Genomic DNA, 57671 nt, shown 5'->3' on the forward strand with positions numbered 1-57671 from the left:
GCGCCGGTCACCATGGCGGCACCGCCCATATCGGACTTCATCGGCAGCATGTTGTCAGAGGACTTCATGGAGTAGCCACCGGAATCGAAAGTGATCCCCTTGCCCACCAGCGCCGCTACCACGGGCGCATTGCGATCACCGGTCGGGTTGTAGTCAAGCTCCAGCAGCACCGGCTCGCGCTCGCTGCCACGGCCAACCGACCAGATCCCGATATGGCCGGACTCGCGCAGCGCTTCACCGGCGGTGATGCGGGCAGTAACCTGATCCCCGGCGATACCACGAATGAGCAACAGGGCCGATTCCGCCAGACTCATGGGGTAGATCTCTTCCGGACAGCCATTGGTGATGTCACGTACCCAGCGAGCCGCCTTGAGCAGCGCATCCAGTTCACGGGCTTCCGCGTCGCTCTGCTGGCCGAAATCCAGTTCACGCGCACCCTTGGCGGCGTAGAAACCCTGGGCGAACGCGTAGCGACGCTCCAGATCCCAGCCTTCACCGACCAGCATCACCCGCTTGATCCCGCTCGATTCGAGGCGACGGGCGGCGCGCTGAACGGTGCGCAGAACATCCTTCTCCTGACCCGCGGCACCAAGATGGATCAGTGCCTCGTCGCCATTGAAACTGAGCTGGGCGCCCTCGCCCCAATAGGCGGCCGCAGCCTGGGTGGATAACGCTACCTTCATCATGTCAGCCATCGTGTTTGCTTCCTTTTTACTGGCACTATGTATAAGCACTCTTTATGGGAAAGAGCTTATTGGCAAAGAGAGAATAACGAATACAAAAAAGGCCGTGCCCCCGAGGGTCACGGCCTTCCACCATATCACTGAAGCACCACAGGATGCTGCACGTGCAATTCACTCATGTGTAATTAATGGCGTTCAGAGGCAAGGTTCAGGGTGTACTTGGGCAGTTCCACCACCAGATCCTCGTCCGCCAGTTTTGCCTGGCAGCTGAGGCGCGATTCCGGCTCCAACCCCCACGCCTTGTCCAGCATGTCGTCTTCCAGCTCGTCACTTGGCTCGAGCGAGTCAAAGCCCTCGCGCACCACGCAGTGGCAGGTAGTGCAGGCACAGGATTTCTCGCAGGCATGCTCGATTTCGATACCGTTGCGCAGCGCCACATCCAGAATGGTCTCGCCGCTTTGCCCCTCGAGGGCGGCGCCATCCGGACAGAGTACGGGATGAGGAAGAATGATCAGTTTTGGCATATTACACCTTGTTGACGTTTTGTCCGGTCAGCACCTTGCGGATGGAGGCGTCCATCCGGCGGGCTGCAAACTCGCCACTGACAGCATCGGCTGCCTCAATGGCTTCTTTGATTTGATGGGTTGCGCCGCTGTTGCGCATGGTCAGCAGATGGGCGATGGCGGCATCAATCTCGGCACGCTCGGCAGCATTGAGCAGGGCATCGCCATCGGCGGCCAGCGCCGCATTGAGACTCTCGACCACCCGGTCAGCTTCAACCTGCTGCTCGGCCAGCATGCGGGCATCCATATCCTGCTGGGCGTTCTCGATGGAGGCACTCAGCATGTTGAGGATATCCTGCTCAGCCAGCCCGTAAGAGGGCTTGACCTGGATCTCGGCCTGCACGCCGGAGGATTTCTCCATGGCGCTGACCGAGAGCAGACCATCCGCATCCACCTGGAAGGTGACGCGAATATGGGCGGCGCCGGCGGCCATCGGCGGAATACCGGTCAGGGTAAAGCGGGCCAGGGAGCGGCAATCGGCCACCAACTCGCGCTCGCCCTGCACCACGTGAATGGCCATGGCGGTCTGACCATCCTTGAAGGTGGTGAACTCCTGAGCACGAGCCACCGGAATGGTGGTATTGCGCGGGATCACCTTCTCGGCGAGGCCCCCCATGGTCTCCAGACCCAGCGACAAGGGGATAACGTCCAGCAGCAGCATCTCGGCATCGGGCTTGTTGCCCACCAGAATATCGGCCTGGATGGCGGCGCCGATGGCGACAACCTTGTCCGGATCGATGCTGGTCAGCGGCGTACGCTGGAAGAACTCGCCCACCAGTTCACGCACCAGCGGCACCCGGGTGGAGCCACCGACCATCACCACTTCCAGCACTTCCACCTGCTCGAGACCGGCATCGCGCAGGGCGCGGCGACAAGCCAGCAAGGTCCGTTTCACCAGCGGGGTGATGAGTTCATCAAACTGGCTACGGCTCACTGAACCCTGCCAGCCAGCAAAGGTGCACGCCACCTGCTCGGCATCGGTCAGACCATGCTTGACGGCCGCGGCCACATCCAGCAGCTCGCGCTGCAGATGGGCATCCAGCTCGCCGGAGAGGCCCGCTTGCGCCTTGATCCAGTCCGCCAGCAGGTGATCAAAATCATCACCGCCGAGGGCGGAATCGCCGCCGGTCGCCATTACTTCAAACACACCGCGGTGCAGACGCAGGATGGAGATATCGAAGGTGCCGCCCCCCAGATCGTAAACCGCGATCACCCCTTCCTGACCGGAGTCAAGGCCATAGGCAATCGCGGCCGCGGTCGGCTCGTTGAGCAGTCGTAGCACGTGCAGACCGGCCAGACGGGCCGCATCCTTGGTGCCCTGACGCTGGGCATCATCGAAATAGGCGGGCACGGTAATGACCACGCCATCGAGATCGCCCCCGAGTGTCTGGGCGCCACGCTCGGCCAGCTTTTTGAGAATTTCGGCCGAGACCTGTACCGGATTGACCAGCCCCTGACGGGTTTGCAGTTGCGGCATGCCATTGTCGGCAGCGATGAACTGGTAGGGCTGCTGGCGGGTATCGATATCGGCCAGCGCCTTGCCCATCATCCGTTTGACCGAGACGATGGTGTTGTGAGGATCGAGCGCCGCTTCGCGCTTGGCATCAATTCCGACTCGAATGGCGTCGCTTTGATAGTGCACCACTGACGGGAGCAGGTCGCGCCCTTGCTCATCGCAAAGGGTATCGGCGTGACCACTGCGAACCGCAGCGACGAGAGAGTTGGTGGTGCCGAGATCGATGCCGACGGCACGTTTGTGCTGATGAGGAACAGCGCTCTGGCCGGGTTCGGCGATTTGCAGTAATGCCATGGGTAATGAAACTTCCAGCGTTAAAGGATCAAGACTCGAGAAGCGAGTCTTCGAATCGTTCCAGCTCTTCGAGGAGCTTGTCGACAAACTTGAGTTTGCGAACGCAATCAGCGGCAACGAGATCTCTGCCGGCGGCAAGAGACTCGGTCAGCTGTTGCATCAACATCTGGTGATCATGCCTGATCTCGCTGCGAAAATCCTTGATGGCGCGCTCAGGGTCGGCGTCATCTTTCAGATCGGCCAGACGCTCGCGCCACTCCAGCTGCTGCATCAGAAACGCGGTATCTTGCAGAGTCTGCTGTTCACCACGGATATCGGTGCCACGCAGGGAGAGCAGATATTCGGCACGGCGCAGCGGCGCCTTGAGGGTGGTGAATGCTTCATTGATCTGAGCGGCACGTTGCACCGCAGCAAGCTGCTCCCGTTCGGGGGCGGTGGCAAAACGATCAGGATGGAATTGGGTTTGCAGCTGGCGGTAGGTATCAGCCAACTGACGGGTATCGAGCTCGAAGCCTTCAACCAGCCCAAACAGCTCGAAATGATTCATGCAAACCTCTTGGAAACGTTCGCCACAACCTCACTCGCCCCTGGCGAATGAGATGTGGTTGAACGGGTCATGGGCAACCCGCTCAACCACAGACGAAGGATCATTGACGTCAAACAGCTCAGACACTGAAGCTTTCGCCGCAACCACACTCGCCTTTGGCGTTGGGATTGTTGAACTGGAAGCCCTCGTTGAGGCCCTCCTTGACGAAATCCAGCTCGGTGCCATCCAGATGGATCAGGCTCTTGGCATCGACAATAATCTTGACGCCCTGCTGCTCGAACACCTGATCCTCATCGGTCAGTTCATCAACGAACTCAAGCACGTAGGCCAGACCGGAGCAGCCAGTGGTTTTGACGCCGAGGCGCAGGCCAATGCCCTTGCCCCGGTTAGCCAGAAAAGAGGAAACCCGTGCCGCGGCGGCATCTGTCATGGTAATAGCCATACTGCTCTCCGGCGCTTAGAGACCTTTCTTCTGCTTGTAATCGGCGATGGCGGCCTTGATGGCGTCCTCGGCCAGAATGGAGCAGTGGATCTTCACCGGTGGCAGGGCCAGCTCTTCGGCGATATCGGTGTTCTTGATGCCAGCCGCTTCGTCCAGGGTCTTGCCCTTGACCCATTCGGTCACCAGGGAGCTGGAGGCGATGGCAGAACCGCAGCCGTAGGTCTTGAACTTGGCATCTTCGATGATGCCTTCGTCGCTGATCTTCAATTGCAGCTTCATCACGTCGCCACAAGCGGGCGCACCGACCATGCCGGTTGCAACGCTGGGATCATTCTTGTCAAAACCACCGACGTTGCGAGGATTCTCGTAGTGGTCGATTACTTTTTCACTGTAAGCCATATCTCACTCCTGCTAATTCTGTTGCTCACTGACCCGGTGGATCAGTGATGAGCCCATTCGACCGTGTTCAGATCGACGCCGTCTTTGTACATCTCCCACAGAGGGGACATCTCGCGCAGACGACCGATGGAGTCACGAATAAGCTTGACCGCGTAGTCAATCTCTTCCTCGGTGGTGAAGCGACCCATGCTGAAACGGATGGAGCTGTGTGCCAGCTCGTCGTTCAGACCCAGTGCGCGCAGCACATAGGAAGGTTCCAGGCTGGCGGAGGTACAGGCCGAACCGGAAGAGACCGCCAAATCTTTCAGCGCCATGATGAGGGATTCCCCTTCCACATAGGCAAAGCTGACGTTGAGGTTGCCCGGAACACGTTGCTCCAGATCGCCATTGATGTAGACGGCTTCAATGTCCTTGATGCCATTCCACAGACGCTGGCGCAGTGCCAAGATACGCTCGCCTTCACTCACCATCTCTTCTTTGGCGATGCGGAAAGCTTCGCCCATCCCGACGATCTGGTGGGTCGGCAGAGTACCGGAACGCATGCCGCGCTCGTGGCCGCCACCGTGCATCTGGGCTTCCAGACGAACGCGGGGTTTGCGGCGAACAAACAGTGCACCGATCCCTTTCGGACCGTACACCTTGTGCGCTGAGACGGAGAGCAGGTCCACTTTCAGTGCTTCCACATCTACCGGGATCTTGCCCACACTCTGAACGGCATCCACGTGCAGCAGGATCTTGCGGGAGCGGCACAACTCGCCGATGGCGGCAATGTTCTGAACCACGCCGATTTCGTTGTTCACATGCATGATGCTGACCAGGATGGTGTCATCACGCATGGCATTCTCGATCATCTCGATAGTGAACAGGCCGTTGGGCATCGGCTCAAGATAGGTCACCTCGAACCCTTCACGCTCCAGCTGGCGACAGGTATCGAGCACCGCCTTGTGTTCGGTCTTGGAGGTGATGATGTGTTTGCCCTTGCTGGCATAGAAGTGGGCAACACCCTTGATGGCCAGGTTATTGGATTCGGTCGCACCGGAAGTGAAGACGATCTCGCGGGGATCGGCACCGATCAGATCTGCCACTTGATTACGGGCCAGATCCACCGCCTCTTCGGCTTGCCAGCCAAAGCGGTGAGAACGGGAAGCCGGATTGCCGAACAGGCCATCCATGGTGAGACACTGCATCATTTTTTCTGCGACACGCGGGTCCACCGGACAGGTTGCCGAATAATCAAGGTAAATAGGCAGTTTCATGTTTTTCTCCGTCACAGTCCGGGTCATACAGAGTCCCGCTGTGGAAAGCACGTTTATAGTTGGACTTTCAAGCTCACATCGCCGTGTTCTGCCCGATCAACCAGGGACAACACGGTCTTCATTTGTTCATCTTGCTTGCCGGCAATGCGGCGCACATCGGCCTGGCGTACCAGCTCGGCCAGCGTGATATCCCCGAGGAAGCTGGAGATCCTCTCACTCAGGTCGCGCCACAGGGAGTGAGTCAGGCACTGGGTACCGCCGTGGCAACCGCCCTTGCCGAGGCACTTGGTTGCATCGACCGACTCATCGACCGCGGTGATCACTTGACCCACCGAAATCTCGCCTGGGGCCAACCCGAGGCGATAACCACCGCCCGGGCCACGCACGCTGCTCACCAGACCATGTTTACGCAGGCGGGCAAAGAGCTGCTCGAGATAGGACAACGAGATGCCCTGGCGCTCGGAAATATCGGCAAGGGGGACGGGCCCCTGCTCTGCATGCAGCGCCACGTCGAGCATGGCGGTTACAGCGTAACGTCCTTTTGAAGTCAGTCTCATGTGCCTTACCGTCTTGCGAAGCAATTTAATGGGGCACATGGTCACATACCCGACCAAATCAGTCAAGTATATGGTTGAGTAAATCAGTCGGATTAATCCGGTACGCGCGCTTTCTGCACCGAGGTCAGAATACCGCGCAGAATGTTGAGCTCAGCTGCTTCCGGCCGAGCCCGATTGAACAGGCGACGCAGCTTGCTCATCACATGACCCGGATGGTCATCGGCAATAAAACCGGTCTTCATCAGGGTTTGTTCCAGGTGCTGATAAAACCCTTCCAGCTGGGCGGCACTCGGATAGGCCATCTCCTCTTCAGGCTCGGCGGCCTGCCCCTGCAGCCAGCGCATCCGCACTTCGTAGCAGAGAGTCTGCACCGCCATGGCCAGATTGAGGGAGCTGTAATCAGGATTGGCCGGAATGGCCACGTGGTAGTGGCACTTTTGCAATTCGTCGTTGGTGAGACCAGTGCGTTCACGGCCAAACACCAGCGCGACCGGGTGCTGCATCCCCTCGACTACCGACTTTTCGCCGGCCTCACGGGGATCGAGCATGGGCCAGCTCAGGGTTCGCGAGCGGGCGCTGGTGCCAATCACCAAACCACAATCGGCGATCGCGTCGTCCAGAGTCGGGACGATACGGGCATTGGCAAGCACATCGCTGGCACCAGCCGCCAGGGCGAAGGCATTGTCATCCGGCAAGGCTTGCGGATCAACCAATACCAGCTGGGTCAACCCCATGGTCTTCATGGCGCGTGCCGCAGACCCCATGTTGCCGGTATGAGAGGTGTTTACCAAAACGATACGAATCTGATCCAACATGCCCAGTCAATCTTCAGTCAAAAATGGCGCGCAATTGTAACATAAGAGAACACGATGTTGGCACCGTAAAAGCCGAGCCATTTCAGAACAAAACCACCCGTTTGTATAACAAACCAGCATGAGGGAAGTGAGAGGGGGGGGACTAAACTTGATGGATATCCGATAAACGGCACAGGAGACACCACGCCATGCTTCCTCCCTTTATCTATGAGAGATTGCCCAGCCTCTACCTGCTGGCAGCCATTGCCATTATTACGTTGAGTGAACAGCCCCTGCTCTGGTTTGCAGGCGCCTTGCTGTTTATCGCCGGAGCGGTGACCTGGATGATGCGCTCCAGCTACCGGCGTACCGATCTGATTATCTTTCCGAGCAAACGCTGGCTACAGCCGGAGTGGCTGTATGAAGCGCAACCCTTTATCTGGCTGGCTGCGGGGCTGGCCATGTCACAGCTGCCCGCCCCTGCAGCACTCATCGCCTTGGTGCCCTGTCTGTGGGCCTGTCGTTGCCTCTGGGCACGGCACCATTATCGTCGCCATGCCCATGGGGTGATTGCCCACTTAAGACGGGATCCCGCCCGGCGCCGTCTGCACCGGAGCCTGCGCTGACGCGGTACGGGCGCGTTCGATAAACGTCGCCAGATCCATCAGGGGATACTTCATCAGGCTTGGCAAGCCATCGAGATCCAGACTGTCCATCAGGTTTTTCACCTCAAGACCCAGTTCGGTATCCCCTTCTATCTTCAGCTTACGCTGGAAAAAGAGCGAGTCCGGATCCTCTTTGCGACCAGCGATGAGGATCAGGTCGTTGGCAGTACCGCTGAAGCAGACATCGGCCTTGTCACACTCGCGAGCCACCACCAGCTGGCCATTCTGCTCACTGATAAACCAGCACAACTCCAGATCAGAGACTTCGACTTTCAGCCACTTGTCTGCCAGAAACTCGAAATCACCATCTTCGATAGCCTCTTTGAAAACCCGGGCCAGCAAACTCTCCATCAGCTGCTTTTGCAGATTGAACGGAACCAGCTTGAGGGGATGGCGCAAGAAGCGCGGAGCCTGTTCGACCAGGCGGCGTTGCAGTTGTTGAAACACGATAGACTCCCTTTTTTGCGCATTCAAACACAGGGAGAGTGGCAAGATCCTGTTGGAAATCAAACTTGTGCAGGGTTACCTCAAGAAGGGTAAAGCCACACAAAGCTGCCTCAGGTCAAAAAGCGGGAGTGCATGGCTGCATACAATCAGGGCTCGTTTGCCCTTCATATGCACTCTCGGAGCGTACCAATGGAATTACTCTGTCCGGCAGGCAGTTTGCCGGCACTGAAAACCGCCGTGGATAACGGGGCCGATGCCGTTTATATCGGTTTCAAGGATGACACCAATGCCCGCCACTTTGCCGGTCTCAACTTTACCGACAGCAAACTGGAGAAGGCGGTAGATTATGTGCATCAACATGGTCGCAAGCTGCATATTGCCATCAATACCTTTGCCCATCCCGGGGCCGATGCGCGTTGGAAACAGGCGGTTGATCGCGGGGTGGCCCTCGGCGCCGATGCATTAATCATCGCCGATCTCGCCGTGCTGGAATATGCCAGCCGCCACTACCCCGAGATGGAACTCCATGTCTCGGTGCAGGCCAGCGCCACCAATGCCGCCGCCATTCGCTTCTATCAGCAGCAATTCAATGTCACACGGGTGGTGCTGCCCCGGGTGCTCTCCATGCATCAGGTCAAGCAGCTGGCCCGCGAGACCGATGTTGGCCTTGAGGTATTCGCTTTTGGCAGCCTCTGCATCATGGCCGAGGGGCGCTGCTATCTCTCCTCCTACATGACTGGCGAGAGTCCCAACACCGTCGGCGCCTGCTCACCGGCCAAGTTCGTCCGTTGGGAAGAGACCCCGAATGGTCTCGAGTCGCGGCTCAACGAGGTGCTGATCGACCGCTACGGCCCAGGCGAAAATGCTGGCTATCCGACCCTGTGCAAGGGGCGTTTCGACGTGGATGGCCAGACCTACCACGCGCTGGAAGAGCCCACCAGTCTCAATACCCTGGGTCTCCTGCCCGAGCTCTTCAAGACCGGGATCCAGTCGGTCAAGATTGAAGGGCGCCAGCGCAGCCCCGCTTATGTGGAGCAAGTGACCCGGGTCTGGCGTGCAGCCATCGATGTCTATCAGGCCAATCCCGAGGCCTATCAGGTCAAAGCTGAGTGGGATGCCCAGCTCGCCCGCGTCTCCGAAGGTAGCCAGACTACCCTCGGCGCCTACCATCGTCAGTGGCAATAAGGAGTCCACCCATGCAATTTTCTCTCGGGCCTCTGCTCTTCTACTGGCCCAAAGCCGATACCGAAGCCTTTTACCATGCCGCTGCCGACAGTCAGGCCGACATCATCTATCTGGGGGAGACCGTCTGCAGCAAGCGACGCGAACTCAAAGTCGATGACTGGATTGCGCTGGCCCGTCAGATGGCCTGCTCCGACAAGCAGGTGGTGCTCTCGACCCTCGCCCTTATCTCCGCTCCCTCCGAACTCAAGGAGGTGAAGCGGCTGGTCGACAATGGCGACCTGATGGTCGAAGCCAACGATCTCGGTACAGTGCAACTCGCCTGGGAGGCAGGGATCCCCTTCGTCTGTGGCCCCGCCATCAACGCCTATAACGCCGATGTGCTGCGCATGTTGCTCAAACAGGGGATGAAACGCTGGGTCATGCCGGTGGAGCTCTCCCGTGACTGGCTGATCCAGCTCAATCAGGATCTGGGCTCCCTGCGCGACCAATTTGAGGTGGAGGTGTTTGCCTACGGCCATCTGCCGCTCGCCTACTCGGCGCGCTGCTTCACCGCCCGCTCCCTCGACAAACCGAAAGACAACTGCGAGCTCGCCTGCATCAACTACCCCACCGGACGACTGGCCAACAGCCGCGAGGGGCAGCGGGTGTTCAATCTCAACGGGATCCAGACCCAGTCCGGCTACTGCTACAACCTGGGTAACGAGCTGGCTGGTATGGAAGGTCTGGTAGATGTGGTCAGGCTTTCGCCGCAAGGGATGGAAACGCTGGAGATGCTGGCCCGCTTCAAAGCCAACCGGCAGGGCCAGGCTCCCCTCTCCTTGCAGCAAGGAAGCGACTGCAACGGCTACTGGCACCAGATCCCTGGCATGAGCTTGGTGGAATAAGCCCAAGGGCAAAACATAAGATAATAGCGACCAAAAGGGGGCCATTAGGCCCCCCTTTCTAATCACTCATGTCGATAGTGACTTACTTGGCGCCATGCTGCTCCGCCAGATAGAGCCAGGTATCGACCACTGTATCGGGGTTGAGCGACACCGAGTCAATCCCCTGCTCCACCAGCCAGGCGGCAAAGTCAGGGTGATCGGATGGCCCCTGACCGCAGATCCCCACGTACTTGCCCGCCTTGCGCGCGGCCTGAATCGCCATCGACAGCAGTGCCTTGACCGCCTCGTTGCGCTCGTCGAACAGGTGGGCAATCAGCCCCGAGTCCCGATCCAGCCCAAGGGTGAGCTGGGTCATGTCATTGGAGCCGATGGAGAAGCCATCCACGTGCTCGAGGAACTTGTTTGCCAAGAGGGCATTGCTCGGGATCTCGCACATCATGATCACCTTGAGCCCCCGCTCGCCGCGGCGCAGACCGTTCTCGGCCAGGATGTCGATCACCTGCTCCGCCTCGCCCACGGTGCGCACAAAGGGGATCATCACCTCGACGTTGGTCAACCCCATCACATCGCGTACCCGCTTGATCGCCTCGCACTCGAGGGCAAAGCAGGGGCGGAAGCTGTCGGCGATGTAGCGGGATGCGCCACGAAAACCGATCATCGGGTTCTCCTCGTGGGGTTCGTAGCCACGACCGCCCACCAGATTGGCGTACTCGTTGGACTTGAAGTCCGACATCCGCACGATCACCCGCTCCGGCCAGAAGGCGGCCCCCAGAGTGGCGATCCCCTCGGTCAGCTTGGCCACATAGAACTCCCGCGGGCTGTCGTAACCGGCGATCATCTTGCCGATGGTGGTCTGCAGCTCTGGGGTTTGCTGGTCAAACTCCAGCAGCGCCTTGGGGTGCACGCCGATCATCCGGTTGATGATGAATTCAAGGCGCGCCAGCCCAACCCCTGCATTGGGCAACTGGGCAAAGTCGAAAGCGCGGTCCGGGTTGCCGACGTTCATCATGATCTTGATGGGCAGGCGCGGCATATTGCCCACCTCGGTCACCGCCACATCGAAGTCCAGCTCGCCGTCATAGATAAAACCGGTATCCCCTTCCGCACAGGAGACGGTGATCCGCTGGCCCGGCTGAATATGGTCGGTGGCGTTGCCACAGCCGACCACCGCCGGAATGCCCAGCTCGCGAGCGATAATGGCGGCGTGACAGGTGCGGCCTCCCCGGTTGGTGACGATGGCGGAGGCCCGCTTCATGATGGGCTCCCAGTCCGGGTCGGTCATGTCGGTAACCAGCACGTCGCCGGGTTGCACTTCGTCCATCTGGCTGATGGAGGAGATGACCCGCGCCGGGCCCGCGCCAATCTTGTGACCGATAGCCCGCCCCTCGATCAGCACCTTGCCCGCTTGCTTGAGGGCAAAACGCTCGAGGGTGTTGGCCTCCTGGCGGCTGCGCACGGTTTCCGGGCGGGCCTGCACGATATAGAGCTGGCCATCCTGACCATCCTTGGCCCACTCGATGTCCATCGGGCGGCCATAGTGCTGCTCAATGATGAGGGCCTGTTTCGCCAGCGCCATCACCTCCTCATCGCTGATGCAGAAGCGGCTGCGCTCGGCCTCATTGGTGTCGACAATCTTCACCTGACGGCCATGACCGGCATCGTCAGAGTAGGTCATCTTGATAAGCTTGGAGCCGAGGGTCTTGCGTACCACCGCCGGGCGGCCCCCCTTGAGGGTCGGCTTGTGCACATAGAACTCGTCCGGGTTGACCGCGCCCTGCACCACCATCTCGCCAAGACCATGGGCGCCGGTGATAAAGACCACGTCGTTGAAACCGGACTCGGTATCCAGGGTAAACATGACGCCGGAGGCGGCGAGATCCGAGCGCACCATCCGCTGCACCCCGGCCGAGAGGGCAACACCCTTGTGGTCGTAGCCCTGATGCACCCGATAGGAGATGGCGCGATCGTTGAACAGAGAAGCAAACACATGCTTGACCGCCGTCATGACGGCATCGATGCCACGTACGTTGAGGAAGGTCTCCTGCTGACCGGCAAAGGAGGCGTCCGGCATATCCTCGGCGGTGGCGGAGGAGCGCACCGCAAACGAGGCCTCGACACCGGCACTCAACTTTTCATAGGCAACCCGGATAGCCTGCTCCAGCTCGGGCTGGAACGGGGCTTCGATCACCCAATCGCGGATCTGCTGACCGGCCCGGTTGAGGGCGGCGATATCGTCCACGTCGAGATTGTCGAGCAGATGGTGGATCTTGCCGTTGAGGCCGCTTGACTCCAGAAACTCGTTAAACGCAAAGGCGGTGGTGGCAAAGCCCCCCGGCACGGATACGCCGGCGCCAGAGAGGTTGCTGATCATCTCGCCAAGGGATGCGTTCTTGCCGCCAACTCGTTCTACGTCCTGCATTCCGAGTTGTTCGTACCAGAGCACGTACTGTTGCACTTGGATGTCTCCAGGTTGGTGGGCACCGATGCCATAGCACCTCGTGCGCCCGATTTAATCGATGAGGTTATGGGTAAGTCAGGTGCGTTATTGTCTGTTTCTTTTGTTGCCAACGACAATGAAAACGTTTTCTACTGATTTTCAAAAAAATCCCCGAGCAAGAGTTGGGGATGGTCGAATGACCGGAACATTCTACAATGGCGACACAAAAAGATAACGATTCAGGTTTGCAAGCCACTTCACAACTTGGGCACAGCAGACCGGTTGACAAAACAGGTATGGTTTCGGGAGATACTTCTCACCCCTTACCCCATGCGACCCCACCCGCGGTATCACAGGAGCCCTACGTGCACACCGTATTTTATGTTTCAGACGGAACCGCCATCACCGCCGAAGTGTTCGGCCACGCGGTACTGAGCCAGTTTCCGCTGGCCTTCGAGCAGATCACTATCCCCTTTGTGGAGACACTGGAGAAAGCCCGTCAGGTACGGATGCGGATCGACGAGCAGTTTCGCCAGACCGGGGTACGCCCCATTCTGTTTCACACCATCGTCGACCCGCTGGTACGGGAAGAGGTACTGAAATCGGAGGCGTGCGGCCACGACTTTCTCAATACCTTCGTCAGCCCGCTGGAGCAGGAGCTGGGGGTCAAAGCCGAGCCCCGCCTCCACCGCACCCACGGCATGGAGAACCGCAAGCTCTATGACGATCGCATCGAGGCGGTCAACTTCGCACTTGCCAACGACGATGGCATCACCACCAGGGAGTACGATGAGGCGGACATCATCCTGATCGGGGTCTCCCGCTGCGGCAAGACCCCCACCAGCCTCTATCTGGCGCTGCAGTTTGGCATTCGCGCCGCCAACTACCCCTTTATCGAGCAGGACATGGGGATGCTGGAGCTGCCCGCCCCCCTCAAGGCCAACCGTCACAAGCTGTTTGGCCTCACCATAGCGCCGCAGCGGCTGCACGAGATCCGTAACCAGCGCCGTGCCAACAGCCGCTACTCCTCCATCGAACAGTGCGAGCAGGAGCTGGCCTGCGTGGAGCGACTGTTTCGCCAGGAGGCGATCCGCTTCCTGGATACCAGCTCCCACTCGGTGGAGGAGATCAGCGCCAAGGTTCTCGAGGCAACCGGTCTGCGCCGCCAGCTCTGTTAAGCCAGCTTGACAGCTATCGGCATCAACAAAAGATAAAAATTACAGTGTCGCGGCGAAAGTCAGCTGTGGCGAACTGCAATTCACATAGATGGCAGTGAAAAGCATGGATAAAAAGGGATAAGCACCACAAATACTTGTCCCTCTTCTTGTCGACCTTGGCGTTGTGCCCTTGTCACCCGCTGCCAGTTAGCCGCTATTCGATTCCGTTCTGCTGCGCTCGGCAAACAGCCAGCGTTCACTAACGATTGAGCTCAGGGTTGTTCATCAACCGGGCATAGAAAGCCAGCAAACCGTGGCGCAGGCGAACCCGCTCCGCCAGCCAGCCGCCAACGAGCGCCCCCGTTACCCCACCCACCAGCAACAGCGACTGCCAGTAGTGCAGCAACTCCTGGTCACCGAGTAACAGCCAACCCAGCAGCATGGTGGCGGCCACCAGCAACAACAGCGGACTGGCGGCAATCCCTAACCAGATCGCCACCAGCACACTCCGGGCAACCCCTTGTTGCAGCACGCTTTCGCGTTCCCTGTGATCCAACTCCCTGCACTCTTCCTTGCATTCTTCCCTGCACTCTCGCTTGTTTGGCATCATTTGCATCCATTTGTGGCTTGGCACCACAAAAGCACACCAACAAGACAAAATGTCAATAAAACAGAATTCGATTGAACAAACATCAACCAAAAACTACCAAGAAGCCACTTCAGATCATGAAAAAGCTGCATTTGGTACAAAACACGGCCATTAGAGATGGAAAACAGGTGCATTCATGGCGGATTATCACTATTCTGCTTCGGTTGCCAGCCAACACTAAAAATTGAAAATGGCATGGCGTAACGAAATAAATACAGCTTTCGTCAGGTTTTGGCTACGCACTGCGGCCTGCTCAGGATGAGCCCAACACCGACCAGAGACAACAGAGACGTAAGGACAGACCCATGGATTTGAAACAAGACGGTGAGGAGCTGAAGCGCGGCCTTAAAAACCGCCACATTCAGTTGATTGCTTTGGGCGGCGCCATCGGCACCGGCCTCTTTCTGGGCATTGCCCAAACCATCAAGATGGCAGGCCCCTCAGTCCTGCTGGGGTATGCCATCGGCGGCTTTATCGCCTTCCTGATCATGCGCCAGCTCGGTGAAATGGTGGTGGAAGAGCCGGTAGCCGGCTCCTTCAGCCACTTTGCCTACAAATACTGGGGTGAGTTTGCCGGTTTTGCGTCCGGCTGGAACTACTGGGTGCTCTACGTGCTGGTGAGCATGGCCGAGCTGACCGCGGTGGGCATCTATGTCCAGTACTGGTGGCCCGAGATCCCGACCTGGATGTCGGCAGCCTTCTTCTTCGTGCTGATCAACGCCATCAACCTCTCCAACGTCAAAGCGTTTGGCGAAATGGAGTTCTGGTTCGCCATCATCAAGGTGGTCGCCATCATCGGCATGATTGGCTTTGGCGGCTATCTGCTCCTCTCCGGTGCCGGCGGCCCCGAGGCAAGCGTCACCAACCTGTGGGCCCAAGGCGGCTTCTTCCCCAACGGCATCAGCGGTCTGGTGATGGCGATGGCGGTGATCATGTTCTCCTTCGGCGGTCTGGAGCTGGTGGGCATTACCGCCGCCGAAGCGGACAACCCAGAAAAGAGCATTCCCAAGGCCACCAATCAGGTGATCTACCGCATCCTCATCTTCTACATCGGCGCTCTGGCTATCCTGATGTCCCTCTACCCCTGGGGTAAAGTGGTGGAAGGCGGTAGCCCGTTCGTAATGATTTTCCACGCTCTGGACAGCAATCTGGTCGCCACCGTGCTCAACATCGTGGTACTGACGGCGGCACTCTCGGTCTACAACAGTTGCGTCTACTGCAACAGCCGGATGCTGTTCGGGCTGGCCAAACAGGGCAACGGCCCGAAAGCCCTGCTCAAGACCAACAAGAGCGGCGTGCCGCTGGTGGCCCTCTCGGTCTCGGCCATCGCCACCCTGCTCTGCGTGCTGATCAACTACCTGATGCCGGGCAAGGCGTTCGGTCTGCTGATGGCGCTGGTGGTCTCCGCACTGGTGATCAACTGGGCGATGATTAGCCTCGCGCACCTCAAGTTCCGCAAGGCCAAGGTCGCAGAAGGCGTCCAGCCCAAGTTCAAGGCGTTCTGGTATCCCTTCGGCAACTATCTCTGCCTCGCGTTCATGGCTGGCATTCTGGTGATCATGTATATGACCCCCGATTTCCGCATCTCGGTCGAACTGATCCCCGCCTGGCTGGTGGTACTGGGTATTGGCTTTGTCATCAAGCGCAAAGGACAAGCTCAAAGCAAGGTCGCAGCCAATCTGGGTTAATGCCCGAATCTAGCGACATCAATGCAAAACGCCGATCACATGATCGGCGTTTTTTTATTGCGCGCAGCGCAACTGACCGCACTACTAGCAGCCATAGCCCTCAGGAAGACAGCTCTTGCCTTTGATCTTGCCGATGCTCCGGGCTGTTGACGCAACACTCATCGCGGAAAAAGGCGATGATCTCCTCCAACACCGCGTATTGAGAGACGCAAAGCAGGGTGCGACTCTCCCGGTTTTGCTTCACCAGCCCCACCGAGACCAGCGCCGCAATATGGTGGCTGAGGGTGGAAGCGGGGATCGCCAGCTGCTTTTGCAGCTCCCCCACCGGCAGCCCCTGCTCTCCCGCCTTGACCAGATGCTTGAAGATAAACAGCCGGGTCGGATGACCCAGCTCTTTCAATGCCTTGGCGACCTCTTCCAGTTGCATCTCTGCGCCCTCCACGAATTTGATATTTCGATAATACCAGAAATATCTTGACCGGCCATTCATTTCGATTATTTTGGAAATATAGAAACCAAGTGAGGATACGACAATGAATGAGTGGTTAACCATGCTGACCGATGCAGCCCAGATGTTCCTGTTTCTGGCTGTCGAGCTGTCGGTGCTGTTTCTGGTCATTAGCGCCGGGGTCAGTCTGATCCGTCAGAAGATCCCCGACGAGAAGATCCAGCGGATGCTGGGGGCGCGCCATGGCAAGGGCTATCTGCTCTCAGCCCTGCTCGGCGCCGTCACCCCCTTTTGCAGCTGCTCCACCATCCCGATGCTGAGAGGACTACTCTCGGCCAAGGCTGGCTTTGGCCCCACCCTCACCTTCCTGTTTATTTCGCCCCTGCTGAACCCCATCATCGTCGGCTTGATGTGGGCCACCTTCGGCTGGAAAGTGACCCTGCTCTACGCCGTGATCGCCGCCAGCGTCTCCGTCATGGCGAGCATGCTGCTCGACAGATTGGGGTTCGAGCGCCATGTCATCGACCCCAAAGAGGCCACCCCCTCTTGCGGTAGCGGCTGTGGCCCGGCGACCCGCACCACCACTCAAGCACATTGCAGTGACAACCAACGCGGCGTCATTCGCGCAATCAAACCCCTCAACGGGGCAGCGTGCTGCCCGGCACCTCAACCAGAGATGGCAGAACAGGCCACCCTCTCCTGCTGCGGCGATGGCACGGCAGTCCTGACCAGAGCACCACAGCTCCCCACCGCCTGGGGCAAAGCTCGCATTGATGCCTGGCAGCAGTTCAAAGCGGTATTGCCCTTCCTGCTGCTGGGGGTGCTCATCGGCTCGTTTATTTACGGTTTTATTCCGGCCGAGTGGATCGCCGCCCATGCTGGCGCCGACAACCCGCTGGCCATCCCCTTCAGCGCCATCGTCGGGATCCCGCTCTACATCCGTGCCGAGGCCGTGATCCCGCTGGCGTCGGTACTGCTGGGCAAAGGGATGGGAATGGGCGCCGTCATGGCGCTGATCATCGGCAGTGCCGGTGCCAGCCTGACCGAGGTGATCCTGCTCAAATCGATGTTCAAAACCCCGATGATTGCGGCCTTCCTTACCGTGATCCTCGGCATGGCGATCCTGATGGGCTACCTGACGCAACTGCTGTTTTAAGTCGCCCATCATTAAACAGACAGGGTGTTAAGCCAGCTGAGTGTGAAACCATCAGGCTTCCCATAGACAAAACGCCGATCAACTGATCGGCGTTTGTCTATTCCGTACGGCAATCTGCAACCGGCGTTACAGATATTGCCCGACGATGGGGAGCAGATCCTCGACGTCACGGGCGATATGGTCGGGTTGGTGTTCCCAGCGCTCCGGGGTCGCGCGGCTATAGGCGACAGCCACCGAGATCACACGGCTCTGCTCGCCAAGCGCCCCTTGCAAATGACGAGCAAACTGCACATCCGCTTCATGATCACCGATATAGATGAGCGACGGACACCTGGCTGGGCCGAAGATAGACTCCAGACATTTGAGGCCGCCGAAAGGGTGTTTTTTGCTACTGTGCGGGCACGTCATCGTAGCCAGCCACGGCCTTGAACTGGCTGTTCACACCATGCAGTTCAAGCACACGGAGAAGGGTTTTTAGGCGTTTTTCGAACAAATGCCATGGGAAATGGCAGAGAAATGGTCAATCACCACCTCCAGCTCCTAAAAAATGCACCTAAGTCCCTGTCTCTCCTGATGTTTGGCTCACAGACTGCCAGCCTGCACCATCTCGTCCCGCGACAAACCGTAGTAATCCCTATAGAGATCCTGCCAGTTCTTGGCGGCGTGATTGGCATGGTGATACTCCGCTTCGCTGCGCAGATAACGAGGTAACTGATCGCCGGTCAGATGGGGGGCGACCTCAGCCAGGATCTGCTTGGCGATATCGATATTCTGCGGCACCGAATTGACCAGGGTGCCGTCATAATTCCATAAAATCGCCCCCAACTTAATTGCCTTACCTGTATCGCTGCGTGGCTATAAGTCATGCGATGTTACTTGGCTTGCGTCCCCCGCCAAACCGTTGCGATGGAAGATGTGTAGATGCCCCTGCTAGGCGCAGAACAGTTAATGAGCAACAACACAATAAAATGAGCAGCCTCTGCCATACTCAGACGATGCATTCCGTTATGGTAAAACCGGAGCCTGATCATGGTAACCAACACACCTCACACTACAGATACCGAAGTTGAATTTACCGACAACGTCCAGTTGGTATCGACCACCGATCTCAAAGGGGACATCACCTACGCCAATCCGGCGTTTTGTCAGGTGGCAGGCTATCGCCTGGAAGAGATGCTGGGACAACATCACAACCTGGTACGCCACCCAGACATGCCCAAGGCGGCATTCGCCGATCTCTGGGCCCATCTAAAAGCGGGCAAGCCGTGGCGGGGCATAGTCAAAAACCGCTGCAAGGATGGTAGCTATTACTGGGTTGATGCTTATGTCACCCCGATCTATGAAGATGGCAAGATGGTGGGTTACCAATCCGTTCGTTGCCGACCCTCCGCAGAGCACAAAGCGCGTGCCAACAAGATGTACAAAACCCTTAAGGCACGCGAAACCGGCTCCGCCATTCACATGGGGCAGCGCCTGCTCACTCCGGCCATCATGACCATCCCCCTGCTGCTCGTCAGCGTGATCAGCGCGCTCTGGCTGCTCACACCACTGCAGGCGCTCTGGATCATCATTCCCCTATTGGCCACCCTCTGGTTCAACCGTAATGCGCTCTTCCTCACACCGCGATTCTTGCAACAGCTTGAGCAGGACTACGACAGCATCAGCCGCCTGATCTTCTCGGGGGATGCCCCCCACAGCATTGCCGATTTCCATATCAAGCTCTGGCAAGCCAGAATCCGTACCGTGCTGGGAAGAGTCGATGACACCACACTCTCGCTCAATGCCATGGCCAACAATTTGAGTGGTTCGGCCGCACTGGCCAGCAGGGATATCTCCTCACAGGATATGCAAATTCAGCAAGTCGCCACCGCAGTTACCCAGATGGCATCAGCTGCCGAAGAGATCAGCCGCAATATTCAGGACAGCAACCAGCAGATCGAAGAGGCGCGCAACCATTGCATCACCACCAGCAATCAGCTTTCCGATGCGGGAGAAGAGATGTCGGCACTGGCTACCCAGGCAGAGCAGGCCTTCCAGTCAGCCGTCGAGCTGGCAAGCGAGTCCGAACGGATCGGCAGCATCATGAGTGAAATTCGCGGGATTGCGGATCAAACCAACCTGCTGGCACTCAATGCCTCCATTGAAGCAGCGCGGGCGGGCGATCAGGGACGCGGCTTTGCAGTGGTGGCTGACGAGGTACGCAGCCTGTCGACCAGAACCCATAGAGCAACAGAGCAGATCCAGAGCAGCATTGGTCATATCCAGCAAACCCTCGGGGGATGGAAAGAGATGATGCATCTCAATGTGACCAGAACCAATGATTGCCTCGCAACCACTCGGGCAAGCACCGGCAACCTGAATCAGGTCGTGATCGAAATAGACAAGGTCTCTGATTTTTCCAATCAAGTTTCCGCTGCAGCGACCCAGCAGCAAGCGGTGATCGAGGAGATCTGTCGTAATATCAATCAGATATCCTCACTTTCTCACGATAACAGCCTCAAAATCGATCAGGTCAGTAAAACCAGTGCCAACTTGCAGAGCAAAGCGAGCCAGCTCAAGGACCTAAGCCGGACATTCGGATAGCAGCATGCAGATAAAGTCCATGTAAACGAAGGGCCACCCGTCTGGGTGGCCCTGTTGTTTATACGGCTTAACTGTTGCTCCTGGACGCCACTTACTTGGCGTAATCCTCAGTCGGGATACAGGAGCAGAACAGGTTGCGATCCCCGTAGACATCGTCGATGCGGTTCACAGAGGGCCACAGCTTGCTGGCGCGCACGGCGTCGGACGGGAAGACCGCCTCGGCGCGGCTGTAGCCACGGGACCACTCTGAATCCATCACGTCGTCCTGGGTGTGCGGCGCATGGACCAGCGGGTTGTCGGTGAGGCTCCAGTGGCCGTCCTGCACCTTGGCGATCTCGGCACGGATGGCGGTCATCGCCTCCACGAAGCGGTCCAGCTCGCGCTTGGATTCCGATTCGGTCGGCTCGACCATCAGGGTACCCGCTACCGGGAAGCTCATGGTCGGCGCGTGGAAGCCGTAGTCCATCAGCCGCTTGGCCACGTCCATCTCGCTGATGCCGGAAGCTTCTTTGAGCGGGCGGATATCCAGGATGCACTCGTGGGCCACCCGACCGTTGCGGCCGGAGTAGAGCACGGGGAAGGATTCACCCAGCTTCTTGGCCAGGTAGTTGGCGTTGAGGATGGCCACCTGGGTGGATTTCTTCAGCCCCTCGTCGCCCAGCATGGCGATATACATCCAGCTGATGGGCAGGATGCTGGCCGAGCCAAACGGTGCCGCCGACACGGCGCCGTTGTTGCGGCTCTCCTTGTCGGTCTTGACCACGGCGTGACCGGCTACGAACGGTGCCAGGTGTTTCTTCACGCCGATGGGGCCCATGCCCGGGCCACCACCGCCGTGAGGAATGGCGAAGGTCTTGTGCAGGTTGAGGTGCGACACATCCGCCCCGATAAAGCCCGGCGCCGTCAGCCCGACTTGCGCATTCATGTTGGCGCCGTCCAGATAGACCTGACCACCGTGCTGGTGAACGATGTCGCACACCTCCTTGATGGTCTCCTCGTACACCCCGTGGGTGGAGGGATAGGTCACCATCAGACAGGAGAGCTGATCCCCCGCCTCGGCCGCCTTGGCGCGCAGATCGTCCAGATCCACGTTGCCGGACTTGTCACAGGCGGTGACGATCACCTTGAGCCCCGCCATCTGGGCAGAGGCGGGGTTGGTACCGTGGGCAGAAGCTGGGATCAGGCAGATGTCGCGATGCCCTTCACCACGGGACTCGTGGTACTTCTTGATGGCGAGCAGACCCGCGTACTCGCCCTGGGCACCTGAGTTGGGCTGCATGCAGACCGCATCGTAACCGGTCACCTTCACCAGCCAGTTTTCGAGGTCGGCCAGCAGCAGTTGGTAGCCCTTGGCCTGTGCCAGCGGGGCGAACGGGTGCAACTTGCCGAACTCGGGCCAGGTCACCGGGATCATCTCGGCGGTGGCGTTGAGCTTCATGGTGCAGGAGCCCAAGGAGATCATGGCGTAGTTGAGCGCCAGATCCTTGGCTTCGAGACGGTGGATATAACGCAACATCTCGGTTTCGGAGTGGTACTTGTTGAACACCTCGTGGGTCAGCACGGCGTCGGTGCGCAGCAGATCCTGCGGGATGGCGTGATGGGCCTGCGCCGCCTTGTCGAGAGCCTCGAGCTCCAGTCCGTGACCTTGACCGAGGAAGAGATCGAACAGCTCGGCCACATCGCCGCGGGTGGTGGTTTCAGAGAGGGACACCCCTACCGCACCGTCGAGATCGGCGCGCAGGTTGATGCCGAGCCCCTCGGCCTTGGCAATGAGTGCTTCTTTATCTGCCGTCAGCACGGTCAGGGTATCGAACCAGCTGGCATGCTTGAGGGCCACGCCCTTGGCCTTGAGGCCGAGCGCCAGAATGGTGGTGAGACGGTGCACACGGGAGGCGATGGTTTTCAGCCCCACCGGGCCGTGATAGACGGCGTAGAAGCTTGCCATGTTGGCCAGCAGCACCTGAGCAGTACAGATGTTGGAGTTGGCCTTCTCGCGGCGGATATGCTGCTCGCGGGTCTGCATCGCCATGCGCAGCGCGGCCTTGCCACGGGCATCCTTGGAGACACCAATGATGCGGCCCGGCATGGAGCGCTTGTAGGCATCACGGGTGGCGAAGAAGGCGGCATGTGGGCCACCGTAACCCATGGGCACACCAAAGCGCTGGGCGGAGCCCAACACCACATCGGCGCCCAGCTCGCCCGGGGATTTGAGCAGCAGCAGGGAGAGCAGGTCGGCGCTGACGCAGGCCAGCCCTTTCTGGGCCTGTACCGCGGCAATCAGGGCGCGCAGATCTTTCACCTCACCTGTGGTGGTGGGGTACTGGAACAGGGCACCGAACACCTCTTCGCTCACTGCATCGCTGGCGGCGCCAACCGCCACGTCGAAACCGAAGTGAACCGCACGCTCCTTGACCACGTCGATCACCTGCGGATGCACGTCATCGGCCACGAAGAAGAGGTTGGATTTGGACTTGGCCATCCGCTTGGCCAGCGCCATCGCCTCGGCGGCGGCGGTCGCTTCATCCAGCAGGGAGGCACTGGCCAGATCCATGCCGGTGAGATCCAGCGTCAGCTGCTGGAAGTTGAGCAGGGCTTCGAGACGGCCCTGTGCCAGCTCGGGCTGATAGGGGGTGTAGGCGGTATACCAACCCGGATTTTCCAGCACATTGCGCAAAATGACGTGGGGCACATGGGTATCGTGATAACCCATGCCGATATAGCTCTTGGCAATCTTGTTCTGAGCGGCATAGCCCTTGAGCTTGGCCAGCGCCTCCACCTCGGTCATGCCGGCACCGATGCCGAGCGGGCCCGGCAGGCGAATGGCGGCAGGCACGGTCTGTTCAATCAAATCGTCCAGGCTTTCGGCCCCGACGGTCGCCAGCAGCTGGCGCAGCTCTTCCTCGCCCGGGCCGATATGGCGGCGGACAAAATCGGTTTTTTGCTCGAGTTCAAACAGTGACTGGGTCATTTCCCTATTTCCTGATAAATAAGTCCTGGCATGACATCCTGATAACCAAGACCTGATGTTCCTGATCGTCGGCTGATACCGACTCCACTCATGTTCTGGGTCCCGCAGACAAGGTGCGGCACCGGATGCTGCGGCAGCATCAAGAGGGGATCGCCTTGTTGCGGACCGGCCCGTTTACCCTGGCAAGAGCAGGCTGGTAAACGACAGACGCGGGCGACTTCACCCTTCCACCGGCCGGTGCTTGCCCGGCTGGCGGTCATACAAAAGGGCCCTGCTGTGTTGGCAGGGCCCGGGGGCATTACTCTTCGTCCACCACGTTCTGGTAGCCTTCGGCATCCAGCAGGTTGGCCAGCTCGCTCTCGTCATCGAGCTTGATGCGGAACAGCCAGCCAGCGCTGTAGGGGTCGGAGTTGACCAGCTCGGGGCTCCCTTCCAGCTCTTCGTTGACGGCGATGATCTCGCCGCTCACCGGGCTGTAGATATCGGAGGCCGCCTTGACCGACTCGGCCACGGCGCAGTCGTCACCGGCACTGACCTGCTTGCCCACTTCCGGCAGCTCGACAAACACCATGTCACCCAGCAGCTCCTGGGCGTGCTCGGTGATACCGACCACGGCCTCGCCGTTGGCTTCAACACGGATCCACTCGTGGGAAGTGGCATATTTCAGTTCGCTCGGGATATGGCTCATTTGTGCTTCCTTTGATCTTTGAGTCGCGTTTAAAAACGAATATGAAAAGGGATGGGGGAGGCACTGCCCTCCCCCAAAACGGTATTAAACCAGCTTCTGGCCGTTACGGACGAAAGCGGGCTTGGTGACCTTCACGGTGACCAGCTTTTTGCGGATCTCCACCTCGGCCAATTCACCGATATCGCGGGGCACCCGTGCCAGGGCAATACTGTAGCCCAGGGTGGGGGAGAAAGAGCCGGAGGTGATCACACCTTCCCGCTTCTCACCGTTTGCCGCAGTGAAGGTAACGGGCATACCGGCACGCAGCACCCCTTTATCTTCCATCACCAGACCCACCAGCTTGGGCTGGTTGCCCGCCGCTTTCTGCGCTTCCAGCACGTCACGGCCGATGAAATTGCGATCGCTCGGCTCCCAGGCGATGGTCCAGGCCATGTTGGCGGCGAGTGGAGAGATTGACTCGTCCATATCCTGACCATAGAGGTTCATCCCCGCTTCGAGGCGCAGGGTATCGCGGGCACCGAGGCCGCAGGGGGCCACGCCGTTATCCAGCAGCGCTTGCCACAGCTCGCAGGCTTTCTCTTGCGGCACCACGATTTCATAACCATCTTCGCCGGTGTAGCCGGTAGTGGCGATAAAGAGATCGCCAGCCTGCACGCCGAAGAAGGGTTTCATCCCCACCACGGCGGTACGCTGAGCGGCGCTCAGTACAGCAGCAGCCTTGACCTTGGCGTTGGGGCCCTGCACCGCAATCATCGCAAGCTCGGGACGCTCGGTCACTGTGATGTCGAAATCGATGGCGTGATGGCGGATCCAGGCCAGATCCTTCTCGCGGGTAGCGGAGTTGACCACCAGCCGGTAGAAGGTATCGGTCAGGAAATAGGTGATGAGGTCATCGATCACGCCGCCTTCCGGATTGAGCATGCCGCTGTAGAGGGCCTTACCGGGGACCGTGAGTTTGGCCACGTCGTTGGCCAGCAGGTGTTGCAGAAAGGCTTTGACCCGTTCGCCGGTCAAATCGACGATGGTCATGTGGGAGACATCGAACATACCGGCATCGCTGCGCACCGCGTGGTGCTCTTCCAGCTGGGAGCCGTAGTTGATGGGCATTTCCCAACCGTGGAAGTCCACCATCTTGGCGCCGGCTTCCAGGTGTTTGGGATGCAGTACAGTAGTCTGGATCATCGCATTCTTTCCTTAGCAAAAAGCCTTTTCGCTTTGGCGACCACCCTTGCGACCCGCGCCACCGCTCTGACTGCACTGCGTGCAACAAAAAGCGACCGGATCCAAAAGTGTGTGCTCGCTCCTGCCCTTGCCAGGCAAGAGGGATTCCTTGAACGGAGCGGATTATATGACAAGCAGGCGAGCGTGCCGCTCAAAAAAAACTAATCCCCTCCCGTAAAACTGACTCCAGACACTAAGATAAATGCAGTGATAAAAACAGCCATAAGCCGACTCAGGCGAGATTAAATTTTGATTTTCACCGTTTCGTCACAATTTACAGAAAAACGTTTCGCTCCAGAGCAAAATTAAAGGCTGACACCCAAAACGGGTCATCAGCCTTGTCGGATTACTTTTGTTGTCAAAAATGGCGAGTAATATTAGTTTTTTTCACCTTTGGCCTGCATGGCACTGCCCTTGGTCGCTGCAACAGCCCAGTCAGGACGGGCCAATGCGGGCAACTCTCCCTCCAGCCCCATGGCGGCGCGGATCACCCCCTCCTTGAACGGAGTCAGCAGATTGGCCGCGCGCAACCCCACGCCCCGCACCAGCTTCTTGAGCGGGTTGGCCCCGCTGAACAGCCGCTTGAGCCCTTCCATCGCAGCGAGCATGCGAGCCGCCTCGCTCTTGCGCCAGCGCTCGTAGCTGCGCAGGTTGGCGAGCAGGCCGATATCCTCACCCGCGGCATGATTTTGCAAGATCTGCTCCGCCAGCGCGGCAGCATCCAGCAGGCCGAGGTTGACCCCCTGCCCCGCCAGGGGGTGGATGGTGTGGGCAGCATCCCCTACCAGCACCAGCCGCTCGCGAGCAAAGTCGCGGGCATAGCGGGCAGTAAGCGGAATCGCGCTACGCGGCCCCTCCAACTTGCACAGACCGAGCCGGGCATCGAAGGCGGCGGTAAGCTGGCGATTAAACTGCTCGTCATCGCAGGCACAGAGCGCCTCGGCGCGGGCAGCAGGCAGCGACCAGACGATGGAGCAGAGGTTCTCTTGCCACAGCGGCAAAAAGGCGAGCGGGCCATCCGGGGTGAAGATCTGACGAGCAACCGCTTCATGGGGTTCGGCGCAGCGCACCGTCGCCACCAGGGCGTGGTGGCCATAATCCCAGCTGGTGAGCGGGATATCGGCCTGACGGCGCACCCAGGAGTGGGCGCCATCGGCGGCTACCACCAGTTTGGCCGAGATGGCCTGACCATCTTCAAGGAGCAGCAGGGCGCCCGCCGGGCCGCTCTGCAGGCTCTTGGCTCTGGCGGGGGTCAGCAGCTGGATATTGCTGGCACCTTCAATCGCTTCAAGCAGCGCCAGCTGGATCACCCGATTCTCGACGATGTGGCCGAGGTTGGCCTGACGCAGGCTGGCGGCATCGAAGTCGATATGGCCAAAACTGTCCTGCTCCCACACCGCCATCTTGTCGTAGGCCTGCAGGCGGCGCGCTTCAATGCCGTCCCAGGCGCCAACATGGCGCAGGATCTGCTGGCTGGCCAGACTCAGGGCGCTGACCCGGTTATCGGCCACCTCCCCCAGCTGCGGGTCGGGCAGTTGTCCCTCCACCACCAGCACCTTGAGGGCGCTATGTTTCAGGGCCGCAGCGAGCCCCAGCCCCACCATGCCGCCACCGACAATCACCACATCCACATTTTGCATCTGCATCATCTCATCCTTTCAGGGCTGACCGGCTGGCCAGCGAGGGGACGCCCGCAGGCATCACCTCTCTATTCAATAGGTTTTGATCAACGAATGGCGGTCACCATCTTCCGGTCAACAGGTTCCACTCAACAAGTGCTGGCTAGTTGCCGCACACATCGGCGACAAAGCCCAGGGTGCGCGAGGCAAGCGGCGCCTTGAGGCACGGGAATCGCCCCATCAGGGTGAGCGCCAGATTGCGCCCCGCCACCAGCGGATCGTGACCATTGGAGAAGAGCTGGGCCAGCGAAGAGGTGAGCCAGACGGTCTGCTCCTGATCGCGCTGACGCTGCTGCCAGTAGCCACTCAGTACCTTGAAGCTGCCGATATCCTCCCCCTCTGCCAACGCCTTGGCTACGGTGCCGGTAAGCAGGTCGAGATCCCGCATCCCGAGGTTGAAGCCCTGTCCGGCGATAGGATGCAGAGCGTGGGCGGCATTACCGACCAGCACGGTGCGCTGGGCCAGCGGGTAGTCGCAGGCAGTCAGAATGAGCGGATAGACGTGACGCACACCGCATCGCTCGAAGCGACCAAGCCGCCAGCCAAAGGCCTGCTGCAGACGGGCAAGAAACGCCGCCTCATCGAGGGCCATCAGCTCATCCACCTCATGCTGCCCGACGCTCCATACCAGCGAGGAGAGTCCCTCCTGCATCGGCAGCAGGGCCAGCGGCCCCCCTTCGGTAAAACGCTCGAAGGCGCGTCCCTCAGGGTCTTGCGCCGTTTTGACCGTGGCGATGATGGCGTGCTGCTCAAAGTCGTGGCGGGTCACCGGCAACTTGAAGTGCTGACGCACAAAGGAGTTGCCGCCGTCTGCCGCCACCAGCAGGCGGGTCTCAATCTGTTCACCGCTCTCGAGGGTGAGGGTCACCTTCTCCTCATCGGGCGCAATCTCGCTCACCCGGGCCGGACAACAGACCCGGATATTGGGAGAGGCCGCCATCGCCCGTTGCAGCTCCTTGCCAGCGGATGCAAGCTCGATCACCTGGCCCAGCGCGGGCAGACCGTATTCGGCAGCCGACAGGCGAGCCTGACCGAAGTGGCCCCGATCCGAGACATGGATCTGGGTAATGGGGGCGCAATGGGGGGCAAACAGCGGCCAGAGTCCGCGTCGCAACAGCGCATCACAGGTACCGGCCGAGAGCGCAATGGCGCGGGCGTCGAACCCTGAATGGGTGTGCTGTTCGGGGACGCTTGCCTCCAGCAGCAGGATCTCGAGGGGGGAGCCATCGGATCGAAGCAGGGCTGCCAGCGAGAGGGCCAGCACGGCACCGCTCATTCCACCGCCGACCAGGGTGACATCGACCTGTCGCACATCAGATTGAGACATAAGCAGAGAGGAAGAAGTGAAAAAGGTGGCCTCATGCTATCACAAAGCCGCTGGCCGAATGCGAGGTCACCGGCAAAAAAACGGTTGCGCCTCACAGGGTTAGCCACCACAAGGAAATAAAAAAGAGCGCCATCAGGCGCTCTTGCAGATTCAGTAAGGGTCGCGTTGACCCGCACCTCAATGAAGGGTCGGCGGCGCGCTCGGGGTATCGGGGCGCTTGCCAAACTCTTCGAAGGCCATCATGACACCCAGTTTGACGTGTTCGTAGAGCACCAGGAAAGAGGCTTCGTTCTCGTCATCTTCCTGATCGAACTCGGCAGAGACCTGAGTGATGCTGGCGATATCCTGGATCATCTCCTGCAGCTCTTCCGACGCGCGCGACAACTCCTGCTGCACCACGCCGAAACCGGCCAGAAACGCCTGTGACCAGTCCACCAGCGAATCGATGCGCTCATCGAGGGGAGCATCATCACTTGGCAGCAGCAGCTCGACGCCCTTCTGGGCCATCAGGCTCTCGACCACATTGTGATAAAGATCGGTCATCACCTGGCGCACCGGGGCCGGCAGGCCGAAACCGTCGTTCACCAGATCGTTGAAATGGGGCACCCAACTCTTGTCGTCCAGTGCCACACCGCCGCACACCAGACCGCAGATCACACCATGGGCCTCGACTGCACTGGCCATCAGCTCATGCTGCTCCATGATGTCGGCCACAGCCGCATATTTAAGGGGGTTTGTTTTGCTCATAGAGGATCCGCTCAAAGTTCAGGCAAATTTGCAGAATTAATGGTCAGGATCCTAGCATTCTCCCTCTTGCAGAGCCAGCAAGGCCTTGAAACTTATGCATCTGCGCTATATAGTCCCGCCCAGTTGTCCACGTGGATAAAGGCGGAAATCAGCTCCGCCGTATTGAGGAAGGCATGAGCACAGAGGCCGTAGAAATCGTCATTTTGGGACGTCCCTACAAGGTATCCTGTCCCTTGGGACAGCAGGATGCCCTGCGCCAGGCCGCCGAGCAGCTGACCGACAAGTTGATCGACCTGCGTCAACGTTCCAAAGTCTCCAGCAACGAGCAATTGGCTATCATGGCGGCGCTCAATTTCTGTCATGAGCTCTGCCTTGAAAAAGAGAAGAACCACCAATACTCTGAGACCATGGACAAGCGGATCAAGATGCTGCAGCGCACCATCGAAGCGGCCCTGATCGAGCACGGACAATATGGTGATTCCAGCGAAGAGGGGCAGCAGCCCTAATCGCAAACCGTTTTAAAATTCCCTGGGATGTTTGTCAGCCGGTTCAAGTCCCCGAGCCGATATTCATACCAAACAGGGGATCTGCCTTCTGGCTATTGCGCATGCTCGGCACGACCGAGAAGCCTGCGGTCAGATCCGATCCCCGCCTTGAACCGACGGTTCAAGGGCCCAAACCGGCAACGGCATCTCGGGGTACCAACAGCAAAAGCCCGTCACCAGCGTGACGGGCTTTTTCTTTGCCTGATGATCAACGAACTGTCCCGTCCTGAATATGGTTTACACCTTTCCCCCCCCAATAAATGGAGAACCCGATGGGACAAGGTGTGAAGCGGACACAGCCATAACGACAAAGCCCGCCAAAAGGCGGGCTTTGTTTTGCAGCAGGCAAGCACGTTTAGATGGCCATCTGCTCGTGGGGGGAGCCGTGGTGGCGCAACCAGACAAAGCTCAGCGCCACGATCAGCACCATCAGGGTCATGATGGCCCCCAGGGTCACCTGTCCAGTCATCGGGAAACCGGCGGCCAGCAGAGTCACCACGCCCGCCCCCAGATTCTGCATCCCGCCGAGAATGGCCCCCGCGGTGCCGGCCTGACCCGGGAAGGGCTCGATGGCACAGGAGGTGGCGGTCGGGTAGAGAATACCGCTACCGATGAAGTAGACAGCCGCACCACCAACCAGCGAGGCAGCACTCACCACCCCGAACAGCCCCGGCACCAGAATGATGAGGGAGCCTAGCGCCAGAAAGGCGATCCCCAGACGCATCAGCTTGCCCTGAGTCAAACGGAAGCTCAGCTTGGCAGAGAGCCAGGCCCCGAACAGATAGCCGGGCAGCGGCAGCACGAACAGCACGCTCACGGTACGAGCGCTCAGTTTCAGCACATCGCCCAGCAGCACACCGGCCGCAGCTTCAAATACCGCGAGTCCCGCAAAGGTCGCCATCAGGCAGAGCAAGTTGCCCTGAAACTTGGGGTTGCCCAGTACATGGCGATAGGCAGCACCGACGCGCAGTGGCTGACGGGCAGCAGCAGGCAGAGTCTCACCAAACCAGGCCATGATCGCCAGAGTGGCTACGGCACCAAAACCAAACAGGAACCAGTAACCGGCACGCCAGTTGAACAGCTCGGTCAGCCAGCCACCCAGCACCGGTGCCAGCAGCGGGGAGAAGATCACACCCATGCTCACCAGACTATTGGCGCGGTTGAGCTCGGCGCCATTGTAGCGATCGCGCATCACGGTACGGCTCATGGCGCCACCGGCACCGGTACCTAGCCCCTGAATAAAGCTACCCACCAGCAGGGCGGCAAAATGGGGGATGACCTGAATGATCAGGGTGCCCACCAGAAACACCATCATGCCGACGATCAGCACCGGACGACGACCGATGCGATCCGACAGCGGCCCGTAGACAAACTGGGAGAGGCCATAGGGGATCAGGTAACAGGCCATCACCGCCTGTAACTGGCCCGAGGCCACATTGAAGTCCCCAGCCATCATGGGAATGGAGGGAACATAAAGGGTCTGGGTCATCTGGCCCACAGCGACCATCAGAATGGTCAGTAAAAACAACGGATAAAAACTGTGCCGATCCATATCAGTCCCAAAAAATCGAAAAAATGCTGCCGCCCCTCTGGCACAAAATGGCCCAGAGGAATCTGATCACAGAGGCTGTGATGCAATCAAAAACAGTGTTGGAAACAGTAGGCGGGGAGCCCGCCAAGCCACCGCACAGGACGCTTGGTGGTATGGGGGCATCATAGTGATTCAGCTCACAAAAAACGAACGAATCTTTATAATCGGCTTGCCTTAGTTTTTCTAATATTACGGGGCGACACGCCCCGTCAGTAGTTAAAAATCAACGTGTTACCATCTGCTGCGCCTGCTTGATCAGCTCATCCGGCTGCTCCTTGCGTGGCGGTATGGTGATCCCCTTCTGGCAGGCAGGTTTCTCTGCCATGCGTTCCAGCCAGGCTTGCAAATGGGGCAATCCCTCGATGGAGATGCCGCTCCAGTCATAAATACGCACCCAGGGCCAGGTGGCAATGTCGGCGATGCTGTACTCGTCCGCCAGATATTCATGATGGGCCAGATGGCTGTCGAGCACCTCGAACAGGCGGCGCCCCTCCTTCTGGTAGCGTTCGATAGCGGCGGGGATCTTCTCGGGGAAGTAGCGGTAGAAGACGTTGGCTTGCCCCATCATGGGTCCTACCCCGCCCATCTGGAACATCAGCCACTGGATGGCCTGAGAGCGGCGTTTAGGATCAGCGGGCAGCAACTTGCCTGCTTTCTCCGCCAGATAGATGAGGATGGCCCCCGACTCGAATACGGCGAAATCGTCGTTATCCCGATCGACGATAGCCGGAATACGGCCATTTGGGTTGATGGCGAGAAACTCGGGCTTCTTCTGATCTAGCGCCGAAAGATCGAGAGGAATGACCCGATAGAGCAAACCCAGCTCTTCGAGGGCGATCGCCACTTTGAAACCATTGGGGGTCGCGGCGGTGTAAAAGTCGATCATGATTCACTCCTTGTTGGTCATAGCCAGATTGCACGGTTGGAACAGGGTACAACACCATAGCCGCCTCATCTTGCAACAAGTGACCGGCTCCAGACCATTAAAAAGCGGCGCACCGTATGCCAAACAAGGCCACGGTGCGCCGCTGGTGCGCTCTGGCAATGGTAGATATTAGTTGATCATGGCGACCGGCTTGCGCTGGCGCAGCATGATCAGGCGGGAAAGCAACGGGAAGTAAGACTCCAGTTTGCGCAGCAGCACCCGGCTGCAGGCAGGCTCGGCCAGCTCAGACTCATCCAGCACGATGCCGTTTGAGACAAAATAGAAACGGGGGTCACGCACATCCGGCCCACAGACCGTCAGCTCCTTGTCTCCCTTGCGGATCAGCAACGGCAAGACCGGCAAACCGATCGTCTCATCCTCTCCCCGGGTAAATCCGGCATCCTGCCAGGGCGCATCGCCGTCGATCAGCAGGATCGCCGCCTCCGTCTTGGCCGGTTGCCACTGGGCAAGGGGGGTCACGGTGATGTGGGCAAAGTGATCACCATACTCGGGTGATGACCGCAAGATGGCCAACAGTCCCTCGCTGGCCGCAGACACGTTCTGACTCACTAATGACAAATTCATGGCTCATATCCCTATGCTCATGACAGCCTGTATCCGGCTGCTGGGATAAGACTAGCGCAGATCTGGTCTATATTGGAGCCGTCAGATCTGGCAGTCGCAATCAATTAGTCGTAGGGGGATAACAGTTGCCATCGCACAAAATACTGGTATCATACCGCGTCCTGTTATCCCCCGTTCTTTAACATCCAGTGGTGAACCTATGCATCCGATGCTGAATATCGCCGTGCGCGCTGCGCGCAACGCCGGTCAAGTTGTAGTAAAAGCCTTCTCCCAGCCCGAGAACATTGAGGCTATCCAAAAAGGCAGCAATGACTTCGTGACCAACGTTGACCGTGAAGCCGAAGCGGCCATCATTCACACCATCAAAAAATCTTACCCGGAGCACAGCATTGTTGCTGAAGAGTCTGGTGAGATTGCCGGTACCAATCCGGACTATCAATGGATCATTGACCCACTGGATGGCACGACCAACCTGGTCAAAGGCATTCCGCACTTTGCCGTCTCCATCGCCCTGCGTGTCAAGGGCAAGACTGAACAAGCCGTTGTTTACGATCCCATCCGTGACGAGCTGTTTACTGCTACCCGTGGTAGCGGCGCCCAGCTGAACGGCTACCGCATTCGTGTCGGCAAAGCCAAAGAGCTGGCTGGCACCGTGCTGGCGACCGGTTTCCCCTACAAGCAAAAGCACCACATCGAGTCCTACCTGAAGATGTTCCAGAGCATGTTCATCGAATGTGCCGACATCCGTCGCTCCGGCTCTGCCGCACTGGATCTGGCCTACGTGGCTGCCGGTCGCGTCGACGGTTTCTGGGAGATCGGCCTCAAGCCCTGGGACACCGCTGCCGGTGAACTGCTGGCCAAAGAAGCTGGCGCCATCGTCACCGACTTCGTAGGTGGTCACAACTACGAAAACTCCGGCAACATCGTGGTTGCCAACCCGCGTGTCCTGAAAGAGATGCTCGGCAAGATCCGTGAAGAGCTGCCGGAGTCCCTGGCGAAATAAGCCAGCCTTCGAGCAGACAGATAACAAAACCGGCGCAAGCCGGTTTTCTTGTATCTGTTATCCGAACACCAAGGCAGACATCTACAGCTGATTTAAAAGAGTTCGCGATGCATCCCCACTTGCCTCTCAACATCCACTTCAGCCATTTGCAGACAACCCCTCTTGCCCCCCGCCTTTGGCTACCGATAAGAGTTCCCATGTGGTTGCCTGGATAAACTCTTTCCAGATTTTCAGATAGCGGCAATCGCCTTGCAGGCATGGACAAGGGGCGGCCAAGTGGATGTAATGCCACCATCCACTTTGCACACCTTGAGGTCATGCCATGGACCATCTCTCAGCTCTTCCTCCGTTATCCTGGTCACAGCAACTGCGCAGCCAGATGCAAAGCCGCCCGCTCACTGCTCTCGGCCTCTTTATCGCGCTGGCTGCCGTCTTGTTGCTGCTGTTGCAGAGTCTCATCATGCTCGCTAGCGGCGAGGTGACCAGCGGCGTGCGCTATGGCCTGATAGGTGGTGCCGCCGGGTTTGCCGCCACCGCCATCGGCGCCCTGCCCGCTCTGTTTCTACGCTCGGTACCGCAAAAAGTGGAGGACACCATGCTCGGCTTTGCCGCAGGCATGATGCTGGCGGCCAGCGCCTTCTCCCTGCTGCTACCGGGGCTGGAGGCTGCCGAGGGGATCACCGGCAACGGCTTTAGTGCCGCCGCCGTAGTGGTAGTCGGCATGACCCTCGGGGTGCTGTTGATGCTGGGGCTGGATCAGTTCACCCCCCACGAGCATGACAAAACCGGCCCCTGCGGCCCCGGCCATGAGAGCTGCTCCCGGGTCTGGCTGTTCGTCTTTGCCATCGCCCTGCACAACCTGCCGGAGGGGATGGCCATTGGGGTCAGCTTCTCGCAGGGGGATATGTCGGTGGGGCTGCCGCTCACCACCGCCATCGCACTGCAGGATATTCCCGAAGGACTGGCGGTGGCGCTGGCCATGTGCGCCGCCGGTTTTCGCCCTTCGGTGGCGGTGCTGGTTGCCATCGCCAGCGGCCTGCTCGAACCGGTTGGCGCCCTGCTCGGGGTCGGGCTCTCCAGCGGCCTTGCCATCGCCTACCCCATCGGACTTGGGCTCGCCGCCGGCGCCATGCTGTTTGTGGTCTCGCACGAGGTTATCCCTGAGACTCACCGCAACGGTCACCAGACCTATGCCACCCTCGGCCTGATGGCGGGCTTTGCCCTGATGATGACCCTCGATACCGCGCTCGGCTAAAGACACTAGCCCCTCCCTCATCAATGCTTTTTGTCACCTGCGGCGCTCCCATATGGAGCGCCGCGCTTCATCTCTCCTTTCGCTTGTGCCTCTCGGCGCCGACGCCATCTTTTGTTATGATCTACAGCAACTTAAATTCAGCCACACGGCTATCAAGACGAGGTCAGCAATGAAAGTAGGTATTATCGGCGCCATGGAGCAAGAAGTGGCCCTGCTGCGCAGCCAGATGAGCAACCCCACCACCCTGCAACTGGGCGGCTGCGAGTTCTATCAAGGGGAGCTGGCAGGCAAAGAGGTGATCCTGACCCGCTCCGGTATCGGTAAGGTCGCCGCCAGCGTGGCCACCAGCCTGCTGCTGGAAAAATTTGCCCCCGACTGCGTCATCAATACCGGCTCTGCGGGCGGCTTTGCCCAAGACCTGCATATCGGTGATGTGGTGATCGCCAGCGAGATGCGTTTCCACGATGTCGACGTGACCGCCTTTGGTTACGAGATGGGCCAGATGGCGCAGCAACCCGCCGCCTTCCCCTGCGACGAGAAACTCATCGCGGTCGCTCAGGATTGCATCGCCGAGCAGGGCAAGCACCAAACCAAGGTTGGCCTTATCTGCACCGGCGATCAGTTCATGTGCAAACCGGACGCCATCGCCAAGGCTCGCGCCGACTTCCCGCAGATGCTGGCGGTCGAGATGGAAGGTGCCGCCATCGGTCAGGTGTGCCACATGTTCAAAGTGCCCTATCTGGTGGTGCGCGCCATGTCCGATATCGCCGGCAAGGAACAGGTTGAATCCTTCGATGCCTTCATCGAAGTGGCCGGCAAGCACTCCGCCGAAGTGATCATCAAGATGCTCGGCAAGCTGTGATCGAGACCGGCTCGCTTGATTTGATGGCCGACGCCCTCCTCTCGACGACGGCGGCCATTCTGGTAGGTGCTGCCCTGCTGGAGGCGGTGATCCCGTGGCCATCCCATCTGCGTCTTTCGGCCGTCACGCCCCTGCTGACACGGCTGGGGCACAAGGTACACAGACCCGATGGTTCACCCGGCCAGCAAATGCAGGCCGGCCTGCTAGCAATGCTGGTAGTCTGGCTCCCCTGCGCAGCCGGGCTCTGGTCGCTTCGCAATCTGGCCCTGAGCGAGCCGGTCTTCGACCTGCTGTTCCTGCTGCTGATGCTCGAATCCCGCCCACTACGCGAACTCGCCCATGCCACCCGCTCGCTCGCCACCCAGGAGACCCTGCCGCTGGCGAGATTGCAGTCTGCCCCCTGGCTCAAGCGGGAGACCGGTAAACTCTCGACCATGGGGCTCGCCAAAGCAGTGACGGAGAGCTGCGCCCTGCGCCTGGTGGGCCAATGGGCTGGCCCGCTGCTGGGATTTGCCCTGGCTGGCGTACAGGGCGCCCTGCTCTGGCGGCTGGTGCAGCTGATGAACCTGAGCTGGAGTCGCAAAGAGCCCGCCTTCGACCATTTTGGTCGCGCCGCCAGCACCCTCTATCAGGGGCTCAATGCCCCCGTCATTTTGTTGCTGGGGCTGCCACTGCTGGCAAGCCGTCTCAAGCAGGCAGCGCAGTTGCTGCGAAGTGGCGCGCTCTGGCCCTATCCCGCCATGGGGATGCTGCTCACCCTGCTGGTAGACAAGTGCCGGATCCGCCTTGGTGGCCCTCGCTACTATCAGGGGGCTCTCCAGCGCTGGCCAGTCATCGGCACAGGTGCTGAGCCAGATAGCGAGACTCCGCGCAAGGTGCTCAACATTCTGCAAGGATGCGGCTGGGGCTGGTTGATACTGGCGCTGGTTGTCACGATAGCGGGGTTATTTCATGGATAGATGGCTGCGATTGCCGACTTGGCTGCCCTGCGCGCTGCTGGCCTGGTTGCCCGGCGTACTGTTTGCCGCGACTCCGAGCCGGGTGGTGAGCGTGGTACCCCATCTTACCGAACTGCTTTACGACATCGGTGCCGGTGACAAACTGGTGGCCGTTGATGATGCCTCAGACTATCCCGCCGAAGTGAAAACCAAGCCCAAGGTGGCCAATTATCGCAGCATCAATGTCGAGGCCCTGCTGGCACAAAAGCCGGACTTGATCCTCGGCTGGCGCTCGGCCCAGTCACGAATGCTGGCACCGCTGGAACAACTGGGAATCCCGATTTTCTACTCAGAGCCCACCGATTTTGCCTCGCTGGCCACCGAGATGCGGGCCCTGGGCAAATTGCTGGGTGTGGAAAAGAGTGCCAACGAGGCCGCCGATCGCTATCTGGCGCGCCTGCATGAGCTGCAACAGCGTTATGGACAATCAACCGGCGTCAAGGTGTTCTACCAGCTCTGGTACCCACCGCTCACCAGCGTCAGTGGCAATGCCTGGCCGGCTCAGGCCATCGAACTCTGCGGCGGGGTCAACGTCATGGCAAATGCCAAGACCCCCTACCCTCAAGTGGACATGGAACAGGTGATCAAAGCGAACCCCACGCTGATCCTGGCGGGGAGTCAAGATCCTGACGCCCTGAATCACTGGCAAAAGTGGCCCAATCTCGATGCGGTGCAGCACCAGCGACTCGATTTGATCAACTCGGATGAACTACACCGCTTCACCCCGAGAGCCCTCAATGGGGTTGAAGAGGTTTGCCAGGCTATTCAGCTAAGCACGCAGAGCTCCAGCACATCTTGATAAAGCTCTACTGATGCGAGCCAATCCGAGGTGGTCTGGGTGCGCCCAAATCTTTGAAACTGTTTTTGTGAATGGATCACACTCTTTGCCAAAAAAGCTGGTACTTTATTTGCTAGCATATGATTCATCTACTGTTTTTATGACGAGATGCCCACAATGTTCAACGATAAAACGCTACTGATCACAGGTGGCACCGGCTCGTTTGGCCAACGATTGGTCAAGACAGTACTGGAACGTTATAAGCCGAAACGGCTCATCATCTATTCTCGTGACGAACTGAAACAGTTCGAGATGCAGCAGGAGTTTAACGACCCCTGCATGCGCTATTTTATCGGTGATGTCCGAGACGCCAACCGGCTTACCATGGCAATGCGTGGCGTCGATTACGTGGTTCATGCAGCAGCACTGAAACAGGTTCCAGCCGCTGAATACAACCCCATGGAGTGCATCAAAACCAATATCCATGGTGCTGAGAATGTCATCCAGGCAGCCTTGCTCAATCAAGTCAAAAAGGTTATCGCCCTCTCAACTGACAAAGCCGCCAACCCGATCAATCTCTATGGCGCCACCAAGCTGGCATCAGACAAACTCTTCGTGGCGGCCAACAACATTGCGGGGCAAGACCCCACCCGTTTTGCAGTCGTTCGGTACGGCAACGTTGTTGGTTCCCGCGGTTCTGTTGTTCCCTTCTTCCAAAAGCTGATTGATCAGGGTATTGACGCCTTGCCCATCACCCATGAAGAGATGACTCGTTTCTGGATCACCTTGCAACAAGGGGTGGATTTCGTTCTGGATAATTTTGGGCGGATGAAGGGGGGGGAAATATTCGTTCCCAAATTGCCATCTGTTCGCATCACAGATTTGGCCAGTGCCATGGCACCGTACCTGCCACACAAGATCATCGGCATTCGCCCGGGAGAGAAGCTCCATGAAGTGATGTGCCCTGCCGATGACTCTTATCACACCTTCGAGTTCGATAACTTTTTTGTGATCGGTCCAACCATCAACTTCAATAATCGCAACAACGACTTCTCAAAGACAGCTGCAGGCGAAAAAGGAAAGATGGTCGAGCAGGGATTTGAATACAACTCTCGAAGCAACCCTGACTTTTTCTCCATTGAACAGCTACAGAAGATGAACCAGTGCAAGGTAGCAGAATGATCCCCTACGGCCGTCAATCTATCAGCCAGGCAGATATCGATGCTGTCGTGGAAGTTCTCAAGTCCGACTTCCTGACCCAAGGGCCAGTCGTTCCAAGCTTCGAGCAAGCGGTTGCCGACTACTGTGGAGCTAAATTTGGGGTGGCGGTCAATTCAGGTACTGCAGCATTGCACATTGCCTGTCTGGCGCTGGGCGTCGGCCACGGTGATTGGGTCTGGACATCCCCCATCAGCTTCGTGGCATCAGCCAATTGCGCTCTCTATTGCGGTGCACAAGTCGACTTCGTCGACATTGAGCCAGATACCGGCAACATGTGCGCAGTGGAACTGGAGAGGAAGCTGATTGCTGCCAAGGCGGAAGGGAAACTACCCAAGGTAGTAATACCGGTGCACTTTGCCGGCCTCCCCTGCGATATGCAGGAGATCCACCGCCTAGGGCAAGAGTATGGCTTTCGGATCATCGAGGATGCCTGTCACGCCTTGGGGGCTCGCTATCACGATGAACCCACCGGCAACGGCCGCTACAGCGACATCACCGTCTTCAGCTTCCACCCGGTGAAGATCATCACCACAGGTGAAGGGGGAATGGCCATGACCAACGACCCTGCGCTTGCCAAGACGATGTGCATGCTCCGCAGCCATGGCATCACCCGTGAACCGGAAGACTTTATCAATGAACCGGACGGCCCTTGGTACTATGAGCAACAGATGCTTGGCTTCAACTACCGGATAACCGATATACAAGCCGCACTAGGGCTGAGCCAGATGGCCAATCTGGAGACATGGATTAACACGCGTAACAAGATTGCCCGGTACTACTTCGAAAGACTGGCACCACAACAGCTACCTCGATATTTCAACAGCGAGCGGCGTAGTGCCTTCCATCTCTATGTTCACCATGTAGCCCCTGAACAACGCAGTGCGCTCTTCCAAACGTTACGCAAACAGGATATCGGCGCCAACGTGCACTATATACCTATTTACAAACAACCTTGGTATCAAAAGTGGACTCAAACTCCTCTGCCCTCTACAGAGCAATATTACGCAGGAGCAATGACCTTGCCACTCTTTCCTGGTTTGACAAACGCACAGCAATTGAAAATATGCAGTCTGCTTTAGTCGTAGCCAAAAATATCGCGTGTATAGACCTTATCAATCACATCGACCAATTCAGGACTCATTCGATTGGCAAGTATAATGTCACACATACCTTTAAATTCGGATACTTCAGTGATGACTTTTGACCTAAAGAAATAAGGTTCCATTAAGGATGGTTCATAAACAACAACCTCAATACCCTTCGCCTTTATTCTTTTCATGACTCCTTGTATTGCCGATGCTCTAAAATTATCCGAGCCAGCCTTCATAACTAGTCGATAAATACCCACTCGTTTAGGATTAGTCGCGATGACTGTATCAGCTATAAAATCTTTTCTCGTTGTATTAGCATCAACTATAGCTCTAATCAAGTTACTGGGCACTTGGTTGAAATTTGCAAAAAGCTGCTTGGTGTCTTTTGGCAGACAATAGCCTCCATAACCAAAAGATGGATTGTTATAATAGTGGCCAATACGAGGATCAAGGCAAACACCATCAATAATATCCTTTGTTTCTAGATTATTTATTTGGGCATATGTATCCAACTCATTAAAAAACGCGATTCGCATCGCCAGATATGTGTTAGCAAATAATTTTACTGCCTCTGCTTCCGTGCTTTCAGTAAAAATGACTGGCACATTTTTTTCTATTGCCCCATCAATCATAAGTCTAGAAAATGTTCGTGCATATTCACTTGTTGCCCCGACTATAACACGTGATGGATAAAGGTTATCATATAATGCTCTCCCTTCACGTAAAAACTCGGGGGAAAAGAAAATATTCTCGTAATTATGAGTCATCCGCATTTTAGAGGTAAAACCAACAGGAACAGTAGACTTGATTACAATTACTGCCTCAGGATTAATTTCCATAATATCAAAAATAACTGACTCTACCGACGCAGTATCAAAGCAATTTGTATCAGGATCATAATTAGTGGGCGTCGCAATTATAATATAGTCAGCATGTTCGTAAGCGGTTGATTTATTCAAGGTTGCGGTAAGATCCAAAGTCCGTTGTTTAAAGAACAGATCGATATCAGAATCAATAATTGGAGATTGTCGCCTGTTAATCATGGACACTTTTTCTGGATTGACATCAAATGCAACAACATGATGGTTCTGAGCTAACAATATTGCATTAGACAAACCTACGTAACCTATACCGACAACAGCAATTTTCATTATTGAACCTTCACATCCAAAAATTGATAATAAGAGCGATACCATTCAACAAAATTCTGTATGCCCTGTTCTATCTTCATTGATGGGCGATATGAAATAGTAGCAAATAAATCCTCAGTATCCGCCCATGTCGCATAAACATCACCCGACTGCATGGGCATCATATTTTTTATAGCTTTAACCCCCAGCGCTTGCTCGAGAGATTGAATAAAATCAACTATTTTAATCGGCCTACCATTACCAATGTTAAATACACGATAAGGGGCACTGCTATCAGCTGGAGAACCAGTTGCGCAACGCCAGGCAGAATTTTCAACCGGTATCACGTCCGCTACCCGGATCACACCTTCAGCAATGTCATCTATATATGTGAAATCTCGGCTTAACAGACCATTGTTATATACATCTATTGGCTGTCCAGACAGCATACATTTAGTAAATTTAAATAATGCCATATCCGGCCGTCCCCACGGACCATAAACTGTGAAAAAACGCAATCCTGTGGTTGGGATACCATACAAATGAGAATATGTGTGCGCCATCAGCTCATTCATTTTTTTTGTCGCTGCATATAACGAAATAGGATGGTCAGTGGGTTCACTCACTCTAAATGGCATTTCCTCATTCATTCCATATACGGAGCTAGAAGATGCATAAACAAGATGCTCAATATGATGATGACGACAACCTTCCAGAATTGCCAAAAATCCGTCTACGTTGCTATCAATATAAGAAAAGGGAGACTCCATTGAATGGCGAACACCGGCTTGAGCGGCAAGATGAATTACTCTGTCAAACTTCTCTTTGGAAAAAAGAGTCAGGATAGATTTTCTATCAGAGACATCCATTTTTACAAACTTGAAGTTAGAAAATGGAGTTAACTGTTCAAGTCTACTTAATTTAAGAGATACCTCATAGTAATCATTTAGGTTATCAATACCTATAACCTGATACCCTTTCAAGCACAGTAGTTCGCACACCTTCGCACCGATAAATCCCGCTGCACCAGTTACAAAATATTTCATACGACATACCTGTTAAAAATTGCTTTTGGTTATACGCTAAGGTGAAATCATTATCTTACTGAGTGCCAATATCCATATGTATATTACAAATATTATAACTTATGAATATTTATAAGATCATTAATAAAATGCATCTAATTCATTTAAATTTATGATTAGCTTTAATTATTGACTACAAAAAAGTGTCTGACCGCATCAATAATGAATACTTGCTCCGACTCAGTCAGGCTTGCATGTAAAGGTAAACGTAACAGCATTCTAGAAACCGCTGTGGTATTTATATCATCGCCATGAAATCTACCATATCGAATACCAGCCGGACTAGAATGCAGAGGTACAAAGTGTGAGGTAACTTCCACATTAAGATTGCGCATGAATTTAAATAATCCCTGTTGTTCGTCAGGGGATCTTGTTCTTATATGATATATATGAGCATTATGCTCAACATGTGCCGGAACGGCAGGAAGTGTGAGCACTCCAGCATTAGCCAACTCAGATAAACATGTATGATAAAAAAGCCATTTTTTTAATCTAGCATTCGTAATTTCTCTCGCGTTTTGTAATTGCTGCAACAAGACTACAGCTTGAACCTCTGACATTACATAACTAGATGATAAAATTTTCCATGTATATCTATCAACCTCTCCACGCAAAAACCTTGAACGATCAGTTCCTTTCTCCTGAATGATTTCACATATACCATGGTACTTATCTTCGTTTACTAAAAAAGCCCCGCCCTCACCACCGGCATGAATATTTTTAGTATGATGAAAGCTGACGCAGCCAAATTGACCAATTGAACCAAGTGGCCGTCCTTTATATGTTGACATGATACTTTGTGCAGCATCTTCAACCAATACAAGATTATAGCGATTGCATATATCGACTATAGAAGACATTTCTGATGCAACACCGGCATAGTGAACAACCACTACGGCTTTCGTTCTAACTGTAATAGCCTCTTCAATAAGCTGCTCATTTATATTCAAAGTGTCTGGCCTGATATCGACAAATACTAATTTTGCGCCCCTTAAGGCAAAAGCACTTGCAGAGGTAACAAATGTAAAGCTTGGCAGTATTACCTCATCCCCTGGCTGCAAATCCATCGCTAAAGCTGCCATCTCCAAAGATGCACTACAGGATGGCGTTAAAAAAACTCGCCTTGCATTATATATATCGTGTAATAGTTCCTCACATTTTTTTTTATTAACACCGATACCTAAACATTCTCCATCACTTTCAGTGATATGGCCAATATTATTGGGGCGATTATATGGTATCCAATTGCGATATGATTTCATTTCATAATAACCTTAATGTCACTGACAAGATTTGCATAACTTCTTCCTGAATCAGGCCATGTTGTCAGTCTCCAATCAGGACATTGCCCACAAAAAGTATGGCATTTGAAATCGTTATTAAGATGAGCCTCTCGCAGTTCGTTTAAAAATGCTCCCTGCCAAGCAGTTTTTAGCGTTGTCTTCCTGTAATCAATGAAACTGGATGCATACGCCCAATCTGTCGGGCAAAAAGAAAGCTCACCTTTTGGATCCAGGGTCAAACGCTCCCATGGATATAAGCATGGGCGCCTTGACTCATGGGAATGAGCTTCCCCTTGAGCCAACATACCTGCCGCCGAATGTAAATTCCTGATCAGCACTTCATCAGCTCCCTGATTTTTCCAAAAAAGAGAAAAATCATCTACCTCATCTTCATTTCCTGCCTGACGAATAAAACTCACAACAATACGAGTTCTGTATTGCCCTGTCTTGATATGTTCGATCATTCTAATTATATTACGTCGCACTTGCTCAAGACGCCCGCCACGAATCTTCGCATAAGTCTCATCGTTAAAGGCATCAATGCTGACATCAATCATATGAAGGCCACTTTCTAATAACTGTTTTAGTTTTTTCTCATTAAGAACTGTACCATTAGTGGTTAACGTGACAAACGTGCCACTATGCTCGACAGCATACTGGATCATTTCATGTGCATGTGGATGCATAAGTGGCTCACCATTGCTGGTATATCGTATATACTGGCAATGTCCGTCGCTATTGTCTCTTATATCATCGATCAGCTTCTTGTTTAGTTCAGGGTCTAACAATCTTGCGGAATAATGTTCAGACTCTTTAAATTGAGGGTGTGGACAATGTATGCATCTTAAATTACAAATTTCAGCAATATCTACAATGACCTGTGATGGAAACTCCGATGACAGTCGATCATAGAAACCATATTTCGCCATGAGTCCTCCTACTAATAATTTAGTTCGCTATGAACAAAATCACCGCCAGCACATAATAAAGCATCGATAATACTGACGCGGCAATCAAAACCAGGTCCGTTCTGGGGATAGCGAGCATATTCAGGATATTCCATCCAGGCAACACCGATACCCCTTTCTTCAAAGCGCCCGATATCTAAATAATTTTTTGCCGCCGGCCCAGAAAAATAAATACTTGCATCAGCTCTTTCAGCAATGACGATCAGTCTTTCCGTTGCATCGCTAAATCCCCCCCCATTCAAGTAATGACTATCCGTAAAGATGGGGGTGGTGATCCCTAATAAATGCATGATTTTTTTAATAAACATGATATTTATATCAGAGATATACTCAAATTCACGTGCATCTTCATACCATGATTTAATTTCACCTATATATCTATCAAAAAAAAGCGCCTTTTTGTATCGCTCTTTAATTATAGAAAAATGCTTCTGACACCATAGATTATCGACAACTTTTGTGGATGATATTTTCTGATTTCTATCAACATGACATACGGGTATTGTTAACCATACAGCACCCTGTGTGGTCATAATCCTATTGCGGTTACGCCAATCTCTTGTTGTATACTGGACAGAATCAAGAAATATAAATTCGTCCACCCTGTTTATAATATCAAAGTAGCCTATCCAAGGAATATAATTAGATTGAATGATTGCTATCTTTTTATGCAAGTTAGTATGCTCTTAATATTTTTGAACGTGTTAAACCACATGAAATCATCTGTGCTTTAATCTCGGGCCAGTAATCAGAAGCAATAATAACCACATCAAGTTCATTGGTGGCCTCCAGTGTAAATTTTTCTATTGGGGCATTACAAAATATAGCGCCAAATTTACTATCGTCATTATCAAAAAAACACTTCACCTTTATTTCCCTGTCAGAAAAAACAAGGTCAGAATGAAGTTTTCCATAGAATTTTTTTGCGCCAGAGCCAGTGCCAAAAATAGCTATTTTAATATTTCTTTTTCTTCCAAATCGATAGTAAAACTCATCTGGCAAATTTCGTTTAAATCGATACGTAAATTTCTCTGAAAATGAACTTTCAAGTAAAAAACCTCTGATTTTCGGCAAAATAACGTCAATATTATGAAACTGTTCAACATAGTTGCGGCAGCTTCTTGATTTATTTTCAAGAAAACCATATTGGAATACATCTTCAAGCATAACATGAATATCATTTCGCTGTGGGGAAGGCTCCCCAATTAGCGAGAGATAAAGACTTGAGCCTTCATCAAACTCGTCTGAAGCTTCATCAAGCCACACCCCTTTCACTAGACGACGGTATCCTTTAACACAAGAGTCTATGGCAATCACAGGTAATCCGATCATTGCAAGATGATATGCTGAGGAGCCCATTGCAACACCGAAATGATATTTTTCAGATTCAATTAGGCTGTATATATCAGATTCATTTCTCTTTCCTAAGATACGAATTTCAAGGCGTTCATGCGCAAGCTTTTTATATGATTCAACTTCATCCTCATAGAGAGCATATCCATATCCTATCAAATCAAAAAGTATATGCAGCTGAGGTTTATTGTTAAGAACAACATTCAAGCTGTCAATAAAACTCAAGATGCTTTCATTCTTGAAAAAGTCAAATCTCCCGAGCCAGAGCACCTTCATAAACTCTTCTGGAGCAGAAATATTGTACCGTATCTTTTGTGTTACGGGCTCAACAGGAACAGTGGCAGATGAGTGATGATTAAGTGGAACAGAAAAATACTCAGAATTATATTTACGATATATGTCATTGGGATACCAGATTGCATGTGCTCGATCCAACTTTAATAATAATTGGCGCTGGTAGTGCCAAGTTTCATTAATTAACTTTGGTTTGAATGCACGAGATGCGTTAAATCCAATCCCTGGCTCCCAGATACTCCAAGCTTCTGGATGCAACATCCCAGTCAATATATGAACTCTTTTATTTCCATTGAAGACATGCATAGCCCTATGCAAAACTTCAAAATATGAAGCGAGAACGTATATATCTTCCCCAAAAAAATCATCAATAATTTTCTGTCCAAGTGCCCCCAGATACGATTGATTTGAAATAGAAACAAAGAAATCATCCATTTCTGGAATGATATACTTTTTTATCTTTACACTCTTGTTATCCAATAGCCCAAAAAGTGCAGAGTCCTCGTATCCAACTACGGCAACGGAATCACCTAATCCAACAAGATAGTCAATAAATCTACAGTTAAATGTCTCCGCACCACCGACACTCTTATTGAAATCAAAAACAACAATGTTCACGCCGCCCCCACAACCCTGTGTTAACAATACGCCGAATAAAATTACAAACCTAAAATAATAATTGATGCAATTAATGCCATTTTTTCAAAAAATGAACAATCTATAACATATAGGAATCTCTAAAAATCAATACACTAGCTCGAACTGGTTCGTCAAGGAAGAATAAAAGGATAAATTCAAAGAGTAATTCATAAAAAATTAGAGACTAAAAACAAAAGGAAAGTAATAAAATAACTTATAATATCTATAGCTATTTATCAGTTTAAAAAAACAACTCTCCCATCAAATTTCATCAATAAAGCATGTCTAATTTCCTCTCGATAGAAATCCGATGCTATATAGACTGGTGAATTAATAGCATCTAAATCCCCCAACGTGTTAACCTTGAAGTCATTCATAGCATGTGAGTGTTCATCAACAATAATATTAATTTTTTTCCTGTGCTTGGAAAATTTTAAAATGGCCTGTCCGATATGACCAGCACCATATAGAAGTACTTCAGAATGACTATTGCTTACCTCATCGAAGATGAGCGTATGATTTAGAACATTATCCGTGAAAGGATATTGAACAACTTGGCTCAACAAATAGATGTCATCAGAGCACAATGTTAATACTTTATCAATAGAAATCAAAGGGTTATATATTATCTGCTGCGGAGAAACAAATTTATCTTCCAGACATTTTCTAGCCACTAGGAAAGCATATTGTTCAGTTGTCTGATGCTCAACGACGTCTGACAATGAGCCAAATGTATACTCACCATCAGTACCTCTCCAACCAAATACTAACTCAACGACTTCATAGTTGTTTGAAAAACAAAGTGAAATGAAAAAATCAACATTATATGTAAAAAGTCCATGTGGGGAATGCTTCAAAGGCAAACAATGAATCATTAATCCATTTTTCTTTGTAATGTTATGTATTGACGCAAAAACATTATATTGATTAAAAACATGTTCACTAGTTCCAAGATTAGTTACCACATCATACTGATGAGATAACTCGAGCATCTGATTATTAAAATCGCAAAATATTGTCCCATCATAAACATCCACAGAATCATATTTTAAACCTAGGTTTTCATACATAGATTTTGTAAAATCACCATCCTGATAATTCTTTAATTCTTCATCAATTATCTCTGCCGAGTTTAATGAATAAAACTGCTGGCACCCTAACTCAATTATCGAATTAAAATTTTCAGGAAAGTGACTCTTCATTTTATTAAACATAGCTGGCGTCATACCCATCACAGAACTCCCGTAACATATAATATGAAGTTATAAGAAAGACTTATCAATTCACAAATGAGTTATATTTCACAAACAATGTAAACAAGGCTATAATTTCAACCGCAGTTATAAACTTCAAAAATTCTTCGCCTTTATTATATAGCCATAAAATATATTCATAATAGTGGGCTCGGTCATTATAATTAATATTATTTAATAACTTTTAGCCCAAAGCATTATCTCACAAATTGAACTCATGGGACTGCAACCAGATCTCAAGCACCAATAAACCCCAAACATGATAGAAGGTCATACCGTCAAACTGGTTATCCAGCAACATCCGCAACCGGTCGGGAGCGATAAACTGATGCAGACAGAGCTGGCCTGAAGAGGCCTGCTGACGCAGTTGCGTAATCGCACTCTGTTTGGCCTGTTGATTGAACGGATCTATGCTGAAACCCTTTTTCGGCCTGTCGATCCATTCCGCCGGCAAGTAGCGTTTGGCCAACTGGCGCAACAGGAACTTACCCTGTCCTTGTGCAATCAGCTCTGACTGTGCCAAACCTGCGGCAAACTGAGCTACTTCGGTCGACAGGTAGGGCGTGCGGCACTCAAGGCTGTGCAGCATGCTCATTCGATCTACCTTGGCCAATACCAACGGCAGATAATTGGCAATATCGGCCTCACGAAGGCGATTAAGATACGGGCGGCTATCCATATCGATACGCCTGCGCAGCGCCATCAAGTGATCACCAGTACCGGACGGAATGCGACCGAACAACTGTTCCAACTGGCGATCGGCATACAGCAAGATGCGACCAGAGTAGTACTCCCGCCCAAGATGCCAGCTACGCGCCTGCATCTGTTGCTCTCTGCCCTCGGCGGCGACCAGTGTCTGCAGGTAACGGCCATAACCGCCAAACAGCTCATCCCCCCCGTCACCCGTAATCGCGACGGTGACCTGCTGACGAGCAAGCTGCGAGACCATATAGGTCGGTACACAGGAGGTGTCGGCATTGGGCTCATCCATGCGCCGCGCCAGATCACCAACCTGTTCAACAAAAGCCTCGGGACGCAGCAGTTGCTCAGTGTGTTCGGTTCCGAGAAAGTCGGCAAAAGCCCGAGCCTCCTCATGTTCGCTCTCCGGCGCCTGTTCAAAACCGATGGAGAAGGTGCGGATCGGCCGTTGCAAACAACGGGTGATCAGGGCCACCGCCGTCGAGGAGTCGACACCACCGGAGAGAAAAGCCCCCACCGGCACATCGGCGACCAAGCGGCGCGATAACGAACGCAGCAACAGATCCTCAAGCTGGTCAACCTGCTCCTCCAGCGGGCGTGACGGCATATGGTCACCGGCACAGATAAAGTGGAAGTAACGCTCTGCCTGTGAGACCGCCCCTGTCACGGCACGCATCAAGTGCCCCGGCAGCAACTTTCTGGCGTGTTGATACAGGGTGCGTTCCCCGACGGGGTGCTGGAAAGCCAGATAATGGGCGACTGTATCAACCGTAATGCGGGCAGGGAATCCTGGCACCAGGGTCAAAGCCGCCAGCTCGGAGGCAAAGACCAACAAACCGTCAAACTCGGCATAATAGAGTGGCTTCTCGCCAAACGGATCACGCGCCAGCAGCAACTCCCTGCGCTCACGATCATAGTAGGCAAGTGCAAACATCCCCTCGAGCCGGGTCAGAAAGTCAGCACCTTCCCGTACCAGGCCATTGACCAATACCTCGGTATCAGAATGGCCAGTAAATGATATGCCGGCGTCTTTAAGACGCCCCCCCAACTGAAGATGGTTGTAGATCTCCCCATTAAATACGATACAGGCTCGTTGCTGTGCATCATGCATTGGTTGATGCCCGGCAGGCGATACATCCAGAATACTCAATCGACAATGTGCCAGAACACAGCGTCCGTCATCCGACTCCCAAAGACCCCGGTCGTCAGGCCCTCGATAGGTCATCGCCTCCGCCATTCTATTAGCCTGCTGTTTCAACCACGCAGGATCATGTTGACCATGAATACTCATTATTCCGGCTATACCGCACATTTTATAACTCCCTAAAGGTAAGCCAACACATGATGTCACGCATGAGACATCATAGAATAATCAACTATCATGCGATGGCTTTTCCAGAACGAATAGCACACCAGCGACTTCCAAATCCTCCCATCCCAGTGATGCATACTCATCTGCGAAATCGACAGAGACTTCCTGAATATGCTCTCTATCATTCTTCATATATTTATCTTCAGCAACAATCCTGAAGCCACATTGTAAAAATATCTGTCGATAATCACTATAACGCAGCTGATTACCATGTAAAAAGTGGCCAGCATCACCATAATGGTCACGCCACTCTGACTTGCCTATTGTCAGGAAATCAAGTGGTCGTGAAAAATCCCGGTGGTCTCGGAGGTCAATCCAGTGAAAAGCAAAACCACCTGATGCTAATAGCTCAAATGTCTTGGCTACGAATGAATGAATATCTACAACATGCTCCATTACGGCACACGAATAGCATACATCATATTTTTCATCATCATTGAAATCTTCAAGCTTTATCTCAGGAAAGTAATTTAGTCTAGTGCCATGATGATCATGAAGATGGAATGATTCAACATCATCATTAAATACAATACCATCATTTACCTTACATGGGACATTGAAAAGCCCCATTAAATCTTTAATCATTGAAACATGATCATTGAAAGGATATTTCCCGCTTAGTCCCGGGAATGGTTCGATCGCGGTCCACTCCCCGCCCCATCGTAATAGACTATATATCTCCACCCCAAGGGAATGACCAGAACCTATATGTAAAAATCGATTTACCGGCTTTGAAATATATTGTTTACGGCATTTCTCGAAATGATTACCAAGTGATATATGATAAAATACACTACCGCTAGTGTTTTTACTTCCTATTATCTCATCCACGAGCTCACGTCCGATTAGCCCTTTCACTTCCTGCTTCTCTCGATCTTTTATTTCACTTTCCTCATCATAAGGAAAGGGTAAATATAAATCATCCAGCCCCAATTTGACGAGTTGAGCACAGATATCTGAGACATGCCTCTGAAGACAAGAGAGAATAATAAAATTTGGCTTATATAGATGAATTTCATCAGGAGAGATAATAGGAAGCTCACCTTTAAACTGACCATGTAAATTTTCGTTATTATCAGCAATAGCCAATATTGAAAATCGTTTAGGAAGTCTTTTTATAAATGAATCACAAACTTCACCAGCACCGAACAAGATAACATCCATATTCCGTCTCCGATTTATTTTTTATTAGTCAGTGCCAGTGTTTTTTCAGCAAGTATACGTGGTGAATAATGCTCACTCATCTTTTCCACCAAACCAACTGATGTTTTCTCTCCACTCCCCATTAATAATGACACTATCTTTTCAACCATCAAACCCCATTCCCCATAGGGAATCAAGTCACAAGAAAACTCTGTCAGTACAGTTTCGCTATTTCCTGGAATATCTGTCGCTACAACAGGACAACCAAGTGCCTGTGCTTCCAAAATAACATTAGACATTCCCTCATGACTGGAGGTGGAAATGAGCAGGCTGGCACAACTTAACCATTCAAAAATATTATCTTTCACACCCACGACATGAATGTTATCGCGGCACGGCTGCTGCGCAATGCAAGCAAGGACCTCTGAGCGCAATGGTCCATCACCGATTAAAATTGCATGGGTTTGAGGAAGTTTGGCAATGACAGAAGCGACAACCTCTATAAAGCGACATGGGGACTTTTCCGGAGACAGTCGCATTATCCCCATCAATATTGGGGCCGATAAATGAATATCTAACTGCTGTAAAGGCTCTTGTCCCTCAACCCGCTTGGCCATGACCGCATTTTTCACTACGGGGATGCTAGATTCAGGCAAATTTAGCCAGCGAGCATACGACTGCGCCCCTGCCATGGAGTTAACACTCAAAACGATTCCTGGCAACTCGGTCATCAGACGATAGTAAGCTGCCAACCTCGACTCATCATAAACGGCCAGGTATTCAGGAAACTCTGAGGGTGCAACACTCCTTCCAGAGATAATGATCTGTTCTACTCCCGCGAAAATTGCGGCCATAGAAGCAATGACATTACCGTCTTCTAGATAGGCGATAACCAGTTTGGGCTGAACACGTTGCATATAGTCATAGGCAGTGAGAATGCCGTGAAGCAGTCCGGGCTCAAAGAAGGGTGCCAATTGATTAGCCAACTGGTAGCTATTTTCCTCCTGCTCCAAGTTCGGCCAGCACTCACGGGCAGAAGGCACGAAGTAGAGCTCTACACCATGAGAGCGAAGAAGCGCCTCCCAGTGATTAACCTCCAACCCCTTATTCTTCACCGAGATCAAATGCACTTCCCATCCCAGCTGGCGCAATCCGATGGCCAGCAATACCATCTGCCGCTCAGCACCGCCTTTGACCAAGGAGTGGATATATAGTACGACACGCTGCACTACTTGGGGCAGCCGATGTGCTCGACGCTCGCGGATCAACCGCTCAAGCTTTTGCTGCAACATCGCCGATGGCTGGCAGGTTGCCTCAACATAGGGAGTGATATAGGGATAGTCGCCATAATGACCTAGTTGCTCGATAATCTGCCCACCGAATTGCTGTAAATCTGAAAAGATGACAATGACCACCTCCTCTACTGCGTAATTATTAAGCAGGTCTGGCCCTACAATCGGAATGCCACAGGCGAACTGACCGACTTGAGGACCGTTAAGACCATCGATGATGGCGACGAATGGATAAGGGGATTGGAGCACATGATAATAAAGATTTCCCGCCACCCCCCAGGCAATCGCCTTGCGTTTCCCGGACAGCAGTTCCTGATGCAATAACGCATCAAAAGGCAGGGCATGTTTCATCGACAGATCCAGCATGTGTCGGTTTCCTTGGAATTCAATTCAATGACAATATGGTCACATCTTGGCTGGATATAGTCGCAAAGATGTCTCGTTTTATTTCGTCCACAAAGGAGGCGGACGCGACAATCAGTACAGAACCAGATGGAATTGAGCACTCGGATAATGATATAACGTCATATCCCATCACTTGGTAGTGTCCAAAGTTGGCTTTTTTATCGATCACGGTACGGATACGGATGCTTTTTTTAATCAGTTCAGGTGCCAGACACTCAAAGAATTCTCCCGCCCCATACACTATGACTTCGGTGGCATGTTGACTTTGCATCAATTCCAGAAGTCTATCGATCGCTTGGGCATGCTTATAACGTGCATCGCGTAAGCCGACAAAATCCATCATCAAATCAGGATCCAGCCGACTCAAGGAACCTTGTGGCCAAGCCAACCAACGCTCACCATAAGACATGTTTTTACTGAACTTGCGATAGAAGGTTTCTATTCCTTCTGAGTGGATCCGCGCCAACCCGGAGGAATTAATAACCTTGTAACTACGCTCCGAGCCAAAGTTGTCTTCATGAACCAGATTACCAAGATAGTGCACCTCGCTCGATACCGGACACTCGACCAGACGCTCCATCATGCGTAAAAAAGAGATGCGCTCACTCAAATCGGATTCGGCGATGCCCAGCGACTGGTCCCATAACTGATAGGCATTAACTCCAGCCTCAAAACTCCGGATATTTTGCTGATGCTGGGCACTGTAGCGAACCTCTGCCTGTCGCGGCACAACTTTCCCTTCCGCTGTGCGCCGATACCCCAGTGTGCTCCCTTCCAAACCAACGAGAACAATTTCAAAAATCTCTGGTGAACGGGCAATCTTCTTGATCCCCTTTATGGTATCGTTACGCACCGGAATAAAGGCACTGATCGGCGTGATAACGGAGTTTTTGCTGCCTCTATGGTTACAGTAGAGCAACAGACTGCTCATTGGCTGTTGCAACATGGCCTTGCTAATTTGAGAGGGAATCGTCCCACCGCCACCCAAGTCGACTAGCAGATAGGGAGCATCTCCCGTCAAGCCAACAAAATAATCTCGCATGTCCAGCCTGCTTTGCTGAATACTGCTCTTGATCTGCTCGATATTTTGCTCAAACACTTCAGCCATCAGTTGCAGACCATCTTGCCCATCGATGGCAATTTGATCCAAAAGCGCCAGTGGCGTGTCAAGAAAGGATGCCAACCTGACATCCTGAACACCAAATTCATTGAAAAAGTCACGAACGGTGTAATTGCGGCGCATCAAGGTCTGGGAAACAGCCTCTTCCACTTGGCTATCATCTATCGCGGGCAAATAGGTTGCCTTGCGTGAGGCATAACAGGTCTGACAGCGTATATCTGGGTACTGCTGTGATTGAAAATCGACCTGGCGGTTGATACAGGCAGCAAAGATGCCGCCCTCTCGCATCAGCGACAAAATGTTTTTTACCTGCAGTCGTTTGGCTGACTGCAGAACCCACTTGGCAAATGCCGTCAGGACGGGTCCAAGGATGAAGGCGCCATATGTGTAGAAAAATTGCTCCTCCTCGGAAAGCTGTTGTGGCATCGACAGGACGGCCAGCTTCCTGGCATGTTGCATGGTCGATGGCACATTTACCCGATAAATTTTCTCGTTTTCCAACACCTCAGACAGATTCTCTGGGATATCAAAATGCAATGAAGCCAAACCATGTTGCCGTGCCGACTGCACATCAGCCCTGGGATTGTCACCGATATGCAAAACTTGCTCTGGTTTCAGCTTTATCTGAGTAATTACATGGCTAAAGAGAGCGCCACTCTGCTTGGTCAACCCAACACTTGATGAAACAAACAGATAATTATAAGAAATTTCAGGGCATTTTTCTGAAATACAGTCGCGCAAAAAAGCTTCTGGCAAATACATGTCGGAAATAAAAACAATCAGTTTATTGTTACGTTGTGCACGTACCAAAACTTCTTGAATAATCGGGTCTGGATAAAGAACTTCTCGTTCTACTTTCAGCTCTTCAACTTTAAGCACCGCCTTAATTTCATCACTGAAAGGCAGCTGTTCAAAAATATTGTCAAAACTAATTTCTTCACCTGAAATTAGTTTGCGAGCACGAGCCTCAGCCTCGAGGCGGCAAAATCTATAATCTTCTGCCTCTATTGGCAGATTAAGACCTCTATTTAGCAACCGTCTCGCTGCTTCCTCAAAAACCCACGAGGGTTCATCACATGCACGACGCAATAATGTATCAAAAATATCCAATGAAATATGTGTTATTTTATCAATGCAAAGATACTGATCAAGAGCAGTTAGAAACTGGCTATTTTCTAGTAAATCACGCAACTCGGGAGACATCACCTCATAATGACTCATATATACCTACACATGCATCAAAATAAAAGAAATCACATAAAAAGCATTCACACTCAAAAACTCGAATGCTTTTGCGGAATGAAAATATCTATCTCTGCAATAGATTATATTCATTACTTATTTAAAACAGCAAAACAGGCATCGGAAACCAATCGAGAGAAATTGTTCAGCGCGTTATCCACTGCATCATCCATATCGAAATAGCGATACTCGGCAAGGCGGCCCAAAGCAATCAGTTGCTGGAACTGGGCCAATTCATCGCGGCAAGTCTGATAATGCTGTTTGGCTGCATCGGTAAACAGCGGGTAGTAAGGCTCCAGCCCCTGCCCGGCCACATAGGTGCAGGGGTATTCATAAACGATGCTGGTGCCGGGATGTTGCTGCCCCGTCAGATGCTTGAATTCGGTGATGCGGGTATAGGCCTCTTCATTCGGATAATTGACCGTGGTCGCCGGCTGAAATTGAGCTTGCGGCAGATGACAGTGCTCAAAGCGCAGTGAACGGTACGGCAAGCCGTCGTGCCCCGCCGGCATCAGCTGATCCAGCATCCCCGTATAGACCAAGGGCCCGGCAAAGGGCACGCCATCCAGCAGTATCCGTTTCTGTTGCCAATCCAGACTGACGCGGGACCCCATGGGAATGGATAGCCTCACCTCAATCAAGGGGTTCGCCAAGATGCGCTCGAACATGGCGGTATAACCCTGCGCGGGCACCGCCTGCCAGGGATCAATAAAGTAACGGTCATCACGATTGACGACAACCGGCACGCGCGCAGTGACCTCGGGCGAGACCTGCTCTGGCGATACACCCCACTGCTTGCTGGTGTAGTTGACGAAGGCTCGCTCATAGATGAACTGGGCCAGCTCAGCCAGCAGAGGCTCAGCTTCCTGCCGCAGTGCCATGATGGGCACTCTGGCCCCCTCACCAAATCTGGCCTGAAGGGCCTCAATCATGGCCGCTGCCTTCTCCGCCGGAAAGCAGCGTTCAATGCTGGTCAGGTTGAACGGGATCGGCACCAACTGCCCGTCAATGCGTGACAACACACGATGCTCGTAAGGCAACCACTCGGTAAACTGCGACAAGTAGTCCCACACCTCCTTGTTGTCGGTATGGAAGAGGTGTGGCCCATAGCGATGGACCAACACACCATGCTCGTCATACTCGTCGAAGCAGTTACCCCCGATATGGTCGCGCTGCTCCAGCACCAGCACCTTCCAACCGAGCTGGCTGGCCATTCGTTCAGCCATGACGGCACCGGACAGCCCGGCGCCGATGACGATCGCCTGATAGCTCACGCTCTATCTCCAAACAGTTGCTGCATGACACGCGCGGGATGGGCCCGCTCTGCCCATGCCAATTGATGTCGTTCGTCGAAGAACCAACCCGGTGCTAGCCTTGCCACAGCATCGACCGACTGCTCGATAAGCTGAGTGAAGCGCACGACATCATCCTGCCGCAGAAAGTAGAGTGCGGCAGAGTAGTAGTGATGGGCACGCCCCTGGGCAATAACCAAGGGATCCGCCCCAAACGCAGCGGCGTTATCACAGGCCCGCAGCAGATCGCGCAGCGACTGCTCACGACGTTCTGCCGATTTGCGGGTCTGTCCGCCAAAGCTCTGGGTATGGAAGCGATAGCGGCCCAATAATTCGGGGATAAAATCCAGCGTCCCCGGATTGTGGGAGAGGTTCAAGATATGCCAGGGATAATCGAGGATGATCTTGCACCCCTCATCGATGGCATGTTCCATCCCTTCATAACGGCGAAACATTATGGAACTTGCATTGACGAACACCCCGAAGCGGATCAATGCCTCCCGTGTCATCACAGGTTCAAGATAGCGGGCATTGTAATAATCGCGGGTGAAGAGCTTGATCCGTGCATCGGTCTCATCATCAAACATCTCCGCTTCGTGGTAGCAAAGGGTGCAACCGGAATGCGCGTCCAGATAATCGGCCTGACGCTGCAGCTTGCCCGGCAGGGCCAGATCATCCCCGTCGACATAGGCGATATATTCGCCGTTCGCCTCTCTCAACAAGCGTTTCTGGGTTTTAGCCAACCCCATATTTTGCGCGTTCTGTAGTGCCCGTAGCCGAGGCCACTGTGACGCCAACCGCTGCATAATGGCCCAGGAGTCATCGCTCGAGCCATCATCAATGGCAATGACCTCAAAATCGAAATTGGTTTGCTGTTCCAGCAGACTTAGCAGACAGGGCTCGATAAAGCGCCCGAGGTTATACACCGGCACCAGTACGCTGACTTTCATAGAGGATCCAGAAGTAGAGTAAAAAAGAAGCGAATTGGAGAAAATGGACAAGGCTACCGCACGGTCTCTGTCAACCCTTCCTGCCCTTCATGGCAATATTTACTGCAAGAGCTGTGCCTGACCAAGCTAATTGATTGATATGACTTGATTTATGTGACCTGGAATCCACTATTCAATGCGGGCAAGCCGACGGCTACAGGCGGCTAGCATGTCGATGCCGTCCCAGAGCCATTCGAATGCCAGCGCCTGTCCCGGACTTGCCACCCTATCGATACGACAACCTGGCGATACCAGGAGCGCATGCTCAAGCTGCGTTA

The 57671-nt window shown here is 54.1% G+C and carries 54 protein-coding genes and 1 other RNA gene (2 of these 55 only partly in view); 17 read left to right on the forward strand and 38 right to left on the reverse strand.

Features of this window, described 5'->3' with window-relative positions; translation table 11 throughout:
• From pepB to trmJ, 9 genes are all read right to left on the reverse strand, one after another.
• Positions 1-695: the 5' portion of an aminopeptidase PepB gene (pepB, locus tag G5221_RS02680; RefSeq protein WP_421262767.1), read on the reverse strand. The gene continues 610 nt to the left of window position 1, outside the view; only the first 695 of its 1305 coding nucleotides appear in the window; its start codon is at positions 693-695; the stop codon falls past the left edge of the window.
• A gap of 173 nt (positions 696-868) precedes the next feature.
• Entirely contained in the window at positions 869-1207 is a 339-nt protein-coding gene (fdx, locus tag G5221_RS02685; protein ID WP_005333808.1) for an ISC system 2Fe-2S type ferredoxin, read from the reverse strand.
• A 1-nt stretch (position 1208) separates the two neighbouring features.
• Complete coding sequence (gene hscA, locus G5221_RS02690) at positions 1209-3056, reverse strand: Fe-S protein assembly chaperone HscA (protein WP_338774560.1); 1848 nt, start codon at positions 3054-3056, stop codon at positions 1209-1211.
• A gap of 28 nt (positions 3057-3084) precedes the next feature.
• The gene (gene hscB, locus G5221_RS02695; RefSeq protein WP_005351031.1) at positions 3085-3603 is read right to left on the reverse strand and encodes a co-chaperone HscB; all 519 of its coding nucleotides are present in this window, start codon (positions 3601-3603) and stop codon (positions 3085-3087) included.
• Between the two features lie 118 nt (positions 3604-3721).
• On the reverse strand, positions 3722-4045 hold the full coding sequence (gene iscA, locus G5221_RS02700) for an iron-sulfur cluster assembly protein IscA (RefSeq protein WP_005333812.1): 324 nt from the start codon (positions 4043-4045) through the stop codon (positions 3722-3724).
• A gap of 15 nt (positions 4046-4060) precedes the next feature.
• Positions 4061-4444, reverse strand: a complete 384-nt coding sequence (gene iscU, locus G5221_RS02705) for a Fe-S cluster assembly scaffold IscU (RefSeq protein WP_005333813.1) — start codon at positions 4442-4444, stop codon at positions 4061-4063.
• Positions 4445-4485: 41 nt separating this feature from the next.
• Positions 4486-5700 carry an IscS subfamily cysteine desulfurase gene (locus G5221_RS02710; RefSeq protein ID WP_013723838.1) on the reverse strand — a complete coding sequence of 405 codons (1215 nt, stop codon included), beginning with the start codon at positions 5698-5700 and terminating at the stop codon, positions 4486-4488.
• Between the two features lie 53 nt (positions 5701-5753).
• Positions 5754-6257 (reverse strand): Fe-S cluster assembly transcriptional regulator IscR, encoded by a 504-nt coding sequence (gene iscR, locus G5221_RS02715; protein WP_026035025.1) that lies wholly within the window; start codon positions 6255-6257, stop codon positions 5754-5756.
• A 92-nt stretch (positions 6258-6349) separates the two neighbouring features.
• A complete protein-coding gene (trmJ, locus tag G5221_RS02720) occupies positions 6350-7072 on the reverse strand; it encodes a tRNA (cytosine(32)/uridine(32)-2'-O)-methyltransferase TrmJ (RefSeq protein ID WP_127006452.1) in 723 nt (240 codons plus the stop codon).
• A 188-nt stretch (positions 7073-7260) separates the two neighbouring features.
• Between trmJ and G5221_RS02725 the strand changes: the two genes are divergently transcribed.
• Positions 7261-7677 carry a hypothetical protein gene (locus G5221_RS02725; protein WP_139474391.1) on the forward strand — a complete coding sequence of 139 codons (417 nt, stop codon included), beginning with the start codon at positions 7261-7263 and terminating at the stop codon, positions 7675-7677.
• Here the strand turns inward: G5221_RS02725 and ubiT are convergent.
• Positions 7630-8163 carry a ubiquinone anaerobic biosynthesis accessory factor UbiT gene (ubiT, locus tag G5221_RS02730; RefSeq protein WP_101530750.1) on the reverse strand — a complete coding sequence of 178 codons (534 nt, stop codon included), beginning with the start codon at positions 8161-8163 and terminating at the stop codon, positions 7630-7632. The genes G5221_RS02725 and ubiT overlap by 48 nt on opposite strands.
• Positions 8164-8352: 189 nt before the next feature.
• On the opposite strand from ubiT, the gene ubiU reads away from it, so the two are divergent.
• Together ubiU and G5221_RS02740 are read left to right on the forward strand one after the other, a co-directional pair.
• On the forward strand, positions 8353-9348 hold the full coding sequence (ubiU, locus tag G5221_RS02735; protein ID WP_421262768.1) for a ubiquinone anaerobic biosynthesis protein UbiU: 996 nt from the start codon (positions 8353-8355) through the stop codon (positions 9346-9348).
• An 11-nt stretch (positions 9349-9359) separates the two neighbouring features.
• Positions 9360-10232: a U32 family peptidase gene (locus G5221_RS02740; protein WP_421262769.1), complete on the forward strand. Its 873-nt coding sequence runs from the start codon at positions 9360-9362 to the stop codon at positions 10230-10232.
• 82 nt (positions 10233-10314) lie between these two features.
• On the opposite strand, the gene ppsA is transcribed toward G5221_RS02740, so the two are convergent.
• Complete coding sequence (gene ppsA, locus G5221_RS02745) at positions 10315-12687, reverse strand: phosphoenolpyruvate synthase (protein ID WP_270817062.1); 2373 nt, start codon at positions 12685-12687, stop codon at positions 10315-10317.
• Between the two features lie 347 nt (positions 12688-13034).
• Between ppsA and ppsR the strand changes: the two genes are divergently transcribed.
• Positions 13035-13847 (forward strand): posphoenolpyruvate synthetase regulatory kinase/phosphorylase PpsR, encoded by an 813-nt coding sequence (ppsR, locus tag G5221_RS02750; protein ID WP_005333888.1) that lies wholly within the window; start codon positions 13035-13037, stop codon positions 13845-13847.
• Positions 13848-14085: 238 nt separating this feature from the next.
• Here the strand turns inward: ppsR and G5221_RS02755 are convergent, their stop codons facing one another.
• A complete protein-coding gene (locus G5221_RS02755; RefSeq protein WP_234881650.1) occupies positions 14086-14382 on the reverse strand; it encodes a hypothetical protein in 297 nt (98 codons plus the stop codon).
• A gap of 398 nt (positions 14383-14780) precedes the next feature.
• On the opposite strand from G5221_RS02755, the gene G5221_RS02760 reads away from it, so the two are divergent.
• Positions 14781-16163, forward strand: a complete 1383-nt coding sequence (locus tag G5221_RS02760; protein ID WP_005352966.1) for an amino acid permease — start codon at positions 14781-14783, stop codon at positions 16161-16163.
• Positions 16164-16263: 100 nt separating this feature from the next.
• On the opposite strand, the gene G5221_RS02765 is transcribed toward G5221_RS02760, so the two are convergent.
• Entirely contained in the window at positions 16264-16590 is a 327-nt protein-coding gene (locus G5221_RS02765) for an ArsR/SmtB family transcription factor (RefSeq protein WP_042053131.1), read from the reverse strand.
• A gap of 106 nt (positions 16591-16696) precedes the next feature.
• On the opposite strand from G5221_RS02765, the gene G5221_RS02770 reads away from it, so the two are divergent.
• On the forward strand, positions 16697-17767 hold the full coding sequence (locus G5221_RS02770; protein WP_323905664.1) for a permease: 1071 nt from the start codon (positions 16697-16699) through the stop codon (positions 17765-17767).
• Positions 17768-17893: 126 nt separating this feature from the next.
• Here G5221_RS02770 and G5221_RS02775 read toward each other — a convergent pair whose 3' ends face one another.
• Positions 17894-18058 (reverse strand): hypothetical protein, encoded by a 165-nt coding sequence (locus G5221_RS02775; RefSeq protein ID WP_204381166.1) that lies wholly within the window; start codon positions 18056-18058, stop codon positions 17894-17896.
• A gap of 291 nt (positions 18059-18349) precedes the next feature.
• Positions 18350-18592, reverse strand: a complete 243-nt coding sequence (locus tag G5221_RS02780) for an HAD family hydrolase (protein ID WP_216953957.1) — start codon at positions 18590-18592, stop codon at positions 18350-18352.
• A 204-nt stretch (positions 18593-18796) separates the two neighbouring features.
• Between G5221_RS02780 and G5221_RS02785 the strand changes: the two genes are divergently transcribed.
• A complete protein-coding gene (locus G5221_RS02785; protein ID WP_421262770.1) occupies positions 18797-20350 on the forward strand; it encodes a methyl-accepting chemotaxis protein in 1554 nt (517 codons plus the stop codon).
• A gap of 91 nt (positions 20351-20441) precedes the next feature.
• Here the strand turns inward: G5221_RS02785 and gcvP are convergent, their stop codons facing one another.
• The 3 genes from gcvP to gcvT form a co-directional block, all read right to left on the reverse strand.
• Complete coding sequence (gene gcvP, locus G5221_RS02790) at positions 20442-23318, reverse strand: aminomethyl-transferring glycine dehydrogenase (RefSeq protein ID WP_421262771.1); 2877 nt, start codon at positions 23316-23318, stop codon at positions 20442-20444.
• Positions 23319-23616: 298 nt separating this feature from the next.
• The gene (gene gcvH, locus G5221_RS02795; RefSeq protein WP_005333898.1) at positions 23617-24006 is read right to left on the reverse strand and encodes a glycine cleavage system protein GcvH; all 390 of its coding nucleotides are present in this window, start codon (positions 24004-24006) and stop codon (positions 23617-23619) included.
• Positions 24007-24090: 84 nt separating this feature from the next.
• The gene (gene gcvT, locus G5221_RS02800) at positions 24091-25188 is read right to left on the reverse strand and encodes a glycine cleavage system aminomethyltransferase GcvT (protein WP_421262772.1); all 1098 of its coding nucleotides are present in this window, start codon (positions 25186-25188) and stop codon (positions 24091-24093) included.
• Here gcvT and G5221_RS02805 point away from each other — a divergent pair.
• Entirely contained in the window at positions 25165-25392 is a 228-nt protein-coding gene (locus G5221_RS02805; RefSeq protein WP_041915404.1) for a hypothetical protein, read from the forward strand. The two genes, gcvT and G5221_RS02805, sit on opposite strands and share 24 nt — an antisense overlap.
• A gap of 212 nt (positions 25393-25604) precedes the next feature.
• Here G5221_RS02805 and G5221_RS02810 read toward each other — a convergent pair whose 3' ends face one another.
• From G5221_RS02810 to G5221_RS02820, 3 genes are all read right to left on the reverse strand, one after another.
• On the reverse strand, positions 25605-26873 hold the full coding sequence (locus G5221_RS02810; RefSeq protein ID WP_421262816.1) for an FAD-dependent 2-octaprenylphenol hydroxylase: 1269 nt from the start codon (positions 26871-26873) through the stop codon (positions 25605-25607).
• 136 nt (positions 26874-27009) lie between these two features.
• On the reverse strand, positions 27010-28233 hold the full coding sequence (ubiH, locus tag G5221_RS02815) for a 2-octaprenyl-6-methoxyphenyl hydroxylase (protein ID WP_421262773.1): 1224 nt from the start codon (positions 28231-28233) through the stop codon (positions 27010-27012).
• Between the two features lie 177 nt (positions 28234-28410).
• Positions 28411-28980 (reverse strand): UPF0149 family protein, encoded by a 570-nt coding sequence (locus G5221_RS02820; RefSeq protein WP_005346580.1) that lies wholly within the window; start codon positions 28978-28980, stop codon positions 28411-28413.
• Positions 28981-29153: 173 nt separating this feature from the next.
• Between G5221_RS02820 and zapA the strand changes: the two genes are divergently transcribed.
• Entirely contained in the window at positions 29154-29486 is a 333-nt protein-coding gene (gene zapA / locus G5221_RS02825; RefSeq protein WP_005333910.1) for a cell division protein ZapA, read from the forward strand.
• Between the two features lie 16 nt (positions 29487-29502).
• Positions 29503-29684, forward strand: a non-coding RNA gene (gene ssrS, locus G5221_RS02830) — 6S RNA.
• A gap of 196 nt (positions 29685-29880) precedes the next feature.
• Here ssrS and emrD read toward each other — a convergent pair.
• The 3 genes from emrD to G5221_RS02845 all read right to left on the reverse strand — a co-directional run bounded on the left by emrD (position 29881) and on the right by G5221_RS02845 (position 32626).
• Positions 29881-31077 carry a multidrug efflux MFS transporter EmrD gene (emrD, locus tag G5221_RS02835; protein ID WP_005333920.1) on the reverse strand — a complete coding sequence of 399 codons (1197 nt, stop codon included), beginning with the start codon at positions 31075-31077 and terminating at the stop codon, positions 29881-29883.
• A gap of 262 nt (positions 31078-31339) precedes the next feature.
• Entirely contained in the window at positions 31340-32002 is a 663-nt protein-coding gene (locus G5221_RS02840; protein WP_421262774.1) for a glutathione S-transferase family protein, read from the reverse strand.
• 168 nt (positions 32003-32170) lie between these two features.
• Positions 32171-32626, reverse strand: a complete 456-nt coding sequence (locus G5221_RS02845; protein WP_421262775.1) for a hypothetical protein — start codon at positions 32624-32626, stop codon at positions 32171-32173.
• Between the two features lie 199 nt (positions 32627-32825).
• Between G5221_RS02845 and suhB the strand changes: the two genes are divergently transcribed.
• The 7 genes from suhB (at position 32826) to pseC (ending at position 39822) form a co-directional block, all read left to right on the forward strand.
• Entirely contained in the window at positions 32826-33629 is an 804-nt protein-coding gene (gene suhB, locus G5221_RS02850) for an inositol-1-monophosphatase (RefSeq protein ID WP_005352992.1), read from the forward strand.
• 322 nt (positions 33630-33951) lie between these two features.
• The gene (locus G5221_RS02855) at positions 33952-34884 is read left to right on the forward strand and encodes a ZIP family metal transporter (RefSeq protein ID WP_421262776.1); all 933 of its coding nucleotides are present in this window, start codon (positions 33952-33954) and stop codon (positions 34882-34884) included.
• Positions 34885-35053: 169 nt separating this feature from the next.
• Positions 35054-35746: a 5'-methylthioadenosine/S-adenosylhomocysteine nucleosidase gene (gene mtnN / locus G5221_RS02860; protein ID WP_021230869.1), complete on the forward strand. Its 693-nt coding sequence runs from the start codon at positions 35054-35056 to the stop codon at positions 35744-35746.
• Positions 35743-36705 carry a cobalamin biosynthesis protein CobD/CbiB gene (locus G5221_RS02865; protein WP_421262777.1) on the forward strand — a complete coding sequence of 321 codons (963 nt, stop codon included), beginning with the start codon at positions 35743-35745 and terminating at the stop codon, positions 36703-36705. Before mtnN ends, G5221_RS02865 begins: the two co-directional genes overlap by 4 nt.
• Positions 36698-37543 (forward strand): cobalamin-binding protein, encoded by an 846-nt coding sequence (locus tag G5221_RS02870; RefSeq protein ID WP_421262778.1) that lies wholly within the window; start codon positions 36698-36700, stop codon positions 37541-37543. The genes G5221_RS02865 and G5221_RS02870 overlap by 8 nt, the downstream gene beginning before the upstream one ends.
• Before the next feature lie 156 nt (positions 37544-37699).
• A complete protein-coding gene (pseB, locus tag G5221_RS02875; RefSeq protein ID WP_421262779.1) occupies positions 37700-38704 on the forward strand; it encodes a UDP-N-acetylglucosamine 4,6-dehydratase (inverting) in 1005 nt (334 codons plus the stop codon).
• Complete coding sequence (gene pseC, locus G5221_RS02880) at positions 38701-39822, forward strand: UDP-4-amino-4,6-dideoxy-N-acetyl-beta-L-altrosamine transaminase (RefSeq protein WP_317113586.1); 1122 nt, start codon at positions 38701-38703, stop codon at positions 39820-39822. The genes pseB and pseC overlap by 4 nt, the downstream gene beginning before the upstream one ends.
• Here the strand turns inward: pseC and G5221_RS02885 are convergent.
• The 14 genes from G5221_RS02885 to G5221_RS02950 all read right to left on the reverse strand — a co-directional run.
• Positions 39819-40985 carry a nucleotide sugar dehydrogenase gene (locus G5221_RS02885; protein WP_421262780.1) on the reverse strand — a complete coding sequence of 389 codons (1167 nt, stop codon included), beginning with the start codon at positions 40983-40985 and terminating at the stop codon, positions 39819-39821. The genes pseC and G5221_RS02885 overlap by 4 nt on opposite strands.
• Positions 40985-42010, reverse strand: coding sequence for an NAD-dependent epimerase (locus G5221_RS02890; RefSeq protein ID WP_421223472.1), 1026 nt, complete (start codon positions 42008-42010; stop codon positions 40985-40987). The genes G5221_RS02885 and G5221_RS02890 overlap by 1 nt, the downstream gene beginning before the upstream one ends.
• Before the next feature lie 161 nt (positions 42011-42171).
• Entirely contained in the window at positions 42172-43311 is a 1140-nt protein-coding gene (gene rffA / locus G5221_RS02895; RefSeq protein ID WP_421262781.1) for a dTDP-4-amino-4,6-dideoxygalactose transaminase, read from the reverse strand.
• Positions 43308-44261, reverse strand: coding sequence for a radical SAM/SPASM domain-containing protein (locus tag G5221_RS02900; RefSeq protein WP_216953974.1), 954 nt, complete (start codon positions 44259-44261; stop codon positions 43308-43310). Before G5221_RS02900 ends, rffA begins: the two co-directional genes overlap by 4 nt.
• Positions 44262-44272: 11 nt before the next feature.
• Positions 44273-44974 (reverse strand): WbqC family protein, encoded by a 702-nt coding sequence (locus G5221_RS02905; RefSeq protein ID WP_421262782.1) that lies wholly within the window; start codon positions 44972-44974, stop codon positions 44273-44275.
• A gap of 1 nt (position 44975) precedes the next feature.
• The gene (locus G5221_RS02910) at positions 44976-46565 is read right to left on the reverse strand and encodes a hypothetical protein (protein WP_421262783.1); all 1590 of its coding nucleotides are present in this window, start codon (positions 46563-46565) and stop codon (positions 44976-44978) included.
• A gap of 257 nt (positions 46566-46822) precedes the next feature.
• Positions 46823-47821 (reverse strand): hypothetical protein, encoded by a 999-nt coding sequence (locus tag G5221_RS02915; protein WP_421262784.1) that lies wholly within the window; start codon positions 47819-47821, stop codon positions 46823-46825.
• Positions 47822-48041: 220 nt separating this feature from the next.
• Positions 48042-49850, reverse strand: coding sequence for an asparagine synthase (glutamine-hydrolyzing) (gene asnB, locus G5221_RS02920; protein ID WP_421223467.1), 1809 nt, complete (start codon positions 49848-49850; stop codon positions 48042-48044).
• A gap of 60 nt (positions 49851-49910) precedes the next feature.
• Positions 49911-51074 (reverse strand): hypothetical protein, encoded by a 1164-nt coding sequence (locus G5221_RS02925; protein ID WP_421262785.1) that lies wholly within the window; start codon positions 51072-51074, stop codon positions 49911-49913.
• 14 nt (positions 51075-51088) lie between these two features.
• The gene (locus G5221_RS02930) at positions 51089-52711 is read right to left on the reverse strand and encodes a glycosyltransferase (protein ID WP_421262786.1); all 1623 of its coding nucleotides are present in this window, start codon (positions 52709-52711) and stop codon (positions 51089-51091) included.
• Positions 52712-52730: 19 nt separating this feature from the next.
• Positions 52731-55091, reverse strand: coding sequence for an HAD family hydrolase (locus G5221_RS02935; protein ID WP_421262787.1), 2361 nt, complete (start codon positions 55089-55091; stop codon positions 52731-52733).
• 113 nt (positions 55092-55204) lie between these two features.
• Positions 55205-56386 (reverse strand): UDP-galactopyranose mutase, encoded by a 1182-nt coding sequence (glf, locus tag G5221_RS02940; protein ID WP_421262788.1) that lies wholly within the window; start codon positions 56384-56386, stop codon positions 55205-55207.
• Positions 56383-57354, reverse strand: a complete 972-nt coding sequence (locus G5221_RS02945) for a glycosyltransferase family 2 protein (protein WP_421262789.1) — start codon at positions 57352-57354, stop codon at positions 56383-56385. Before G5221_RS02945 ends, glf begins: the two co-directional genes overlap by 4 nt.
• A 168-nt stretch (positions 57355-57522) precedes the next feature.
• Positions 57523-57671, reverse strand: partial view of an acyl-CoA reductase gene (locus G5221_RS02950; protein WP_421262790.1) — the 3' end only. It continues 1057 nt past the right edge of the window; the window shows 149 of its 1206 coding nt (coding positions 1058-1206); the start codon falls outside the window, past its right edge; it ends in the stop codon at positions 57523-57525.

Origin of the sequence: Aeromonas sp. 602200 (genome assembly GCF_049173895.1) — a bacterium.
GTDB classification, from domain to species: domain Bacteria; phylum Pseudomonadota; class Gammaproteobacteria; order Enterobacterales; family Aeromonadaceae; genus Aeromonas; species Aeromonas veronii_A.

Coding starts and splice junctions, on each gene's coding strand:
- rffA (WP_421262781.1), bottom strand. CDS start 43,311: ATGAAATCATATCGCAATTGGATACCATATAATCGCCCCAATAATATT.
- fdx (WP_005333808.1), bottom strand. CDS start 1,207: ATGCCAAAACTGATCATTCTTCCTCATCCCGTACTCTGTCCGGATGGC.
- G5221_RS02760 (WP_005352966.1), top strand. CDS start 14,781: ATGGATTTGAAACAAGACGGTGAGGAGCTGAAGCGCGGCCTTAAAAAC.
- trmJ (WP_127006452.1), bottom strand. CDS start 7,072: ATGTTGGATCAGATTCGTATCGTTTTGGTAAACACCTCTCATACCGGC.
- G5221_RS02840 (WP_421262774.1), bottom strand. CDS start 32,002: ATGATCGACTTTTACACCGCCGCGACCCCCAATGGTTTCAAAGTGGCG.
- emrD (WP_005333920.1), bottom strand. CDS start 31,077: ATGGATCGGCACAGTTTTTATCCGTTGTTTTTACTGACCATTCTGATG.
- G5221_RS02820 (WP_005346580.1), bottom strand. CDS start 28,980: ATGAGCAAAACAAACCCCCTTAAATATGCGGCTGTGGCCGACATCATG.
- zapA (WP_005333910.1), top strand. CDS start 29,154: ATGAGCACAGAGGCCGTAGAAATCGTCATTTTGGGACGTCCCTACAAG.
- hscA (WP_338774560.1), bottom strand. CDS start 3,056: ATGGCATTACTGCAAATCGCCGAACCCGGCCAGAGCGCTGTTCCTCAT.
- ubiU (WP_421262768.1), top strand. CDS start 8,353: ATGGAATTACTCTGTCCGGCAGGCAGTTTGCCGGCACTGAAAACCGCC.
- hscB (WP_005351031.1), bottom strand. CDS start 3,603: ATGAATCATTTCGAGCTGTTTGGGCTGGTTGAAGGCTTCGAGCTCGAT.
- asnB (WP_421223467.1), bottom strand. CDS start 49,850: ATGTGCGGTATAGCCGGAATAATGAGTATTCATGGTCAACATGATCCT.
- ubiH (WP_421262773.1), bottom strand. CDS start 28,233: ATGTCTCAATCTGATGTGCGACAGGTCGATGTCACCCTGGTCGGCGGT.
- G5221_RS02945 (WP_421262789.1), bottom strand. CDS start 57,354: ATGAAAGTCAGCGTACTGGTGCCGGTGTATAACCTCGGGCGCTTTATC.
- pseC (WP_317113586.1), top strand. CDS start 38,701: ATGATCCCCTACGGCCGTCAATCTATCAGCCAGGCAGATATCGATGCT.
- G5221_RS02725 (WP_139474391.1), top strand. CDS start 7,261: ATGCTTCCTCCCTTTATCTATGAGAGATTGCCCAGCCTCTACCTGCTG.
- gcvT (WP_421262772.1), bottom strand. CDS start 25,188: ATGATCCAGACTACTGTACTGCATCCCAAACACCTGGAAGCCGGCGCC.
- G5221_RS02810 (WP_421262816.1), bottom strand. CDS start 26,873: ATGCAGATGCAAAATGTGGATGTGGTGATTGTCGGTGGCGGCATGGTG.
- G5221_RS02845 (WP_421262775.1), bottom strand. CDS start 32,626: ATGAATTTGTCATTAGTGAGTCAGAACGTGTCTGCGGCCAGCGAGGGA.
- G5221_RS02765 (WP_042053131.1), bottom strand. CDS start 16,590: ATGCAACTGGAAGAGGTCGCCAAGGCATTGAAAGAGCTGGGTCATCCG.
- gcvP (WP_421262771.1), bottom strand. CDS start 23,318: ATGACCCAGTCACTGTTTGAACTCGAGCAAAAAACCGATTTTGTCCGC.
- G5221_RS02870 (WP_421262778.1), top strand. CDS start 36,698: ATGGATAGATGGCTGCGATTGCCGACTTGGCTGCCCTGCGCGCTGCTG.
- G5221_RS02900 (WP_216953974.1), bottom strand. CDS start 44,261: ATGGCGAAATATGGTTTCTATGATCGACTGTCATCGGAGTTTCCATCA.
- G5221_RS02770 (WP_323905664.1), top strand. CDS start 16,697: ATGAATGAGTGGTTAACCATGCTGACCGATGCAGCCCAGATGTTCCTG.
- G5221_RS02925 (WP_421262785.1), bottom strand. CDS start 51,074: ATGGATGTTATCTTGTTCGGTGCTGGTGAAGTTTGTGATTCATTTATA.
- G5221_RS02740 (WP_421262769.1), top strand. CDS start 9,360: ATGCAATTTTCTCTCGGGCCTCTGCTCTTCTACTGGCCCAAAGCCGAT.
- G5221_RS02805 (WP_041915404.1), top strand. CDS start 25,165: ATGCAGTACAGTAGTCTGGATCATCGCATTCTTTCCTTAGCAAAAAGC.
- suhB (WP_005352992.1), top strand. CDS start 32,826: ATGCATCCGATGCTGAATATCGCCGTGCGCGCTGCGCGCAACGCCGGT.
- gcvH (WP_005333898.1), bottom strand. CDS start 24,006: ATGAGCCATATCCCGAGCGAACTGAAATATGCCACTTCCCACGAGTGG.
- iscU (WP_005333813.1), bottom strand. CDS start 4,444: ATGGCTTACAGTGAAAAAGTAATCGACCACTACGAGAATCCTCGCAAC.
- G5221_RS02885 (WP_421262780.1), bottom strand. CDS start 40,985: ATGAAAATTGCTGTTGTCGGTATAGGTTACGTAGGTTTGTCTAATGCA.
- G5221_RS02890 (WP_421223472.1), bottom strand. CDS start 42,010: ATGAAATATTTTGTAACTGGTGCAGCGGGATTTATCGGTGCGAAGGTG.
- G5221_RS02935 (WP_421262787.1), bottom strand. CDS start 55,091: ATGAGTCATTATGAGGTGATGTCTCCCGAGTTGCGTGATTTACTAGAA.
- G5221_RS02785 (WP_421262770.1), top strand. CDS start 18,797: ATGGTAACCAACACACCTCACACTACAGATACCGAAGTTGAATTTACC.
- iscA (WP_005333812.1), bottom strand. CDS start 4,045: ATGGCTATTACCATGACAGATGCCGCCGCGGCACGGGTTTCCTCTTTT.
- pseB (WP_421262779.1), top strand. CDS start 37,700: ATGTTCAACGATAAAACGCTACTGATCACAGGTGGCACCGGCTCGTTT.
- G5221_RS02930 (WP_421262786.1), bottom strand. CDS start 52,711: ATGCTGGATCTGTCGATGAAACATGCCCTGCCTTTTGATGCGTTATTG.
- G5221_RS02710 (WP_013723838.1), bottom strand. CDS start 5,700: ATGAAACTGCCTATTTACCTTGATTATTCGGCAACCTGTCCGGTGGAC.
- mtnN (WP_021230869.1), top strand. CDS start 35,054: ATGAAAGTAGGTATTATCGGCGCCATGGAGCAAGAAGTGGCCCTGCTG.
- iscR (WP_026035025.1), bottom strand. CDS start 6,257: ATGAGACTGACTTCAAAAGGACGTTACGCTGTAACCGCCATGCTCGAC.
- G5221_RS02855 (WP_421262776.1), top strand. CDS start 33,952: ATGGACCATCTCTCAGCTCTTCCTCCGTTATCCTGGTCACAGCAACTG.